Here is a 56,796-nt window from a genome sequence, read left to right on the forward strand (position 1 = left end):
ACGAAGTGACGCCGCCGGCCGCGGAACCGGCGCGGCAGCAAGGCGGCACTCCGCCGATGAAGAACATGAAGATGTGAGCGTTTCGATGAACCACCAACTGGAGAACAAGATGAAGACGATCAAACTCGCCCTCGCGCTGGCTGCGCTTTCGATCGCGCCGGCCATTGCTCATGACCAGCACGGTCATGAGACCTTTTCGGCCGGCGAGCCCGGCGATCCCAAGAAGCCGGCACGTACCGTCGAGATCGCGATGAGCGAGATGTCCTACGAGCCGTCGAACATCACGGTCGAACGCGGCGAACAGATCCGCTTCGTGCTGCGCAATAGCGGCAAGGAAGACCACGAATTCCTGCTCGCCACCACCAAGGAGAACCTCGAGCACGCCGAGGTGATGAAGAAACATCCGCACATGGAGCACGACGACCCGAACGGGGTCCGGCTCGCCCCGAGCAAGACGGCCGAGATCCTCTGGAAGTTCAGCAAGGCCGGCACGTTCGAATTTTCCTGCCTGATCCCGGACCATCGCGACTACGGCATGGTCGGCCACGTCACCGTCAAGTGAAGCAATGGAGAGAGCCATGAAATCGATCACCCGCATCGCCGCCGCGCTCGCGCTGACGCTCGGCCTGACCTTCGGTGCCGCCGCGGCGCCAGGCGCCTCGATCAGCGGCGAGGTCAAGAAGATCGACGAGAGCGCCGGCAAGATCACGCTCAAGCACGGGCCGGCCAAGAGCCTCGGCATGGATGAACCCATGACCATGGTCTACCGCGTCAAGGACCCCGCTTTGCTCAAGCAGGTGAAGGTCGGCGACAAGGTCACCTTCGAAGCCGAGGAGGCGGCTTCGGGCTACACGGTGACGAAGATGGAGAAGGCGAAGTAGCTTTGCCACCTACCCCGTCATTCCGGGATGGTCCGCAGGACCAGACCCGGAATCTCGAGATTCCGGGTTCGGTGCTTCGCACCGCCCCGGAATGACGACCCGGAAGGTCGAAACACCCCGGTCTGACCTCCCGCCGCACCTCTCGTTAACCCTTTGCTAACCATACACCCGGCAAGAATTGCCGGGTGAAGTCGAGTGTCGTCAGCCGCGTAAAACGGGAGGTCCCCCGTGGACGCCAGTGCGGTGCCTCACTTTCGGAACGGCGGCCCTTCGGCCGCCGCGCAGACGTTTGGGGCGCGCGGCCGGCAGTCGCGCGGGGAGGCAGCTACCATGGTCGACGTCACCGCGGGACAGGGCGTAGGGAGCACAAACGCCGGCGTCCCCACCCTCACCGAGATCGTCAACATCCTCAAGCGCGGCGACATCGCGCTGGCGCTCGGCATCCTCACCATCCTGGTGGTCCTGATCCTGCCGCTGCCCGCGATCGTGCTGGACCTGTTCCTGGCGATCTCGATCACGCTCTCGATCCTGATCCTGATGACGTCGCTGTTCATCCAGGCGCCGCTGGAATTCTCCGCCTTCCCGACCATCCTGCTGATTTCGACCATGCTGCGGCTGTCGCTCAACATGGCCTCGACCCGCCTGATCCTGTCGCACGGGCACGAGGGCACGGATGCCGCCGGTCACGTCATCGAAGCCTTCGGCAGCTTCGTGATGGGCGGCAATTTCGTCATCGGCATCATCGTCTTCGCCATCCTGATCATCGTCAACTTCGTCGTCATCACCAAGGGTTCGGGCCGCATCGCCGAAGTCGCCGCGCGCTTCCACCTCGACGCCATGCCCGGCAAGCAGATGGCGATCGACGCCGATCTCTCCGCCGGCCTGATCGACGAGAAGGTCGCCAAGGAGCGCCGCAAGGCGCTGGAGGACGAGAGCGGCTTCTTCGGCGCCATGGACGGTGCCTCGAAATTCGTCCGCGGCGACGCCATCGCCGGCCTTCTGATCGTCTTCATCAACGTCGTCGGCGGCATGATCATCGGCGTGGCGCAGCAGGGCCTGTCCTTCGCCGACGCCGGGCGCAGCTACACGCTGCTGACCGTCGGTGACGGCCTCGTCACCCAGGTGCCGGCGCTGATCGTCTCGACCGCGGCCGGCCTGCTGGTCTCCAAGGCCGGCGTCTCCGGCGCCGCCGACAAGGCCCTGATGAAGCAGTTCTCCGGCTATCCGCAGGCGCTCGCGATGTCCTCGGCCGTCATGCTGGTGCTGGCGGCGCTGCCGGGCATTCCGACCATTCCCTTCCTCGCGCTCGGCGCCGGCGCCGGTGCGCTGGCCTGGACCGCGCGCAACCGCAACCGCGCAACCGCCAAGGCTGACGAGATTGCCAAGGCCGCGCCCGCGGCAGGTCAACCCGGTGCGCCGGGCACCGCTGCGACCGAAGAGCCGATCTCGGCGGCGCTCAAGATCGACGACCTCAAGATCGAGCTCGGCTATGCGCTGCTGCCGCTGGTCAACGGCCCCGACGGCACCGACCGCCTCACCGAGCAGATCAAGGCGCTGCGCCGCTCGCTCGCGATCGAGATGGGCTTTGTGATGCCGGCGGTGCGTATCCTCGACAACGTCCAGCTCGAAGCCAACACCTACATCATCAAGATCAAGGAGGTCGACGCCGGCACCGGCAAGATCTGGCCGAACCAGTTCATGGTCATGGACCCCGGCGGCAGCCAGGTTCAGGTGCCCGGCATCCACACCACCGAGCCGACCTTCGGCCTGCCCGCGACCTGGGTCGATGCCAGCCTCAAGGAAGAGGCTTCGCTCAAGGGCTACACCGTGGTCGACGCCGCGACCGTGCTCTCGACCCACCTCACCGAGCTGCTCAAGGCCAACATGTCGGACCTGCTCTCCTATGGCGAGGTGCAGAAGCTGCTCAAGGAGCTGCCGAAGGAGCAGAGCGAGCTGGTCAAGGACATCGTCCCCGGACAGGTCACGGTCTCCGGAATCCAGCGGGTGCTGCAACTGCTGCTCGCCGAGCGCATCTCGATCCGCGATCTCTCCACCATCCTCGAGGGCATCGCCGACTCGCTCGCCTTCTCGCGCAATCCCGCCACCATGGTCGAGCACGTCCGTGCCCGCCTGGCGCGGCAGATCTGCGCGCAGAACACCTCCTACAACGGCTATCTGCCGCTGATCGCGCTGTCGGCGCGCTGGGAGCAGGCCTTCGCCGAATCCATCATCGGCCAGGGCGAAGAGCGCAGCCTCGCGATGCAGCCCTCGAAACTGTCGGAGTTCATGACCGCCGTACGCGAGGCCTTCGAGCGCGCCGCGCGCGAAGGCGAGGCGCCGGTGCTGGTCACCTCTGCGGCAATTCGTCCCTTCGTCCGCTCTCTCGTCGAGCGGTTCCGCGCTCAGACGACCGTGCTGTCGCAGGCTGAAATCCACCCCAGGGCGAGGTTGAAAACGGTCGGAAGCATCTGATTTGCCTTAAGAAGCCGTGTGTTTTTCGGCCACAGGCAAATGGTTTTTGAGTTCCTGGCGCCTTGTCGACCAGATGCGGAAAAGGCGCCTGACAAGCACATTACGACATTGAAATAATTACGAAATTACACGATGAAGGATCGTTTTTGATCGCGATCTTTCACGTCCTGTCACGCTCTTGTGATCGCCCCTTGGGAACGAATCCCCCCAATACTAGGTTGTTGGGCACCGGAAGCATGAACCTGCCCGAACAGGGTAGCGACTACTTCGGGTAGATGGCGGCAGGAGCCTTCCATGAACCACTCGATTTACAGCGCAGATCGCTCGACCCACCTGAAGATCGTGGTCGTAGCCCTCGTCGCAGGGATCGCGGTGGCAGGCTTCGGCATCACGGCACGCACGGGTTCGGACGAAGGTCTGACCCAGACGGCCCGCGTCATCAAGGCCGGCAAGCCGGTTGTTATCACCAGTTCGAACGCATCCCTCGTTCGCTAAGGAGATCTGACGAGTTTTTTGAATTCACGCGGCTCTTTACCAGCCCCCCAAAGTCGCCACGTGGATATGTAGACGACCCCAACCCCAAGTCGACTACAGAAAGCGCCCGCCCCCCACGGGCGCTTTCTCACGTCTGGGGTGATGTTTTTCACTGCGGATGTCACGCGGGATGCCGCCAAGACCACCGCTGTCATTCCCCGCGAAGGCGGGGAATCCAGTACGCCGCGGCTTCTCCGTATCCCCCTGCAGTCTCTGGAATACTGGATCGTCCGCCTTCGCGGACGATGACACCGGATATGTGGGACACTACCGCGCCCCATAGGTCGGCGGCGGCGTCTGCACGGTTGGAGCTGCGGCAGCGAACAGCTCGTCCTTGCTCCCGTTGAGCGGCGGATAGATGCGCTTGCGGTTGATGGTCTGCTTCGTCGCCTTCGCGGCCGCGCCGGTGGTGCGGACCTCGCGATCCCACCCCTCCGTATAGAGCGCGCCCCAGCTGCCAAGATCGAGCACGGTGACGTACCAGTCGATCCGCAGCGGCAGCATCGGCAGGCCCAGGAGATCGGCCACGACATTGTGGCCGGCGAAGCGGCCCATGGGGCGGGCGAACTGGCAGGACATCACGGTCGGATGCAGTCCGTCGACCACGCTGGAGGCGACGTCGCCGGCCGCGAACACGCCAGGCAGATCGGCAACCCGCATGAACGGATCGACCAGAAGGCGCCCGAGGCGATCGCGCGCGCCTGGAAGGCTCGCGGCCAGCCGGCTCGCACGTAGCCCGGCGCACCAGATCACCGTCTGGGCCGGGATGAACTCGCCCGAGCTCAAGTGAACGCCGGCCGCCTCGACCGATGCGACACGCGCGCCAAAGCGTGTCTCGATGTCGAGCGCCGACAACGCCGTCTCGATGACGGGACGCGCGTGCGCGCCGATGGTAGCGCCGACCGTCGGATTCGGATCGACCAGGATGATGCGGCGGCTGCCGGTGATCCCGGCACGCGCCAGCCGGTCCGGCATCTCGGCCGCGACCTCGATGCCGGTAAAGCCGGCGCCGACCACCACGACCGTCGAACGCCCCGGCGACGGCACGCTGCGCCCGAGCGAGACGAGATGATCCTCGAGGCGCAGGGCCGCAATGTAGGTGTCGACGTCGAAGGCGTGGTCGGCAAGGCCCGGAATGTCGGGACGCGTCACCTCGCTGCCGAGCGCGAGCACAAGCCGGTCGTAGCCCAAGGTCTCCTCGCCGTCGCTCGTGACCAGCGAGATCTCGCGCCGTGCCGGATCGATGGCTTCGACCTCGCCGAGGCCGTGAGTGACGCCGATCGGATCGAGCAATTGCCCAAGCGGAAGCGCGACCTCGCTGAGGTCCACCTCGTAATTGCGCACCCGGATGTTGTGATAGGGATTGCGGTCGACGACACGGATCTCGATGTCGCGGCCGGCAGCGCCGATCTCGTCGCGCTTGCGCGCAGCTCCGATGGCCGCCCACAGGCCTGCAAACCCGGCGCCGAGCACGACAATACGCGTCATGTCCGCCTACTGCGTTATCCCGAAGAATCGAGCGGTCTGCCCCGCGCAGGCAGATATAGCTCAATAGCCCCTGCCGACCAACTGCTGCGGCGCGCGCCGCTGCACAAGATCTCGGCTCACGCCTCGCGCAGTTCCGACGGCGTCGCGCCAAAGCGCTTGCGGAAGGCGCGGTTGAAATAGGACAGGTCGGAGAAGCCCGAGGAGTGCGCGATGTCGCTGATCTTGCGCGTTCTCGCGCGGGGATCGCCGAGCAGCTTGCGCGCCAGCAACAGGCGCTGCTCCAGCACGAATTCGGTGAAGGTCGTGCCGGCCTGCTCGAACAGGCGCTGCGCCTGGCGCGGGCTCAGGCCCGAGCGCGTCGCAACTTCCGCCAGGCAGAGATCGTTGCGGCCAAGCGCGGCCATCACGTCGGCGCGCATGAGATCGAGACGGGCCGCCGCCTGCCCACGGCCGCGCATAAGGCTTGCGTGCTCGGCATCGGTCCCGAGCAGGAGGCCGACGAGATCGACCATGTGCTGCGCGGTCAGGCGCTGGCCGACGGCGTCTAGATGCGGGCCGTGATTGGCGGCGAGCGCGTGGTAGCGGAAGATGGTTTCGGCGACCGCACCGTCGGCAAGCACTTGCGACAGCTTCTCCTCGGCGCGCGGATTGATGTCGAGCAGCGCGCGACGCGGCATGCGGATGGTGGTGAAGCGATCCTCGTCGGTATGGCCGACGGTGCCGGTGATGCCCATGTCGACGAGCACCATCTGCGCGGGCGCAAGCTCCACGGTGTGGCCGTTCTGCCCGACGCGGACGAGGCCCGCATGGGCCGCGATCAGGACGAGATCGTCGCTGCCGTCGGCAAGGTGGCTCTGAGTGCGCGTATATTGCGCGGAGGCGCCTTCGGGAATGGCCAGCGCGATATTGTCGACCACGCTGATCTGGAGCCGGCAATCGATGCTGTCGCCATGGCTCGGCCCGATGTCGAGGCCGCAGGCCCCGAAGGCCCGATCGCGCCATTGTTCGAAGGCCGGACCAATCGGCAGGCCCGCATATTGGTGAACAAAGATGCCCGGCGTTTTCGCTGCATCCATTTGATTTCTCGCCCCTCTCCGGCACCATGATCGGCATGCGCCGCCTGAATTCCGGGGATTTGACGCCGCGAATTGCGGAGAGGTTCAAAGCGGGGCTGGATTTGGCCGGGCTTGTCGGAATGCGACAGCGGGGTGGACCGGGGCGACATGCGTCGATCAGGCGCTGCCGCGACGATGGTGACGCGCCCAATGCCTCTAAGCGTCGTCCTGGACCAGCGAGCGGAGCGAGCGCCGATCCAGGACCCATTACCACAGGATTGTGCGGTTGCTCGCCCGTGCGGCCACAGCTCACTCTTGCAACAAGCTCTTGGGGTAATGGGTCCTGGCTTCCGCCAGGACGACGATGGAAAATCTACTTCTTCGCCGGCGCCTGCGGCTGAGACGGCGGCACGGTCTCGATCAGCCTGCCGGTAAATACCGGCGCCGAGGTCGGCTGGCCGTTGGGCGAGCCGCCGGCCTGCTCGACGGTGACGGCGTAGGTCGCGCCGTTGACGACGTCGGCATCGTAGGAGGCGAGCAGCGGACGCGCGGTGAATTCGCCGCCGCCGATCACGCCGAGCGAGCGCGGGCGCGGCAGCTTGTCGGAGATCAGCCAGAGCTCGAAGCTCTTGCCGGGCTCCGGCGTCGCGCCGACCTTGCGCACGGTGAAATTCCGTGTCGCGCCGTCGATGGTGAGGATGAAGGCCGGGCCGCCGGCCTGGCCCTGCAACAGCGCGACATATTGCGCGGACGCCGCGAGCGGCGCCGGTGTCTTCACCTCGACCGTCTGGATGCGCGGTACAGGACGCAAGGCCCCCGGCAGCGCGTCGGGCTGGAAGATCTGAAGCGACAGCGTCACCAGCAGCGCTGCCGCGAGCGCGCCGACGGCGGATGCGATCGTGCGCCAGCGCTTCACGCGGCCCTCGAGCCGGATCACGTTGGTGTTGTCCACGACGGGCGCCGGCGGCGCGCGCGCGACGTCCGGATCGGGCGCATGGACCTGCGGCATGAAGATCGGCGCGACGTCGGAAAGCGCATCGGACGGCGGTCGCGCGGCTTCGGATTGCGCGGCTTCGGGCTGAGCTGCTTCGGTCTGCGCTGCTTCGGGAGGCAGCGGCTCCGGTTGCTCCGTGCGGTCCGATGACGTTTCCGGCGTGACGGCTTCGAACGAAGAAGACGCCGGTACAGGTGGCGGCGGCGAGGCTTCAGACAGCGCCAGGGGCTCCTGTGCGAAGCCGGTCCGCGCGAGCTCGGACCTGATGTTCTCCCACACGATCGGGCGCGGCTCGATCGTGCCGACCATCTGGTTGAGGACGCCGAGCCGGTAGGCCCAGGCCTGCACGACATCGGCGAACGCCTTGTCCACCGCCATCATGGTCTCGACCTGCGCGCGCTCATCGGCGTCGAGCGTACCGAGCGCATACTCCGCGGCGAGCGCGATATGGTCCTCCGTGTAGGCCATCACTTGCAGTCCAGAACCACCCTCACAGCATAAACCCTCATAAACCGAGGCACTCGCGGATATCCAGCATGCTGCGCCGCAGCCACGTCTTCACCGTGTTGACGGGCGCGGCGAATTTCTCCGCCAATTGCTCGCGGCTCCAGCCGTTGTAATAGGCGAGAAGCACGAGCCTCTGACGGTCCGGCTCCAGCCGGCCGATACATTCCAGGAGCCGCTTCAGCTCCTCGGTCATCTCCCGGCGCGCCAGCGGATCGGGACTGTCGGCCGCAACCTCCATCGCCTGAGGCTCTTCCTCGATGGAGACTTCCGACTTCTTGCGCACGATATCGATCGCACGGTTGCGCGCGATCGACGCCATCCACGTGATCGGCGAGGACAGAGCCGGATTGAACTGGCCGGCGCTGTTCCAGATCTTGACGTAGGTCTCCTGAATGACCTCCTCTGCGAGATCCTGCCGACGCAAGATACGGAGCACGACGCCATAGAGTTTCGCGCGCGTGGCGACGTAAAGGCGCTCGAACGCGGCCTGATCGCCCTTCGCCACCGCCTCAATCAGCCCGACCAGCTCTGCTGGCGTCAGCATTCAGCCCCCCAACGCGTAGGCTCAGGCGCGTTCCGCGCAGGCCCCCGGCACTGCACCACCATAGCGCGCGGCCAAGCCGACCACCAAGGGGCGTGGCGCCACGCTGTGGACAGCGCATACGAAAACCCGGACCTTGCGGGTCCGGGTTTCGCGAATTTTCGGCGGTTCTTGCTGCTAGCGCCTCAGGCGACAGCGCCGATGCGAGCCCGCATCAGGCCGATGCTGTCGAGGTCGGCCTGCTCGCGGGCGTTTTCCTCGGCGCGTTCGCGGGCCTGGTCGCGCTCGTCGAGGAGCTCGACCTTCTTCAGCTCCTCGAAGGCCTCGGCCAGTGCGGCCTTGGCTTCGTCGAGCTGGCCCTTGAGCTCGTCGGCCGAGCGGGTCAGGTTCTCGCGGCGCTGGATCGCGGCCTTGGCATAGGTCGGATAGGCGAAGTGCGAGGGATCGTTGATCCCGGCACGCTCCTGCTCGGTCTGGATCTCGCGTTCGAGATCGACCGACATCCGCTGGAAGTCGGCGATCATGGTCTCGATCTGGGTGACCCGGCGGCGCTTCTCGTCGACCTGAAACTTCTTCAGGCGAATGAGGGTATCACGTGACTTCATCGACTCGTACTCCCCAGAAGTCCCCTGGCTGCACGTGGGACAACACCGGTCTCCCCACAGGCCCAATTGGGGCCAAGACCGGCTCTGCTACTCTGTAGGATCGGATGATGACCTGACAAAGTTAGCGTTCCGTTTCCAAATTACCGAGGATTTGCGCCAACTGGCGGTAACCGTCCGCCAATGAGGCATTTTCGTCCTTGCGCTGGCGCAGGAAGGCTTCCAGGGGTTCGTGCAGCCGGATCGCCTCGTCGACCTCGGGGCTGGAGCCGGCCCGGTAGGCGCCAAGCCGGATCAATTCCTCCATGTCGGCATAGGTCGCCATCACTTGGCGCGCCTTCTGGATGGTCGGCCAGAACTCCGGATCGGCCGATTTCGGCATGGTGCGGGAGACGGATTTGAGGATGTTGATGGCGGGGTAGCGGCCGCGCTCGGCGATCGAGCGCTGCATCACGATGTGGCCGTCGAGGATGCCGCGGACGGCGTCGGCGATCGGCTCGTTGTGGTCGTCGCCGTCGACCAGCACCGTGAAGATCGCGGTGATCGCGCCCTCCCCCAGGCCCGGTCCGGCACGCTCCAACAGCTTCGGCAACTCGGTGAACACGGTCGGCGTATAGCCCTTGGCGGTCGGCGGCTCGCCCGCGGACAGGCCGATCTCGCGCTGGGCCATGGCAAAGCGCGTCACCGAGTCCATCAGGCAGAGGACGTCCTTGTCCTCGTCGCGAAAATATTCGGCGACCGCGAGCGTCAGATAGGCGGCCTGGCGGCGCATCAGCGCCGGCTCGTCGGAGGTCGCCACCACGACGACGGAGCGCGCCAGGCCCTCCTCGCCGAGATCATCCTGCAAGAACTCCTGAACCTCGCGGCCGCGCTCGCCGATCAGCCCGATGACGCTGACGGCGGCGTCCACGTTGCGTGCCAGCATCGAGAGCAGCACCGATTTGCCGACGCCGGAGCCCGCGAAGATGCCCATGCGCTGGCCGCGGCAGCAGGTGAGGAACGTGTTCATCGCGCGCACGCCGAGATCGAGCGGGCTACCTACGCGCTTGCGCGAATGCGCCGGCGGCGGCGTATTGCGGAACGGCATCGGCGAGGACCCCTGCGGCAACGGCCCCTTGCCGTCGATGGGCTCGCCCAGCGCATTGACGACACGGCCGAGCCAGGCCGCCGAGGGCCGCACCTGATTGGCGGCATTGGCGATGACCGCCTTGCAGCCGCGGCGCACGCCGTCGAGACCGGCGAACGGCATCACGACAGCATTGTTGCCGGAGAAGCCGATCACCTCGCAGGGGATGGAACGGTTGGCGCCGGTTTCGATCACCAGCCGCGCGCCGACCGACATCGCATGGATCGGGCCGGCCACCTCGACCATCAGGCCGCGCACACCGACCACACGGCCATAGATATTGACGCCGTCGATGTCGCCGATCTGTTCGGCCAGAGCCTTCATCGGTGGGCCTTCATAAGCGGCGCGCCTTCATAGGAGGGGCCTTCATAAGGTGGTCGTCGTCGTGATCCCCGGGCCTTCACGGGGAAACTCTTAAGTTTCGCCATATTTCTGAACGGCGCTTAACTTCGTGTTTACCCGCATCGTTAATCATTGCGTCACTGTCTTTGTGACTGAGCGTGACTCCCCTTCAGAAGAAGGCTGAGTCGCGGGAGTCGGTTAGGCCCGTCTCTTAAAGTGGAACTTGAACGGAGCCGGATAACGAAAGCTGCTTCCTGCGCAAGACCTTAGGGCGATTCGACAAAAATTGCACCGGGGGGACTTGCGTTCCAGAATCAGGATTTGTTAACCATCTGTTGTCAGGATCCGAATCAGTTGTTCAAAGGCGTTTTGTTGAGTGCCGCGAATGCGGCCGACCTGACGCCCAGGAGCGGCGACTATGGGGAACTGGCATGCGCGTTTTGCTGATTGAAGATGACAGCGCCGTCGCGCAGTCGATCGAGCTGATGCTGAAGTCTGAGAGCTTCAACGTCTATACGACCGATTTGGGGGAAGAAGGCGTCGATCTCGGTAAATTATACGATTACGACATTATCCTTCTCGACCTCAACCTGCCTGACATGTCCGGCTACGACGTGCTCAAGCAACTCCGGGTCTCCAAGATCAAGACCCCGATTCTGATCCTCTCCGGCCTCGCCGGCATCGAGGACAAGGTCAAGGGTCTCGGCGTCGGCGCCGACGACTACATGACCAAGCCCTTCCACAAGGACGAGCTGGTGGCCCGCATCCACGCGATCGTGCGCCGCTCCAAGGGCCATGCCCAGTCGGTCATCCAGACCGGCGACCTCGTCGTCAACCTCGACACCAAGACGGTCGAAGTCGGCGGCCAGCGCGTGCATCTGACCGGCAAGGAATACCAGATGCTGGAGCTCCTCTCGCTCCGCAAGGGCACGACCCTCACCAAGGAAATGTTCCTCAACCACCTCTATGGCGGCATGGACGAGCCCGAGCTGAAGATCATCGACGTCTTCATCTGCAAGCTCCGCAAGAAGCTCGCCAACGCCTCCGAAGGCCGCAACTTCATCGAGACCGTGTGGGGCCGCGGCTACGTGCTGCGCGAGCCGCACGAGCACGAAGAGCGCATTCCCGCCTGATCCTGGGTTTACGTCGCGAGCCGCAGGGCTCGCTCCTCCCAGCCTGGACCCCGCCGCAAATGGCGGGGTTTTGTTTTTTGGGGACGCTAACGCGGCTTCGTCGCCGTCCCGCCGTTGAACCGCTATCCTCCCCCCGCCGACGAATGGTCGCTGCACGATGGGGGAACGATGATCCTGCAATCACTCGCCGGCCTGCCCGCCTTCCTGGTCTATTTCTGCACCGGGCTGATCGCGATCGTGGCGTATCTGTTCGTCTACACCCGCATCACCCCGTACAACGAGTTCCAGCTCATCCGCGACAACGAGCCGGCCGCGGCGATCTCGCTGGGCCTCAGCCTGCTCGGCTTCGTGGCCCCGCTGATCAGCGCGATCGCGCATTCGGCCAATGTGCTGGACTGCCTGATCTGGGCGGCCATCGCGCTGATCGTCCAGATCATCGTGTTCTTTCTCGTGAAGGTCCCGGTGCCGAACCTGTCGACGCGGATCGCCGCCGGCGAGCTTGCCCCCGCGATCTGGCTCGGGCTGTCCTCGCTCGCCGCGGGCCTGTTGAACGCCGCCTGCATGATCTACTGACATGGCCGACAAACGCTCCAGCAGGGAGTTCGGGAAACGCCGGCCGGTGCCCCCGACACCGCGGGCGCCGGTGAAGCGCTCCGGCCATGTCGCGCTCCTGGTGATGGGCACGATCGCGGTCGGCACCACCGCCTACACGCTGATGCCGCGGCAGACTTGCGAGCCCTCTCCTCCCGGGACGGATCCGGCGGTGCAGACGAGCACCGCGTGCAGCAGCAGAAGCAGCTCTTCAGGCGGCAGCGGCGGCTCGGGCTCATCGTCGCGCTCGAGCTTCTTCAGCAGCGATTCCTCCAGCCATTCTTCGTCGAGCACGTCATCCGACTCGGGCCACAGCAGCGTGAGCCGCGGCGGCTTCGGCTCGTTTGGCCATGGCTTCTCGGGCGGTGGCTGATCCATGCGACGCATCATCTGTCTCGAGCGCGACGACTGGCGACAAACCGCAGCGCAATGCGGCTTCGTCTTCCACACCATCGACGGCGAACGCTATTGGGACGAGCGCGCCTATTACGCCTTCACGCTCGACGAGATCGAGCGCGGCATCGAGACGCCAACCGGCGAGATCGACGCGATGTGCCTCGAGCTTGCCGGCCGCATCATCGGCGACGAGCGCCATCTGCAGCGCTTGAAGATTCCGGAGGCATTCTGGAGCCTGATCGCCGAGAGCTGGGAGCGGGACGACCGCAGCCTTTACGGCCGGCTCGACCTGAAGTTCGACGGCAAGGGGCCGGCAAAGCTGCTCGAATACAACGCGGATACGCCGACCTCGATCTTCGAGGCCGCCGTCTTCCAATGGACTTGGCTCGAACAAGCGATCGAACGCCGTATCATCCCGGTGCGCGCCGACCAGTTCAACTCCATCCACGAGCGGCTGATCGAAGCCTGGAAAGAGATTGCCGCAGGCCGCCATGTCCATCTCACCGGCACCACCGGCAATGAGGAGGACGCCGGCACGCTGGCCTATCTCGAAGACACCGCGCGCCAGGCGGGGCTTTCGACCACGCTGCTCGACATTGAAGCGATCGGCTGGCGCGACGAGGCTGGCGGCTTCGTCGATCTCGACGATCGCGACATCGCACTCGCCTTCAAGCTCTATCCCTGGGAATGGATGTTTCACGACGCCTTCGGCGCAAAGCTCGAGGGCGCGCCGACGCGCTGGATCGAGCCGCCGTGGAAGGCGGTGCTCTCCAACAAGGGCATCCTGCCGCTGCTCTGGGAGATGTTTCCGAACCATCCCAACCTGCTGCCGGCCTTCTTCGAGGACGATGTGCGCGCAGCAGAGCTCGGCAGCTCCTATGTGCGCAAGCCGCTGCTGTCGCGCGAAGGCGCCAATGTCACGCTGGTGTCCGGCGGAACGCCGCTCGACGAGCACGCAGGTCCTTATGGTGCAGAAGGCTTCGTGCGGCAGGCGCTCTCGCCACTGCCGAACTTCTCGGGCTTCTATCCGGTGATTGGAAGCTGGCTGGTGAACCACGAACCCTGCGGCCTGTCGATCCGCGAAGACGAGAGTCCGATCACCGGCAACGGCTCGCGTTTTCTTCCGCATGCGATCTTGTGAAATGCGCTCGCGACGCCGTCGGCAAGGGCACGCGAGCGCGAAGGTCCTGGTGTCGGCTCAGGGCGTCTTGACGATGAATCGTCCGTCGTACAGGAAGGCGCCCTTGAACCCACTTTGCACACTTTCGAAGCCGCCAGTGCCTGTCGCGTTTGCGTACGTTCCGGTGCCCGACAGGATCGTATATTCGCCCTTTGCCTTACCGTCCTTGATCGCACCGGCGTAGCGCGCCGTGATCGAGGAGCCATCGTCGAAGGTGTAGGTGCTGTAGCCGAACATGGGCCCCGAGCCCTTGAGCAAATCACTGGAGTTGACGAAGTCCTTCACGGCGATGCGGCCATCCTTGAAAAAGGCAACGCCAAACATCTTGCCGGACATGACCGTCTGACCTTCAACATTCGCGACCTCGGTGACCTTGACGTCCACCGGCCTGGTGACGAGCTTGAATTCGAGCACTTGCTCACCAGCGCGAGCAGTCGTGGGCAACGAAAGCGCAACCAACAGAAAGTACGAGGCACAAGCTATTCGCATGGTGTGTCCTCCTCAAATCCGTTCATGATGGAATGGGGTCCCGCGTCCGCGGGACCCTCGGCAGCATAGCAGGTCTTTCAGATGCTGGTCAGGGTCACGACCGTGCTGCATCGCGGCGCGAGGTCTATTGCGCGGTAGCGGAGTAACTCGCAGGGCTCAAGCGCTCGTGAAGCGTCGCGCACAATGACGGAAGATATCTCGTCAGATGTTGTCGATCGTTCGCAACGACGGCGCTCTCTCAGAGCGCCTGTCATTCGGCAATCACCGCGCCGCGGCGATCTTCAGCGGCTGCGGCATCAGTCCGCCCATGGGGCGGCCGGAGCGCGCCGGGTTGAGCTGATAGAGACCGCGGCGCTCAGTGATGGGACGGAACGCATCGGTGATGCCGACGACGGATTCGGCGGCGCCAAGCAGCAGCGTGCCGTCGGCTTCCAGCCCCTTCGCCATGCGCTCGAAGATCACCGCCTTGGTATCCTGGTCGAAATAGATCAACACGTTGCGGCAGAAGATCACGTCGAACGTGCCGAGATGGGAAAAGTCCTGCAACAGATTGAGCTGGCGGAACTGCACCATCGCGCGAATGTCGGCATTGAGCTGCCAGAGTTCGCCGACTTGCGTGAAATACTTCATCAGGTGCTGGATCGGCAGGCCGCGCTGCACCTCGAACTGGCTGTAGACGCCGGCCTTGGATTTCTCCAGCACCTCCTGCGACAGGTCGGTCGCGACGATCTCGACGCGCCAGCCGGCCAGGGCCGCGCCCATCTCCTTCACGCACATCGCGATCGAATAGGGCTCCTGCCCCGTCGACGACGCCGCCGACCAGATGCGCAGCGACTTGCGCGCAGCGCGCGCCTGGATCAGGCCCGGCAGGATGGTCTCGCGCAGATGATCGAACGGAATCTTGTCGCGGTAGAAGAAGGTCTCGTTGGTGGTCATCGCTTCGACCACGTCGGTCGCAAGCCGGCCATCGCCGTTCCTGATCTTCAGCACGAGATCGGGGATGCCTGGCAGGCTCGCCTTGCGGGCGAGCGGCAGCAGCCGGTTCTCGACCAGATACTGCTTGTCGGCGGAGAGATCGAGGCCGGATCGCTCTTTCAGGAACTTGCGCAGATACTCGTAGTCAACCGGCGTCACGAGCGGTCTCCCGCGAACAGGCGGTTGACCTTGGCGCCGATCTGGTTGAGCGGCAGGATCGCCGCGCAGATGCCGGCATTGGCCGCCGCGCCCGGCATGCCCCAGACGACGCTGGAGGCTTCATCCTGGGCGATGACGCTGCCGCCGGCAGCCACGATGTCCTTGCCGCCGCGCATGCCGTCCGAGCCCATGCCCGTCAGGATCACGGAGAGGATGGCGCCGTGCCAGATGTCGATGGCGGAGGTGAAGAGCGGATCGACCGCGGGCTTGCAGAAATTGACGGCGGGGCCGTCGTCGAGCGCGATCGCCACGTCCGCACCGCTGCGCACCACGCGCATGTGCTTGCCGCCGGGCGCGAGATAGATCCGACCCGGCTTCACCGGCTCGCCGTCGACCGCCTCGGCTGCCGGCCGCCGGCTCGAACGCGCCAGATGCTCGGCAAGAATGGTGGTGAAGGTCGGCGGCATGTGCTGGGTGATCAGCACCGGGAAGCGGTCGATCACCGGGCCGAGCTCGGTGACGAGGGCCATCAGCGCCTGCGGTCCGCCGGTCGAGGAGCCGATCAGCAGCACCTTGGGTGCCAGGGTCGAGAACGGGCGCGTGGACAGCGCCCCCGACGACAGGGCATTGGCGGCCGGAGCCGGTGCGGCGGGCCGCGCGACAAACGGTGCACGCGCAGCCGGCGGGGGGCTCGCGGGCGCCAGCGGCGGGCTCGCAACCGCGGCCTTCCGGCGCAGCCGTGCACCGAGGTGACGGATCTTCTGGATCAGGTCGTGATGGAAGGTGTCCGCGGCCGACGCTTCGCGCGTCGATTCCGGCTTCGGAATGTAGTCGGCCGCGCCGAGCGACAGCGCCTTGAAGCTGATCTCCGCGTTGCGGCGCGTCAGCGTCGAGGCCATGATGATGACGAGATCGCGCTTCTTCGCCAGCAATTGCGGCAGCGCCGAGATGCCGTCGAGCTCGGGCATTTCGATGTCGAGCACGGCAACATCAGGGTTGATGCGTTCGAGCTGGTTGACCGCCTCGAGCCCGGTACGCAGCGAGGCTGCGACCTCCATGTCGTGCTCGGCACCGACCCAGCGCGAGATCAGACCGCGGATGACGACGGAGTCATCGACGATCATCACCCGCAGCGGTCCCGCTTCACGCGACGAACCCGAGGTCGAATTACCTGCGAACGCAACACTCATTACTCACCAACTCAGACTGAAACGGTTCAGTTGAAGACAAACGCCGAAGGAGCCGTTCAGCCTCCGGACGGTCGCTCAGATCAGGCCGACTTCCTGGAACTTCGCCGTCACGATGTCCTTGTCGAAGGGCTTCATGATGTACTCGTTGGCGCCGGCATGAAGCGCACGCGCGATGTGCGCAACGTCGTTCTCGGTGGTGCAGAAGACCACCTTGGGCTGGTCGCCGCCGGGCATGCGCCGGAGATGGCCGAGGAACTCGTAGCCGTCCATGACAGGCATGTTCCAGTCCAGCAGCACCGCGTCGGGCAAGCCGCGCTTGCAGGCCTCCAGCGCCTTCTCACCGTCCTCGGCTTCGAGGATCTGGAAGTCGAGGCCCTCCAGGATGCGGCGCGCGACCTTGCGGATGACGCTGGAATCATCAACGACGAGACAAGTGCGCATGTGAACCTCTGCTTCCTGTCCCCTTCGCGGGGACACTTCCAATTGCAAGTCCGTCGGCGGCAGTGCCGCCGTATCAGGCCGCCATCATCTCGGGCGCGAGCTCGAGGACGCGATCGACGTCGAGGACGACCATGAGCTGGCCGTCGAGGCGGTGGACACCGCCGGCGAGCTTGGCCATGCGGGGGTCGAGGTTGACGGGGTTCTCTTCCTTGCCGTCCTCGGGCAGGCGCAGCACCTCGCCGATCTGGTCGATCAGCAGGCCATAGGATTCGCCGCGCAGGTCGACACCGACCGCCATCGGCACCTTGCCGTCCTCGGGCCTCGGCAGGCCGAGACGGGCGCGCATGTCGACCACGGTGACGATGCGGCCGCGCAGGTTGAGGACGCCGGCGATCTCGCGGGAGGACAGCGGAACGCGGGTGACGCGCTCGGGCATGAACACGTCCTGGACGCGGGAGATCGGCAGGCCGAACAGCTGGCCGCCGATCATCGCGGTGACGTATTCGACCATGGCGCCTTCGGTGGACTGGGTCTTGTTGGCCATCAGCGTATCTCCTGATCCCGCTTTTTCGTTTTGAGCATGATCTCGTCGGAAAACCGCTTCACACTTTTCCGGATCATGCTCTTACGCCGCTGCCCGGCTCAGCTCGGAGGCGCCGGCGGCGCCCGCGGTCTGCTCCTTCAGCGCCGCGATCAGACCGGGACGGTCGAACTTGGCGACATAGTCGTGGAAGCCGGCCTGACGGCCGCGCTCGATCGCCGCCGGCGACACCAGCGCGGACAGGCCGATGATCGGCATTGCGCCGAGATTGTTGTCGGAGCGGATCACCTCGGCGAACTCGAACCCGTTCATGTCGGGCATCTCGATGTCGGTCAGGACCACGTCGAAGCTCTGGGCGCGCAGCGCGGCCAGGCCCTCCTGCGCGGTCGGCGCGGTGCGGACGCGGTAGCCGGCCGCTTTCAGGACCGGCGCCAGCATGTTGCGGAAGAACGCGGAGTCGTCGACCAGCAGCACCGACTGCGAGTGCATCGACGGCTTCATCTCCTTGCGGGTGAACCAGTCGGCGAACGCCATCGGCAGGAAGTGGCCGACGTCAATCACCTCGGTGGCCTGCCCCTTGATCACGGCCGAGCCCAGGATGCCCTGGCTGGAGCCGCCGACCTCGATGTTGAGGCGCTCCTCGACGATGTCGATGATCTCGTCGACGACGAGGCCCATGGAGCGGCCGTCGTCGGCGAACACCAGGATCGGCTGGGCGCCTTGGCTCGCAACGGTGACGCTCTCCATGGCGACGAGCGGCATCAGCTGCTCGCGGTACTGCACCATGTAGCGGCCGTTGCTGAACTCGATCTTGTCGGCGGGGAGCTCTTCCAGGCGCGTAACGAGCCCGAGCGGGACCGCCTTGGGCTGGGACGAGCCGGCGCGGAACACCAGCAGCGAAGTGGTCTGCTCGCCACTTCCGATGTGATGCGCCCCGTTCTCGTCGCCCATGTCATGGGCCGAGGAGCCGGCGGCACCCAGCGCCTTGGCAATGCCGTTGGGGTCGATGATCATGATGACGGCGCCATCGCCCAGGATGGTGTTGCCGGAGAACATGTCGATGTGACGCAGCTTCGTCGACATCGGCTTCACCACGATTTCTTCGGTGTGGAAGACGCCGTCGACGACGATGCCGAAGGTCTGGCTGCCGACCTGCGTCACCACGATAAAACCGTTCTCGGGATCGCTGGCCGCGCCGTCGTCGATCTTGAGCAGCTTCTTCAAATGGATCAGCGGTAAGAGCTTGTTGCGCAGGCGCAGGACGGCGGTGTCCTTGATGCGCTCGATGCGGTGCTCGCTGTTGGCGCGGGCCCGGACCAGCTCGACGACGGAGAGCTGCGGGATCGCAAAGCGGTCGCCGGCGGCTTCCACGATCAGCGCGGAGACGATGGCCAAGGTCAGCGGGATCTTGATGGTGACGCTCGAGCCCTCGCCGGCCACCGACTTGATGTCGATGGTGCCGCCGATCTGGTCGATATTGGTGCGCACCACGTCCATGCCGACGCCGCGGCCCGACACCGAGGTGATGGCGGCCGCGGTCGAGAAGCCCGGCGCGAAGATGAACTTGTGGATCTGGGCTTCGCTCATCTTCTCGAGCTCGGCCTCGGTGACGAGACCCGAGGAGATCGCCTTGGCCTTGATCCTCTCGGTGTTGAGGCCGCGGCCGTTGTCGGCGATGCAGATGATGATGTGGCCGCCCTCGTGATAGGCGGAGAGGCGGATGGTGCCCTGCTCGCCCTTGCCGGCCGCGAGCCGCTCGGTGGGGGTCTCCAGGCCATGGTCGGCGGAGTTGCGCACCATGTGGGTGAGCGGGTCCTTGATCAGGTCGAGCACCTGGCGGTCGAGCTCGGTGTCGGCGCCGTGCATCTCCAGCTCGATCTGCTTGCCGAGTTCGCTCGACAGGTCGCGGACGATGCGGGGCAGCTTCTGCCAGGCATTGCCGATCGGCTGCATGCGCGTCTTCATGACGCCTTCCTGCAGTTCGGCGGTGACGTTGGAGAGGCGCTGCAACGGCACCTTGAACTCGGTGTCCTCGTTGCGGCGGGAGATCTCCAGCAGCTGGTTGCGGGTCAAGACCAGCTCGGAGACCATGGTCATCAGATGCTCCAGCGTATCCACGTTGACGCGGATCGACTGGTTGGCGATGCGGTCGCCCTCGGAGGCGCCCTCGTCGGCCATCGACTTCTTCGGCGCGGCCTTCTCCTTGGCGGCAGGCTTGGCAGCTTCCTTGGCAGCCTCTTTGGCAACAGGGGCCGGAGCCGGCGCGGGCTCAGCCTTGACCTCGGCCTTGGCAACGGGTGCGGGGATTGGGGCTTCGATCGCGGTTTCGCGGAAGGCGCGCTCGAGCTCGTCCAGCGACACCTCGCCCGGGCGCAGCGGGCGCTCCAGGGTCTGATCGATCAGTGAACCCGTGGTCATGTCCTTGGCCGGCGCAGCGGCGGCCGGAGCTTCCGGCACCAGCGGCGGGGCGTCAGCAACGGGAGCGGCGCTGCCAGCCGCCATTGCCGCCATGCCCTGCTCGACCATCGCTTCCAGCTTGTCGATGAGATCGCGGTCGGTGCCCTCCGGCTCGGCTTCGGTCGCCTCGAGGCCGGCGAGGATCTCCTTGATCCGGTCGATCGAGGACAGGATCACCGTCACCGCCTGCCCCGTCACCGGCATGCCGTCACGGAACTTGCCCATCAGCGTCTCGCCGGCATGCGCCAGCGCTTCCAGTCGCGGCAGGCCGAGGAAGCCGCACGTCCCCTTGATGGTGTGGACCAGGCGGAAGATGTTATCCAGGATCTTGGCGTTGTTCGGCTCCTGCTCGAACTTCACCAGCTGATTGTCGACGGTGTCCAGGCTCTCGCTGGTCTCCGTCAAGAACTCCCGCAACAGATCATCCATGAAAACAGGCCTTCATACAGGGAGGGCGCGCACGAGGCGTGATGCGCCATTTCGGAATGGGGCCAGCTTCACCGCAAAGCGTTTAATAATGGTTGAGTATGTGGAAAAGAACGGAACCAACAAAGAGATAAGGCGCTCCGGACAAGCCGAAGCGCCTCGTAAAGATTCGATTAACGTCTTGAGAGCGATGCGCGCGTTTACGAAGCGGTAACGATGATGGCCGCGCCTTCCGGTGCCAGCGTCACGGTGAGCCCGCAGGCCTGCGCGAGCAGCCGCGTATAATAAGGCTGGATCGCGTGCGCATCCGCAGCGGGCCCGCGCTCGCCGCTCAGGAGCTCGGCGATGTTCTGCGGCAGGCGCGCGTTGTGTCCGGTCGCGGTGATGCGAAAGCTCATCGTCTCGCCCTCGCCGACCGGATCGATCGTCAGCGTACCGCCGCGCGGGATCGTATGCTGGGCCACGACCAGCATGTTGAGCAGCAGCTTGACGCGATTCTTCGGCAGCAGCAGCCGCGGCAGATTCCACGTGATCGTGCACTTGCCGTCCTCGATGTGGCCGCGCGCCATGGTCTGGGCATCGCCGAGGTCGATCTGGGCGCCGGAGGAGCCGGCGGCGCCGAAGGCGAGACGGCAGAACTGGAGGCGGGCGGAGGCCGTCTTGGCGCTCTTGCGAATCAGGTCGAGCGCGAACTCGCGGTCCTCGGGCTTGGGATCGTCATCGAGCACTTCGAGCCCGTTGACGATGGCGCCGACGGGGCTGATGAGATCGTGGCAGACCCGCGAGCACAGCAGCGCGGCGAGTTCGAGCATATCGGGAGCAGTAACGGTCGCGGGCGACGAGGCGTCAGACATATAATGGGGTCCTGGAGGGTTCCTGGAATTGCACGGCGCTGGACGCCGCGAATCACGCATGCTTGACGGATGCTGCGGGTTCTAACATTCGCAAGCCTGCGGCAGCTAGCTTGCGATCGGTTCGGGGCGGCCATAAAGCCAGGGCGAATCAGTCGAGCAGGAACGGAATTGCCGATGAATGAGGCATGCAGGTGAAGCGGATCATCGACGGCGCGGCCGCATCCGACCTGATGGAGCCGCTCACCGCGCTGGTGGTGAAGGCGGGCGAAGCGATCCTCGCGGTCAACCGCGCGGCGATGCGGGTCGACGGCAAGCAGGACGGCTCGCCGGTGACCGAGGCCGACCTTGCCGCCGACCGCGTCATTGCGGACGGCCTGGCGCAGCTCGCAGGCGACATCCCGACGCTGTCGGAGGAACGGACCCAGCTCGCCGCTCCGCCGTTCCGCGACAGCTTCTTCCTGATCGATCCGCTCGACGGTACCAAGGAGTTCGTGGCCGGCCGCGATGAGTTCACCGTCAACCTCGCCCTCGTCACTCAGGGGGTGCCGCTGCTCGGCATCGTCAGCGCACCCGCACTCGGGCTGCTCTGGCGCGGCATCGTCGGCCGCGGCGCCGAGCGCGTCAGATTTGACGGCGCTACCATCGGTGCCGCCGAGCCGGTCCATACCCGCAAGCTGCCGGCGCCGGGCGAGCCCTGGGTCGCGGCGGTGAGCCGCTCGCACGGCGATCCCAAAAGCGAAGCGTTCATCGACAACAGGCCCAATGCCGTCAGAAGGACGGTCGGCTCGGCCGTGAAATTCGGCCGGATCGCGGAAGGCAGCGCCGACATCTATCCCCGCTTCGGGCCCACTTCGGAGTGGGATGTCGGGGCCGGCTGCGCGGTCGTAACCGCGGCCGGCGGCAAGGTCACCGACGGCAAGGGCGGCGAGATCCTGTTCGGCCAGCGGCAGGACACCGGCTTCATCATCCCGGAGTTCATCGCCTGGGGCGACCCGCAGGCGGTAGACCGCTACTGACTGAGCTGCTCCTGAAGCGCCGGCCAGCGCTTGCCGACTTCGTAGAGGAAGCGCTCCGGATTGGCGGCGAAGGCGTCGCGATTGGCCTCCCGGCTGAACAGGTAAAGTCGCTGCGCCACGATCGCGAAGAAGCGGGGGTTGCCGGCGATGGTGACGCCGCGGGCGATGTCGGCAGGGTCATAGCCGCCGAACTGCGGCCCATAGATCTCGGGATGGGCCAGGAAGGAGGCCCGGTTGCCCTCGTTCCGGAAGCGCCAGACCGCACCCCAGAGGTTCGCTTCGAACTCAGCTGTCCCCTGCACGGCGCTGCCATCGACGAAATAGGCGACGGGATCGAAGCCCTCGATGGCGACGCCGCTGAAGCGGTTGACGACGATCCGTTCGGTGGTGGCAGCCTGGGCGGGCAACCATGCGCAGGCCATCCAAATGCCCGCCAGCAGGCAGACGAGGCGGCCGATCAAGGCAATTCCGGGGCGCAAAGGGCTATCTTCCTGCCGTTGTGCCGTCATAGTTGCTGCGGATAACATCCGAGTCGAGGGGACATCCGGTGCAACCTAGAGCCGTGCCTGTTGGCGTCAGGTTAAGGAAGCGATCGGATTCGATACCAGGGGTTCTTTTATGACTTTCGCATCACGCCTTGCTGCGCTCGCGCTCGCCGCGATGGTCGGCTGGATCGTGCCGGCCTCCGCCCAGCAGGCGCCGCCGCCCAACCTGCCGCCGCCGCAGCGGACCCCGACGCCCAGCACCTATGGGCCGGACGAGCTCGTGACCGCCGGCCACCGCTTCTTCGGCAACGTCTCGCGCGGGCTCGCCTCGATCATCGAGAAGGCGGTCAGCCAATGGGGCCTGCCGAACGGCTATATCCTGGGTGAGGAAGGCTCCGGCGCGTTCGTCGCCGGCCTGCGCTATGGCGAAGGCACGCTCTACACCAAGAACGCCGGCGACCTGCGCGTCTACTGGCAGGGCCCCTCGCTCGGCTTCGACTGGGGCGGCGACGGCGCGCGCACCATGACGCTGGTCTACAACCTGCCCGCCACCAACGCGATCTACCAGCGCTTCGCCGGCCTCGACGGCTCGGCCTATATCATCGGCGGCTTCGGCATGACGGCGCTCACCGCCAACAACATCGTGCTGGTGCCGATCCGCTCCGGACTCGGCCTGCGGCTGGGAGCCAATATCGGCTACCTGAAGTACACGCCGCGCGCGACCTGGAACCCGTTCTAGGACTCCTTCCACCGGTCCAATTCCGGATTCACGTTAACAACAGGGCGGGGCTGGCTTTTTGCCGGCCCGCCATGCATTGTCGTTGGTAAATTTTTCCTTAGCTTTGGGAGTTCTGGCCCATGGTCGAACCGATCATGTACCTGGCGATCGGTTTCCTGCTCGCGATGCTGTGCGGGCTTGCCATCGTGCCGCTGGTGCATAACCGCGCGGTGCGCCTGACCACGCGCCGGCTCGAGGCCGCCACCCCGCTGTCGATGGCCGAGATCCAGGCCGACAAGGACCAGCTCCGCGCCGAATTCGCCATGTCGGCGCGCCGGCTCGAGATGAGCGTCGACCAGCTCAAGAACAAGACCACGAGCCAGCTCGCCGAGCTCGGCAAGAAGAGCGATGCCATCAACCGCATGAAGATCGAGCTCGGCGAGAAGAACGCCACGATCTTCGCGCTGGAGGCGCGCGAGAAGGCGGTGAAGGAGCAGCTCCGCGCCACCGAAGAGGAATTCAGCGCCAAGACCGAAGCATTGCGCGGCGCCGAGAATGCGCTGACCGACAAGCAAAACGAGCTGGCAAAGATCAACTCCGAACTGTCCAACCGCTCGATGATGGCGGAGAGCCGCCAGGTCGAGCTGGTCGCGGTGCGCGCGCAGATCGAGGAATTGAAGAACCGCGTCGGCGATGCCGAGAAGGAGTTTGCCGCAACGCAGGCGCGGCTGACGCAGGAGCGAACCGAATCCGAGACCGCCTCGCGCGAGCTCGGCGATGCACGCGGCCGCGTCGAGAATCTGAGCCAGCGCGTCAACGAGCTCGATCGCCAGCTCATCGTGCAGGTGAAGGAGGCCGAGATGCTCTCGGGCCGCGTCGCCGACCTCGAGGGACGCCTCGCCACGCAAGGCAAGCTGCTCGCCGAGCGCGACTACGAGAACAACCAGCTCCGCCAGGCCAGCGAGGGCTCCGAGCGCACCATCAAGGAGCTCCGCGTCGAGATCGCCGCCTTGAGCGGCGGCAAATCGTCGGCCGCCGTGGAGCAGCTGCGCGCGGAAAAGGCCGCGCTGGAGGAGCAGCTCCGCACCGCGCGCGACGAGCGCGCCAAGCTCCAGCGCGACATCAACGCGATCCAGCAGCAGGCGGAGAGCTCCTGGGCGACCGAGCGCATGGAGAACGCGCTGCTGCGCGAGCGCATCAACGACATCGCCGCCGAGGTCGCAAAGCTGGCGATGCAGCTCGAAGGCCCGAACTCGCCGATCGAGGCGCTGCTTGCGGCCGAGGCCGGCCAGCCGCCGAAGCCGGCGCCGCGCCCGGCCAACGACGCCGCCAGCAACGGCGCGGCCGCTGGCACCCTGCCCGAGGGCGGCGGAACACTGGCCGAGCGTATCCGCGCGCTCCAGGCCCACGCCTCTCGCGCCCGCCAGCAGGGTGCGTAAGCGGGCCGAAACCCGGCTTCACCGCTGGATTGCGTGATCTACGAAAGGTTTTCGGGCCGGAGGACGCCTCGAAACTTGACACCCTCGGCCCGCACTTCTAAATCGCGGGCTCTGATGCGCCGGCCGGCCGAAAGTCCGGCCGTCGGCATGATGGTCCCGGGCGCATAGCTCAGCGGGAGAGCGTTCCCTTCACACGGGAGAGGTCCAAGGTTCGATCCCTTGTGCGCCCACCATCCATCCTCCTGAACCCTGCCGGTTGCTGACGATCCCCGACGCCTGGCGGCTGTCGTCCCCCGCCCAAATCAAAAACGTCGAAAACAACCCCATGCACAGTAGCCGACATCAGTCGGATCAATGGGTTACGCCTTTTCCGAATCGACTTGCTCCGTCGGGCAAGACAGGGGCATGATGGCAGCATTCGAGGAGAGAGTTCCTGAGCCCGTCATTGCCATGACGGAGCAAGGGACGAGACCGCGCCGGTTCACGCGCACGCAAGCTTCAAGCGGCCCGAGCCGGCCGCAAGGCCGCGTAGAGGCCGACGAGGGTCCCGATGGCGACCAGCGCTGCCGCCAGCAGCAGCTGCAATTCGCCATCATCGGTGGCGCCTACCGACGATACAAGTCTGGTCACGACGACGAACAGAACGCCCACGGAGGCCGCTGCACCCACGCAAAGATGGACGATCTCTCGCGTCAGGTTACGGCCGAGCAGTCCGAGTGCCGTGAAATACATCGCGCACGCGTTGGGGTGAACGAACAAGGCAACGCGCGCGTAGGGACCGTAGGCGTCGAGCAGGGACTCACACCGACGCAGTGCCGCTTTTGAGGCAACCCGCTGCAACAGCGGTCTGAAAAAACGAGCCTGTCCGTAACTCAGGACGGCACCCACGATGATGGCCAGCCACGCCACGATAAAGACGGAGACATCCGCAGGCTTCGGATTGAGCGCCACGGACATCAGGATGAGGGCGGTCCCGGGAAAATAGCCAAAATACGGGAAGACCGACTCCAGCAGCACGCAGACGAACATGAAGACCGGAAACCACGGTGACCCGGTCGCCCCCTCGACGATGGCGTTCAAGTCGAAGAGATCGGTCTTGTACAGGACGAGGTACATGCACATGGCTAGTCCAGCCAGCGCGTAGAACGGCAACGCTCCCGACAAAAACCGTCTCATCCAACCATCGGGCTTTGTTGCGCGGGCACAGCACAGACCATCGATATCAGCACGATCCGATCGACAGAATCTCGATCTCCTGCGCGCCCGCTCCCACGACGTCTCCCACCGCCTTCCCGATCAGCGACCTCGCGACCGGCGAGACGAACGAGATCGAGCCGGCCTTCGGATCGGCTTCGTCCTCGCCGACGATGCGATAGGTCTGCACGCGGCCGTCAGGGCGGCTGAAAGTCACCGTGCTGCCGAAGGCGACGGTGTCGGTCGAGGCCGGGGTGGGAATGACCTGCGCGGTGCGCAGCCGTTCCGTCAGATAGCGCGCGTCGCGCAGGGGGACCGCGGACTGCCGGCGCTTCTCGTTGACGTCGTCGATGGCTTGCGCGGCCTCATAGGCCTCGCGCGCCTCTTGAAGCTGCGTCTGCAAGGCCTGCAAGCCCGCTTCGGTCACGAGGTTCGGATGAGGCGAGATCGGCCGATCCGGCAACAGCGTCTCGGACGCGGTTTCGGCGCTTTCTTCCTTGGTAAAGGCGACGCTCAATTCGTAAATCCTGTCGTACTGTTTTGGCTAACGGCGGTGCGCTCGCGCCGCAATCCCCGGGGATCGCGCGTCCGCACCTCACGGGCGATTGCCCGGACTATATCTCAAGCTGGACGAAACGGCGCAGCTTGAAGACGAGGTCCGGCATGGCCTGGCGGAACCGCGTCGCGTTCTGGAACGTGGTCGAGAATGGCGCGAAGGTGATCATCGCGTTCCAATGCCGGTATCCGTAGACCGTGACCGAGACGCCGGACGCGGGAAAGTCGTCCAGCTTGCGCAGCTCGCCGAGCACGAGATCGGCAATCGCTTCCGCGGGCAGCAATCGCTTGCCATCCGGTGTCGTGGCGATTTTTGCGGGCGGTTCGGCCGGCTTGGCGCCCGCAGGCTCGGCATTGGACGCATTGTCGGGCTTGGCCGGTGCCGCTTCGGGGATGGACGCCTCGACCGGCTCAAATCCATTCGTCGGCGCTGTCGGTGGACCCTCGGTGAGCGGCGGCGGTGCGACGACGTCTGCGCGCTTGTTGCCTCCCAGGATGCTGCTGATCATGGCCACAAGGCCAGCATCCTTCACGTCGTCACTCATTACGTCCCCCGGCTTTGGCCTACTCTAGCACTGCTCCGGCAGATCGCCACAACGTATGTATGGTCCGCCTCCCGCTGGCCAGGGCGCCTCCGTGTTGCACCGGCGGCGCGCGCGTCCAATTACGCCGCGCCGCCGTGCGATCCATCACTGCTTCTCGAACGGAATATATTGCTGGTACTGCCTGGGCACCGAGCTGCGATAGCGCGCGGGCACCGTGCCGGTGTCGACCGAATGATCGATCTCCTGCTGCCGCGTCATCCTCTTCTTCGCCGGCTTCTTCGATGCGCTCTTCTTGGAGTCGGACGGCTGGCCTGGCGTGTCGGTGGTCGCGCTCGGCGTTGTCGTCGTCGCGGCCGGGGCGGCGGTCGTCGCCGCAGGCGCCGGGGTCCCGCCGGCGGCTGGAGCGCTCTGCGCCAGCGCGAGCGGCGTTTGCATGAGAAGCGCCAGCGCTGCTGTCGCAGCCAGCAAATATGACCTTTGCATCAGAACCTCCAAAATAACTGACCCGAATGAGGCAAAGCGTACGCCTCCGGGAGCAACGTGGGCACGTCCGCCGACGGTAGGCCGGAACCCGGCCGCGAACTGTGGCCGAGATCACATTACTCGCCGCGGCTTGCCTCATCATAGACGCACGTCGAACGCAGCGCCCACTGCGGACACCAAGACAAGCACGACAAAGTGTCGGGCAAGTCCCGGAACACGCGGTTCGAGCTGGTGTTCCACATCCAACCGTTCCCAAAGGGAGACTGAAATGCGTCGCACCATCCTCACTCTCGCATCGTTCGTGGCCTTGATTGCCGCGACATTCCCGGCGGCCCAGGCCCACGCCGCCAACGACAGATATTGCCTGCAAGGCCGCATCTGGGGCTATCCCGGCAACTGCCAGTTCGCGACCTATCAGCAGTGCCAAGCCACCGCCTCCGGCACGTCGGCCTATTGCGGCGTCAACCCGCGCTACGCGTTCTCGCAGCAGCGCTATTACTGACGAATTTGCGGCGTGCGCGCATGACGCGCGCGCGCCGCCACAATTTTACGAGAAGACGGTCCACTGCGCCGATGGCCCGGCGAACCGACGTTGCGCCAAGCAGCTTGCGCCCGTCGATGACGAGAATGTTATCCGTCATCGTTTTGGGAAAAATTTGCAAAGCCCTGCCGCAGCTTGTCCGCAACGCTCCCTCCCCCCAAAAATCGTCGATGCCTGACAATTGTGATCTATCTCGCTTTCGGCGGGCGTGGTCTAGCCTAGCCTGCATATTCCAGCGCGAACAACTTCAGCTCGATTTGTTTCCATCGTGATTTTCCAGGGAGGTCATTTATGAGCAGCCGCCACAGCATTACTCCGCGCGGCCTGAACGCAACGCGTTCGTCGCTTTCGCAAGGCCGCTTCGGCCGCATGTTCCGCAAGCTCGCCCCGGCGAAATTCGGCCACAACGACGCCGACAATGTCGCGAACCTTTCGGCGCTGGCCGACAAGATGGTCGCCGATTTCGATGGGCCGAAGGACGGACCGGACGCGGAGGAGAGCGGCATTCCCGCGCTCTACACCTATTTCGGCCAGTTCATCGACCACGACATCACGTTCGATCCCGTCAGTTCGCTGACCAAGCAGCAGGATCCCGACGGGCTCGTCGACTTCCGCACGCCGGCGCTCGATCTGGACAATCTCTACGGCCGCGGTCCGAACGACCAGCCCTACATGTACGACGGCATCAAGTTCCGCCTCGGCGAGAAGCTGACCGGCGCGGGCGTGCCCGATGCCAGCGACCTGCCGCGCTTCAAGGGCCGCGCCCTGATCGGCGATCCCCGCAACGACGAGAACAGCATCGTCTCGCAGTTCCAGGCCCTGATGCTGCGCTTTCACAACCGCATGGTCGACGACAATGACAGCCTGTCGTTCGAAGAGGTGCAGCAGCGCGTCCGCTTCCACTATCAGTACGTCGTGCTGAACGACTTCCTGCCGCGCATCGTCACGGCCGACGTGCTGGATGAGCTGAAGACCGCGGGCCAATACGACCGCAGCAAGCTCGCCCACTATCACTGGAAGACCTATCCGTTCATGCCGGTCGAGTTCTCGGTTGCGGCCTACCGTCTCGGCCACTCCATGATCCGCCCCGGCTATCGGCTGAACGATGCGGGCAATATGCTATTGCAGATCTTCCCCGACCCCCACAATCCCGACACGAACGCGCTGACCGGCTTCCGCGCCATGGGCCCGGGCCGCGCCATGGACTGGGGCCGCTTCATCGATCTGGACACGCGCCCTTACGGCGTCGAGGACGACGACACCAATCCCGACAACAAGAAGCGACTTCAGTTCGCCTATCGCATCGATGCCTCGCTGGTGGATCCGCTGCGCAAATTGCCGCCGGAAGTCGCGTCGAATCCGTCCTCGCTGGCGCTGCGCAATCTCGAACGCAGCTGGCGGCTCGGCCTGCCCTCGGGCCAGGCGGTCGCCAGGGCGATGAATTTGACGCCGCTGACGGACGATCAGATCATCATCGGCAAGGCCGTGGACGAGCCCGGCGCAGGCGATCCACAAACCAAGATCGCTGACATCGCGAACGGCGTGTTCGCCGGCAATTGCCCGCTCTGGACCTACATCCTCGCCGAGGCGCGGCAGTCCCCGGCCGACGTCCCGATCCCCGTCACGGGCGGCCCCGGCACCGTCAAGACGCCGCAGCTCGGCCCCGTGGGCGGTCGCATCGTCGCCGAGGTGTTCCTGGGCATGATGTTCGGCGACAATTCCTCGGTGCTGTCGCAGGACCCGCAATGGACGCCGGTGACCGGCTCCGGCTTCGCGCTGAAGGACATCGTTGCCTACGCACTCGGCCAGGGCGATCCGCTGCACTGAGCCTACGCGGACGATGACGCGAGGGCCGCCCGCATCACGCGAGCGGCCTTTTGTCATCGCACGCGACGGGGAGAAGCGACCGGATTCCTAACGCGCATCGAGTGAGCTGAAGATCAGTCAGCTCTCGGGCGTGTCCTCATAAACTCGTCACGTCCGGTTTGCTCTCAGAAGGCGACATCGAGACCGACACGCCACCAGTTCCGCCTTGGGCCAATTCCGGACTTATGCACCGCAGCGAGCTACGCTTTGTTTGATCACCTCGTCGGCAGTGGAAACCACCTTTCTTGGGCGGCACTTGGATGCCGAACCACGGGTACGATTGTTTCTTGCGGATCGTCAGCGAATGGCACAGGTTTTCGCCAAGAAAGGAGCTCGCGCATGACCATGAACAGCACCGGTATCCCCGAAGGTTTCGAACCGCACTTCCGTAAGAGCCCTTTCACCGATCCTTGGGAACCGCTCTATTCGAAGCAGACGGACAAAGCCGTGATCATCGGATTACGGCTGGCCAAGCCGCACACCAATGCACGTGGCAACGTTCATGGCGGGCTGATCTCCGCGCTAGCTGACAACGCGATGGGCTATAGCTGCGCGCAGGCGATTGGCTGGGCATCGTCGCTGGCGACGATCACTCTTGTGGTCGACTTCACCGGCATCGCGCAGATCGGGCAATGGCTCACCGTGGACAGTGAGGTGATCAAAACCGGCAGAACGATCTGCTTCGCGCAAAGTCTAATCAAGGCCGACGACAGTGTAATCGCTCGGGCGAACGCCACGTTTCGCGCAGTGCCGAAGCATGAGGGTGACACTCATCCCCGTTAGCCGTTAATGCTCGCACCACACAACCGGCCTGAAAGAGCTTTCAGATCGATCTAGGTCCGCAACGGGTCAAAAGCAGCGGTGGACGCCAAGTAAGATCGGCGTCCGGTTTGCCCCCGACATCCGACATGACACGCGCTCAATCGACCTTCGGCTAAGGGCCAATAGCTGACATTCCGCTTATTCCATCGCTTCGTCGGCCCCGAGAGAGGTGCGCAGCGGAACAGTGATGTCTGCTCAGCGCTCGTTTACACCGAGAGGGTCGGCGGTTCGAATCCGTGACCGCCCACCATCACGCCCATTGCAGCCCAAAATCATAATGTGATCAGAGTATCCAGAGCCTTGCGGAAGGCAAGCCGCCGATCTGTCACAGGGATCACTCCTAAGCAAGGCGTTTGCATGCCGACGAACGCGGCCGGCGCGATGGTCAGTCGCACACCTCGCGTTGAATGAGGATACCCGATCCGTTGCCTGGGCTGTATCCACTCGCTATCCGACAGCCTTTGCCCACGGGCCTGCATCCCGCACCATTGCAAATCATCTGACCAGACGCTTGTGGCTTGGCTGGCGCTGTTTCTGTCCGCTTCCGCTGCTCATCACGTTTGATTGCCTCATCCCGCGTCGCGACCGGCTTCTTGTCCTGCAGCTTCTCGCATTCATTGTCGTCATTGACGCGATAGCCCGCGCGGCAGGTGATCTTCACGCAGGCATCGCCGTCGGCCCTGAAACCGTGGTCGCAGACCAGCGGGCAGACGCGACCCGGCTTCGCCTTGATTGCATCCAGCGCATCGAAGCTCGCGAGCTTGGCGTCGAACTTGGTGCCGGCGTATTTGTTGAACAGCGTCAGCGAGCGTTGTGACGCCGCACTCCAGTCGCCGTCCGCCGAGCTTGTCAGACAACCGACGCGGCGGAGTTCTGACTGCACCAGCTTCGTCGTTTCCTGGGGCGACATCGCCGGCGGGGTCGAAGAGGGCACTACGGCCGCGACCTTTTGCTCGGTGTTGGCGGCGATTTGTTTCTCGCCAGCCTGCTTGGCGGTTGCCTCGGCCGCCGCCTTGTCGGCCGCTTGCTTCTCGGCGAGCGCTTTGGCAACGGCGGCCTCGGCCTCCTTTCTTCGCTGCTCAGCGGCGGCGGCTTTTGCCTCCTCGATCTGCTTAGCCCTCTCAGCGCCCAGACGGGCATCCTCGGCGGCCTTGGCGGCTACCGCTGCCTTTTCCTGCTCGACCTTTTTGGCACGGTCGGCCGCGAGCCGGGTTTTCTCCTCTTCGGCCTGTCGAGCCTTGTCGGCGGCCGCAGCGCGTGTTTCCTCGGCGGCAATTTTCTTGAGCTGCACCTTTGCCAAGTCGGCATAAAAGCCGTTCGGGAAGGCCCTGAGAAACGCCTCCCATGCGTCACGGTCGCCCGCCTGAAGTGCGAGTTCGTAGCCCCTGCGGATTGCATCATCAGGGCTCGCCTGCGGTCCTGTGGCCGCCGGCTCCGCAGGCACGAGGGAAACGTCGTCACCACCCAGCGAGCCATAGACATACGGCTCCTGCTTGTAGCCGGTGTTCTTGAGGACGTCGTCGCGGACGAAGCCGAAAGCTTTACGCAGGTCGAGCCCCGGCGTTGGGAGGCGCTCGACCAGGGCTGCCGCAAATGGGCTGTTTCTGGAGTCCCCGTCTGAGGCCGTCGAGCCGGCTTTCGCCGCGAAGGCGATCATGGTGTTCGGGCTGGTCGGCTCGACCTTGGCAAGGCCGCGGCCGATGGCGCGCGCGGCAATCGTCCGCTTCATGGTTTTGGCGAACGGGTTATCGCGGCAGGCATCGAGGATGACCAGGCGGAGCTGCTTGGCCGGCTCGACCGCGAACAGAGCGCGGTCCAGCGGCAGCGTCTCGTCGAGGACATCGCTGTCCGTCTCGAGCGTGGCATCGGTGGGGATCAGATAATTGGTGCCGTCGAGCTCGATGCCATGACCGGCATAATAGACGACGGCCACATCGGTCTCACGCGCCCTGCCGCCGAAGTCGCGGAGCGCGCGGCGCATCTCGGCGGCATTGAGATCGAGCTTGATGTCGACCTGGTCGAATCCGGCCTTCTTGAACATGCCACCGATCAGCGTGGCATCATTAACCGGGTTCGTAAGCCTCGGCACGCTCTTGTAGGCCGAATTGCCAATAACGAGCGCGACCCGACGCTCGGCGTGCGCCGAACCGCAGATTAGCCAAACGACAAATAGCAATGAAAACCAGCGAAATGCGCCCATCACAGCCCCGAACATCACGTGCGCAGCGTATGCGGAGCCTGCCGAAAGGCAAGTATTGGATCTGTGATGCTGATCACTCAGGACTTCGGCATGTCGCCTATGGGTCAAAAGCGGCCGTCGGGGCCGAGTGCTGCAAAGCGTCCGCTATCGGTCCAGAAGCTGACTAAAAAGCGGCGACTTGAATTGCCTCCCTGTCTTCAGTTGCAGACCGAGGACGGAGGACTGAGCTACTGGGCCTCGGCGATCTTCGGTCCGGATGACAGCATCTGCGCGTTGGCTGCCGAGGGCCGGTTCGACGGCGATGCCGGGTCCGGCGATCGGGAAGCGGCGTCAGGCGGCGCTCCCTGGGATGGCCGACGGGCAGCGGTTGCCGGAAGCACGATCACTTTCGCTCCGACTTTCACCCGCTCATAGAGGTCCTCGACGTCCTCATTGGTCAGCCGGATACAGCCGGACGAAACCCGCTTCCCGATCGTATCGGGCTTGTTGGTGCCGTGAATTCTATATTCGGTCTCGCCCAGATACATCGCCCGGGCGCCGAGCGGGTTGCCGGGACCGCCTGCCATGAAACGCGGCAGATAAGGCTGACGCGAGACCATCTCCGCAGGCGGGCGCCAATCCGGCCATTCTGCTTTGCGAGCCACAGTCTGCTCACCGGACCATGCGAAACCTTCGCGGCCAACACCGATGCCGTAGCGCATCGCCTGCCTGTCGTTCAGAACGAAATAGAGGAATGTGTTTTGGGTATCGATGATCACAGTGCCCGGTGTCTGGTGGCTGGCGTAGTCAACCACCTGCCGGACAAGTGCGCCGGGACCGTCAGCGGCTTTTGGCGGTTCGACCAGCGGCGCCGGGGCCGGGGCCGGAATCGGAGCCGGAGCTGGCGCCGATGCATGAACCGGAGTTGCCACGTAAACCGGGGATGACGATGCCATGGCTTGGGGTGCGGACGGCTTCCCTATCGGTTGCACGCTCGCCGGGCGAGACAGCAAACCGTACCCCAACGCGGCGACGGCCACGACGCCAACTGCAACTCTCGCGGCCATCGGTAGTGCGAACGTCTTCGCCTTTCCACGTTTGGCCCGCTTGCTCATGTCTTTCCCCAGGTCACCATGCCCAAGAGAGGTACCCGGCAACATTTAAGAAACTTCGAAGCGATCCCGCTCAGACTGGAACCCGTTGACGGTGGTTAACGCCGGACTCTTGTGACGCGAAGCGGACACGCTCCGCTGTTTCGTTAACGACGGCTTCGGGTCACAAGCCCTCGCTGTTGGCCAAGCGGAGCGACTTCCGCTTTGTCCTCGACATCTGACCTTTAGAAGTACACGCCCTAACGCGCGGCGCCGAGGCCGAGCTCCGCGAGGCGCGACGCGAACCAGCGCGAGAGCGGCTCATCGACGAGGCCGCCGACATAGACCTCCGACATCGTCACATGGTGCTTGTCCAGCACCAGCAGCACGCCGATCCAACAGGCGAACCAGACATGCGGATCGGTCAGCGCCCGCAGCTTGTGCTGGTCGTGCGTCACCGACGTGTGATTACTCGCCTTGCGGATCTCGACGCTAAGCAAATTGTTCGGGATCTCGCGCTGATGCACGACGACATCGGGATAGATCGACTTGTCCAGATGGTCGTCGGTCGAGACGATGGTGCCGTGCGGCAGATGCAGCGTGCGTTCGCCGAGCCGGTCGTAGTTGCAATCGACTGACCAGCCGGCGAACTGCTTCTCCAGATGCACGGCGAAGCGATGCGTGATCGCGCGCTCGCCGATGTCCTTTTCGAACAGGAATCCTTCGTGGGCGTAGAAGTCCCGGAGCGCCGCGATCACCTTGTTCAGCTCGGTCTGCATCGTGCCCCCCGGCCCTCGGCGCTCCGTATGATACGCCCTACATCTGGACTTCGATCAGCCGCGGCCCGGGCTCGGCGACGGCTTCGGCCAGTGCCTTGTTGAACTCGTCCGCGTTGGTGACGGCGCGGCCGGGCACGCCCATGCCCTTGGCCAGCGCCACGAAATCCAGCGTCGGACGGTCGAGCCGCAGCATGTCGTTGGCGCGCTGGCCGGGCTCGCCGGCGCCGACATTGTCGAACTCGCCGCGCAGGATCTGGTAGATGCGGTTGGCGAACACGATGGTGACGATGTTGAGGTTCTCGCGCGCCTGGGTCCACAGCGACTGGATCGTGTACATCGCGCTGCCGTCGCCGACCATGGTGATCACCTTGCGGTCCGGGCAGGCGATCGCGGCGCCGATCGAGAGCGGCGTCGAGAAGCCGATCGAGCCGCCCATGTTCTGCAGCCAGTCGTGCGGCGCGGCGGCGGCCGTCGGCGGGAAGAAGGCGCGGCCGGTGGTCAGCGACTCATCGACCAGGATCGCATTCTCGGGGATCGCATAGGCGATCGACTGCGCGATCGACGCGTGGGTCAGCGCGCCGGTCGGCTTGACCAGCTCCTGCACTGCGTGCGGCTTGACGTCCTTGGCACTGGCCTTCACCGCGCCGGCGAGCGCTTCCAGCGCCGCGACCGAATTCTCGCCCCAGGAGGTCATGCGATGGACGTCGCAGCCTTCGGGCCTCAGCACGCTCGGCTTGTTCGGATAGGCGAAGAACGCCACGGGATCGTCGGACTCGACCAGCACGATATGGCGGAACTTCGCCAGCATCGGCAGCGCGTTCTCGATCACGTAGTGGATGCGATCGATCGAGAAGCGGCCGCGGCCGCGCGCCATCTTCGGACGGAAGGTCGGGCCCATCACGGTGCAGCCGGTCTTGGCCGCGATGCGCTCGGCCAGCGCGAGGCCCTGCTCGGAAAGCGCGCTGCCGGTCATCAGCAGCAGCGTGCCCTCGCCGTCGCCGTGCAGGATCTTTGCGGCCTGCTCGACCGCCTGCGGCGAATAGCTCGCGCGCTGCTGCTCGGCCGGGACCTCGGCGATGCCGTCGGCCTCGTTCCAGGCCGTGTCGGCGGGCAGGATCAGGGTCGCGATCTGCGGCGGCGCGCTTTTGGCGGCGGCAATCGCCGCGGCGCCGTCAGCGGCAACTGATTTGGAATCCGGCGAGGTGCGGACCCAGGACGACATCGGCCGGGCGAGGCCCTCGATGTCGGAGGTCAGCGGCGCGTTGTAGCCGATATGGTAGACCGCGTGCTGGCCGACGATGTTGACGATGCCGGAATTCGCCTTCTTGGCGTTGTGCAGATTGGCAAGGCCGTTGGCGAGGCCGGGGCCGAGATGCAGCAGGGTCGAGGCCGGCGTGCCCTTCATGCGGAAATAGCCGTCGGCAGCGCCCGTCACCACGCCTTCGAACAGGCCGAGCACGCAGCGCATGCCCGGGACGCGATCCAGCGCTGCGACAAAATGCATCTCGGAGGTGCCCGGGTTGGTGAAGCAGACGTCGACCCCACCCTTGACCATCGTCCGCACCAGGCTTTCCGCACCGTTCATTCTTTTTGCTCCCACAACCGGCGATTTCGAGTGATCCATCTGACCAATCATTGTTCGCGGCATCCGTCAAAGCAATAGGGGGCATCGCGGCCCTGCCCCGCGCCGCGACGCGCTGGTTTGGCTAACGCTTTTTGGCAAACTGGCCCGGTTGCCGATTTGGTAACGCCATTCGTTAAGGTTGGCTTGTTCGGAAAGGACTTGCCTCACGGGGCCGTGGCTTGCGAAATGCCGGCAAATATGGCCTGTGGCCTTCGTTGAATCGATTTTTTTGCTGGGGGAAACAATGATCCGGTTTTTTGCCGCGCCGATTGCCGCCATTGCACTGCTGACGGCCACCGCCGGCGGCGCCTTTGCCGAAGAGTTCGACTCGCGCGACATCATGGGCGGCGGCCCGAACTTCTTCCGCGGCGGCTCGAGCCCGATCCCCCGCACCACCGTCAACTACTCCGGCAACTATGCCCCCGGCACGATCGTGGTGAACACCTCCGAGCGGCGGCTCTATCTGGTGCTCCAGAACGGCCAGGCGCTGCGCTACGGCATCGGCGTCGGCCGCGACGGCTTCCGCTGGGGCGGGGTGCACAGGATCACCGCCAAGAAGGAGTGGCCGGACTGGACGCCGCCGTCGCAGATGCTGGCCCGCCGACCCGACCTGCCGCGCCACATGAAGGGCGGCATCGAAAACCCGCTCGGCGCGCGCGCGATGTATCTCGGCTCGACGCTGTACCGCATCCACGGCTCCAACGAGCCGGAGACGATCGGCCAGGCGGTCTCCTCGGGCTGCTTCCGCATGACCAACGACGACGTCAGCGACCTCTATAGCCGCGTCTCGGTCGGCACCACCGTGGTCGTGCTGAACAACTGAAGCGCAATTGCCTCCACGCACGTGGTGTGCTCCCTCTCCCGCTTGCGGGAGAGGGTTGGGGAGAGGGTCTCACCGCAACGGGACAATCCTCCAGAGGAGAGAGCCCTCACCCGCCGCTACGCGCCGACCTCTCCCGCAAGCGGGAGAGGTTGAGGGAGCCGCGGCTTCGGCTGAATCACACGAAGTCTGTCACGCTTTTGCTACAGATGATTGGCGGGAACCCGCAGGGCGCGTGAATTTGCGGTCTTGTGCGCGCGACGCGAATACGGCAGCGTCGGGTGACGATGAGCGCATTGAATCCGCCCTCGCTTTCCCTCCGCATCGCCCTCCTGGCGCTCGCAGCGCTCACCGGTGTGCCTGACACCGCTACCATGGCCGCCGCGGGCGAATTGCCCGCGATCGCCTCGCGCCAGCGCGCCGAGAAGAAGAGCTTTACCGACAGCGAGATCGTCGAGGGTTTTCTCAAGACGGCTTTCGGCGCCGAATACCACCTCGCCGGCCGCGTCGACCGCATCCGCAAGTTCGACGGGCCGGTGCGCGTGTTCGCCGAGAGCGACCGCGCCGACCGCAAGACCCAGCTCGCCAAGGTCGTCGCCGACATCGGCACGCGCGTGCAGCATCTCGACATCGCCATGGCCGGCAGCAGCGAGGCGGCGAACGTGCGGGTGAAGCTCGTGCGCGACCGCGATCTGTTCCGCACCATCTCGAGCTTCTACGGCGCGGAGAAGGCGCGCGAGATCCGCACCTCGCTCGATCCGCAATGCCTGTCCGGCTTCCGCAAGAACGACAATTTCGAGATCGAGCATTCCGACGTCATCCTCACCGTCGACAACGGCGACTTCACCTTCCTCGACTGCGCCTATGAGGAGCTGCTGCAGTCGCTCGGTCCGATCAACGATACCACGAGCGTGCCCTGGACCATGTTCAACGACAACGTCTCGATGGGCTATTTCGATGTCTACGACCAATACATCCTCAACCTGCTCTACGACCCCCGCATCAAGCCCGGCATGACCGTGCTGGAGGTCAAGGCGGTGCTGCCCGCCGTGCTCACCGACGTGCGCGCCTGGGTGAGGCGGGTGAACGATCTGAAGGAGTGAGGGATTCTTACCTCTCGCCGCCTCACACCTTCCTTGCCTTCGTCATCAGGAACTGCTGGCGCATCACGTTGTGGCCGGCATCGAAATACTCCGAGATCAGCGCCTCGAACTCGGCACGGAAGCTCTTGAGCTTGTCCGGCTCGTCCTTGTACTGGGCGACGAGCTTGATCAAGGGCCCGATCGTCGATTCCATGGTGCGGCGGAAATGCTGCGGGCTGAGTGCCGACGGCGTCATCATGTCCATCTCGAAAGAGAGATCCTTCGCTTTCCCTGCGAGACGCTCGGCGACGATCTTCGGATCGCCCCACAACACCGGTGATGCCACGCCCTCGGGCGGCGGCAGATGGCGGCCGATCATCGCGAACATCCGTCCGACATACAGATGCGGCGGCCAGGTGGAGAACGCGATCGTGCCGCCAGGCTTCAGCACGCGCAGCATCTCGCCGATGGCAACGTCCGGGCGCGGCGCGAACATGTGGCCGAACTGGCTGAGCACCACGTCGAACTCGTTGTCGCCATAGGGCAGGCTTTCCGCGTCGCCGTCGACGAAGTCGACATCGAGGTTCACCAGTTGCGCATGCTCGCGGGCGCGCTCGATCAGAACCGGCGACAGGTCGAGACCCCTCACCTTTGCCCCGCGACGCGCCGCCGTGATCGCGACAACGCCGGTGCCGCATCCGACGTCGAGCAGCCTTTGACCGGCGGCAACGCCGGCAAAACCGACGAGCTTGGCGGCGGTCGGTGTCGTGAAAACCTCCATCGGCGTGAACAGCGACCAGGCTTCCTTCTGGACAGCCTTGAAACTTGCAAACGGATCCTGCGCGGTCATGGAACTCTCCCATCGCTCGAGGTCGATCCCCATGAGGCGGGCGACGGGCGCGGAAGGTTCAACGCGGGCTGATGGTCGCGGCACTGCGTTCCGGCTGGCGGACCGCCTCACCTCGCATCGGCATACACCGTGGCGCGCGACACGCCGAGATGGGCGGCGATGATGTCGGAGGCGCGGCGCACCTGCATGCCGCCGGCATCGCGCAATTCGCGCAGCAGGGTGCGGCGGTCTTCCGTGGAGAGGGCGCGGGGCGTGGTGGCGCGGCGCGCGGCGAACCGGTCGATATGGGCGCGGATGGCGTCGGCGCCGACGGGGTTGAGGGATTCGGGCGGATTGTTTTGCGCATCGACGCTGACGAACTGGCCGATCGCGCTCTGCAAACCCTGGAACAGCGTCAGGTCGACGTTGAGGCAGAGGGCGGCGACGTATGAACCGTCCGCGCCCTTGATGCCGATCGAGGTGCTCTTGGCCTGCCGTCCGTCGGCGAAGCTGTTGGCGTAGTTCGAGATCACCTGCGCGTAGTTGGGATCGGCGATGCGGGCGAGGCCAAGCTCGGTCGCGCCCTGGCCGACCTTGCGGCCCGACAGGTTGTTGTGAATGGCGACGATCGCGTTCGTGGGATCGGTGAGATCGTGCAGCACGACCTCGCAGAACGGCGCAAAGGTCTCCCCCAGCCCCTGCGCGATCTGCTGCAACTGGTCGAACAGCAGCTTTCGTTCGGCCGTGGCCCTGCCCGATGCGGCGGACGCGGATTTGCTGCGGCTCATCGCCCGGCCCTACTGCACGAGATCGGCGACGATTGTGGCGGCCTTCAGCCCCGTGCCGGTGAGCACCGCGACCGTGGTCTCGCTCCCCTTGATGGCGCCAGCGGCGGAGAGCTTGTCCAGCGCGGCGGCTGCGCTGGCACTGGTCGGCTCGGCGAACAGGCCTTGCCGTGCAAGTCGTCGCAGGGCGGCGACGATCTCGTCCTCGGCGAGCGCAACGGTGCCGCCGCCGCTCTCGCGCAAGGCGGCGATGATCTCGCGCAGACGCAGGGGATTCTTGATCGCGGTGCCCTCGGCGATGGTCTTGCTTACCTCGCGCGCGACCGGCGTATCGACGCCGGCCTTGAAGCTCGCATCGATCGGCGAGCAGTTCTGCGGCTGTGCCGCGAACAGGCGCGGCAGCTTCGCGATCTGGCCGGCCTTCAGCAGTTCGCGGAAGCCGAAGGCGCAACCGAGCAGGCTGCTGCCGGCGCCGACGGGGACGATGACGTTGTCGGGGGCGCGGAAGCCGAGGTCTTCCCAGATTTCATAGGCGAGCGATTTGGTGCCTTCGAGGAAGAACGGCTGCCAGTTGTGGCTGGCGTAAAAAGTCTGGCTCGACTGGCGGATCGCCTCGGCCTCCGATTCCTCGCGTGGGCCTTCGACGAGCTGCACCGCCGCGCCATAGGCGCGCACCTGCGCGATCTTGGCCGGCGACGTCGAGGCCGGCGCCAGGATCTTCACGCGCATGCCGCCGGCGGCACCTAACCCCGCCATCGACGAGCCGCCATTGCCGGAGGAGTCCTCCAGAATGGCGTCGACGCCGATCTGCCGCAGGAAGGACAGCATCACCGCCGAGCCGCGGTCCTTGAAGCTGCCGGTCGGGTTGAACCATTCGAGCTTGAACAGCGGGCGCAGGTCGCCCCACTGCTGCTGCACCAGTGGCGTGCAGCCCTCGCCGAGCGTGATCGGATTCTTGATCTCGACCGGCAGCGCCGCCCGGTAGCGCCACAGCGACCGTGTGCGCGGCTCAACCTCCTCGCGGGAGATCCCGGCCCCCGGTGTCACCAGCAGCGGCGTGCGCTGGTCCGAGCACCAGCGCGGCTGGTCGAGCGGATAGAGCTTTCCGGTGCGGGGGTCGATGTAGCTGGCGGCGGGCATGGCAGACTCCATGGCAGAGATGATCTACACGATTTGTCTGATTATATACGTTCTGTCCAGTCGCAGCGCAATCGCCACAACACCTCTTGAAAACAGGAAAACCAAAACTATTTCAAATCCTTAGTCCTATCGCACGGATCGAACGGCAAGGTTCGGCCGGAGCGAGGGCGCGGAATTCACGCGGACCGGGCTGGTTCGCCGACGATGGAATTTGGCGATGAGCGCCTGCCGGGCGCATCAGCATTAACTTGTCTGTCGCGCTCGGTCGCTACAATATGTTGGATTGTGCTTGCGCCGCCGGTGCTCCGCATCGGCAACGCAAAGTGAGGCAGGCCCGTCCGAGCGGCGGGCCGTTGGCTTTTTGGGAGCCTGGACATGAGCCGCGCGAACCGTACCGATCACATCCGCCTGACCTCCCATCCGGAGCCGGGCAGGAAGGCCGCCTTTCCGATCCATTGGGGCGCAGCCGATGCGCGCACCCGCGGGCCGATCATCGGCACGGTGTCGCGCGCTGGGGATCGCAACGTGATCGGCAGCCATGGCGGCTCCTATGCGATGTACCGCGCGCTCGCCGTCTCCGCCGGGGCGCTCGATCCCATCAGGCGTCCCGACCTGACCAACACGTTTCCGGCGGCCACCATCGGGCCGTTTCCGCAATGGAACGATCCCACCAAGATCGTCGCGCTCGACCCCTGGGGGCATCTCGTCGCCGAGAATTTTGGCAAGGAGATCGCCGAGGGCTCCGACATCCGGCCGAGCATCGCGGTGACGCGCGCCCGGCTCGACCTGCCCGAGATCCGCGAGGCGCTGGCCGCAAAACGGCTGCGCGCCGACGGCGAGGTCGTGCATGCCAATGGCAGCGTGTCGGTGGTGAAGATCGCGATCGATCCGGTCTGGTATCTGCCGGGTCTCGCCGCGCGCTTCGGCACCGGCGAGACCGAGCTGCGCCGCACGCTGTTCGAGCAGACCGCCGGCATGTTCCCCGAGCTGGTGACGCGGCCGGACATGAAGGTGTTCCTGCCGCCGATCGGCGGCACCACGGTCTACATGTTCGGCGACGTCAGCAAGCTGCCCGACCATCGCACCAAGATCACCTGCCGCGTCCATGACGAGTGCAACGGCTCCGACGTGTTCGGCTCCGACATCTGCACCTGCCGGCCCTATCTCATCCACGGCATCGAGGAATCCGCGCGCGGCGCGCAGGAGGGCGGGCTCGGGCTCGTCGTCTACAACCGCAAGGAAGGCCGCGCGCTCGGCGAGGTCACGAAATTCCTGGTCTACAACGCCCGCAAGCGCCAGGAGGACGGCGATGCCGCCGCCGCCTATTTCGAGCGGACCGAATGCGTCGCCGGCGTGCAGGACGCGCGCTTCCAGCAATTGATGCCGGATACCATCCACTGGCTGGGGCTGAAGCGCATCGACCGCTTCCTGTCGATGAGCGACATGAAGCACGACGCGCTGACCTCGCAGGGCATCGACATCGTCGAGCGCGTGCCGATCCCGCCGGAGCTGATTCCCGCCGACGCCTATGTCGAGATCGCGGCCAAGAAGGCTGCCGGCTACTACTCGACCGACATCGCGCCGGAGAAGGACGTCAACGGCGTGGTCGGGCGTTCGCTGGAAAAATACTGATCGATTGATGGCGGACACCGGAGAACAACAGGCCCGCTCGCTGCTCACCGCAACAGCGGTTCGCGCGCGCGCCGGGCAGATGCTCGAGCTTGGCCTCAAGGGCGGGCTCAGCCACTTCACGATCGATCTCGACCGCATGGACGGCGTTGCGGACGCGGTGCTCGCGGTCACGCGAAAAGCCTATCCGACGCTGGACGTCCCCTTCCACGCCCGCTGGCGGCATTTTGTGCTCGGCGGCGCCGATCGCTGGGCGCGCCTTGCCGACGCCGCGTCGTGGCCGGATCGCGCGGCGCGGGCGCGCGCGGAGTTCGACGTTGCCATCGTCAGCGTGCTGCTCGATGCCGGCGCCGGCGCTGCCTGGCGCTATCGTGACGCGGTGACGGGCGAAAGCATCGGCCGGTCCGAGGGGCTTGCGATCGCGAGCCTCGACATGTTCGCAAGCGGGCTCTTCTCCAGCGATGCCCGCGCGCCGTTCAGGGCCGACGCCGACGTGCTCGCAAAACTGCCGCTTGCCGCCCTCACCTCTGCGTTTCAGGTCAGCGACGCCAATCCGCTGCTCGGCCTCGACGGACGCACGGATCTGCTGCGGCGTCTGGGCAAGCAGGTGGCGGACCGCGCCGAGGTTTTCGGCCTGCACGATACGCCGCGGCCCGGCGGATTGTTCGACCACATCGCGGCGCAGGCTGTGGGCGGCGCCATCGCCGCGCCCGCGATCCTGTCCGCGGTGCTGAACCAGCTCGGGCCGATCTGGCCGTCGCGGCTGGAGCTTGCAGGGATTCCGCTCGGCGATTGCTGGCGCCATCCGGCGATCAAGGCGGATGATGCGACCGCCGGCCTCGTGCCCCTGCACAAGCTGTCGCAGTGGCTGAGCTATTCGCTGATCGAGCCGCTCCAGCGTGCCGGCTTCGCGATCACCGACATTGACGGCCTGACCGGACTTGCCGAATACCGCAATGGCGGCCTGTTCGTCGATCACGACGTACTGCGCCTCCGCGATGCCGCTGATGCCGGGCGCGCGCATGCGGTGGATTCCCTGCTCGTCGTGGAATGGCGCGCGCTGACCGTCGCGTTGCTGGATCGTCTTGCCGAACTGGTTCGTACCAAGCTCGGCCGCACGCCTGACACCTTGCCGCTCGCCAGCATCCTGGAAGGCGGCACCTGGGCCGCGGGCCGCGCCATCGCCTTCGCACGCCGTCCCGACGGTTCGCCGCCGCTCAAGGTGATCAGCGACGGCACGGTTTTCTGACCCTCTCCCCCTGTGGGAGAGGGTGGCTTCGCGAGAGCGAAGCCGGGTGAGGGGTATGTCTCTGCGGGCACATCTCTCACCGGAGTTTGCTGAAACAGACCCCTCATCCGGCGCTTCGCGCCACCTTCTCCCACAAGGGGAGAAGGAAGAAGCGCCGGCTGGTTGCATTTCAATCAACGCGCATTTCGTTAGGAGCGTTACATGGAAGGCGTCACGATCGTCGATCATCCGCTGGTGCAGCACAAGCTGACGCTGGTGCGGGACAAATCCATCTCGACCAAGTCGTTTCGCGAGCTGATCAAGGAGATCGGCATGCTCCTGTGCTACGAGGTGACGCGCGACCTGCCGCTCGCCGATACCGTCATCGAGACGCCGCTGGCGACGATGCACTCGGCCAAGATCGCCGGCAAGAAGCTGGTGTTCGTGCCGATGCTGCGCGCCGGCACCACCTTCGTGGACGGCATGATGGACCTGGTGCCGACCGCCCGCGTCGCGCATATCGGACTCTACCGCGAGCCGCACAGTTTTGCCGCGGTCGAATATTTCTTCAAATCGCCGTCCGATCTCGGCGAGCGGCTTGCGATCGTGGTGACACCGGTGGTCGCCACCGCCAACACGGCCGTGGCCGCCATCGACCGGCTCAAGGAGCGCGGCGCCAAGGACATTCGCCTCGCCTGCCTGATCGCCGCGCCGGAAGGGTTGGAGCGGCTGCGCGGATTGCATCCGGACGTGCCGATCTGGACGGCCGCGGTGGACGAAGGTCTCGACGAGAACGGCTTTATTTTGCCGGGCCTCGGAGACGCCGGCGACCGCGCCTACGGGACGAGATAAGAGCGAAGCCTAAAGCACGATGAGATTAGGTTTGATGCAGCAACGAAGGGGCTGCGCTCCCTCTCCCGCTTGCGGGGGAGGGCTGGGGTGGGGGTGTCTCCGCAAGCGAGAACCCCTGTGTGGAGAGAACCCTCACCCGCCGCTTCGCGCCGACCTCTCCCGCAAGCGGGAGAGGTTGGAACGAGCCCGCGGCCAATCGATTCAACTCAAAGCCATCCGCTCTAGATCTTCCCGCTGCCGCAAATGCCCTTCAGCGCCCGCCACTCCGCATCTGTCAGCAGCGGCGGGCCGCTGACGGGACGATCTTCCTTGGTCATGCGGGCGAGACGGTCCTCGGTCAGCGGGTGGCTCGACAGGATCGTGAAACCGCTGCCGCCTTCCTTGCCGGTGATGCGGAACATCAGCTCGGCCGAGGGCTTCGGCGAGCGGCCGAGCGCGTGCATGATGTCGATGGCGAAGGTGTCGGCGCCGGTCTCGGCCTCGCGCGAATAGGAGGCCTCGACCACGCTGCGCGAGGCGAAGATCACGGCGGATGAGCCGGTGACGTCGCCGAACAGCAGGCCGATCAGGAACGAGGTGCCGCCGTTGTAGATCAGGCCGCGCATGTTGTCGTGATGCTTGAGATGGCCGAGCTCGTGGGCGAGGATGCCGGCAAGCTCGTCGGGGCTTTCGGCCCTGTCGAGCAGGCCCTGCAGCAAGAACACCTTGCCGCCGGGCAGCGCGAACGCGTTCGGCACCGGGGTCGGCAGCACGCCCGCGGTCATGGAATCGTCGTCGAGGCCGGCGGCATCGCGCAAGCGGTTGACCAGTTTTGTGAACGCGGCCTTGCCCGCGGGGTCTTCGCACGTGCGGCCGCCGAAGATGGTCTTCACCTGGACCTCGGACGCATCGCCAATGCGGCGCTCGAGCGGCTTCGGCACCAGCGGCGCGAGGCGATCGGCAGCGAGCGGCACGCCGAACAGCACGACACAGACGATCGAGACGGCAGCGGCCACCGACCAGCCGACGATTTTCGCGATACCGCGGCGCGTGGTCTGGTGCTCGTCGAGACGCATGCAGCGGACGCTCACGTCTGCCGCGAGTGCAGTATCGCGAATCTCCAGCCGTGCCAGCGGCGGCGCGGACGTCGAGGCCAGACGCAGGATACCGGCCGGACTGTCGGCACGCCGAATGTCGGCATAGGCCCAGCGAACGGGCGTCGCGCCCTCTTCAACGATCTCGAGCGCATCACCGAGCGTCAGCGTCACCTGCCGCCTGCGGCTCGACACGCCGTCGAAGTAGATCGTCGGCTTTGCGGACTGCGCCGGAGCCTCGGTGGACAACTCACTCACAGATCAGAATCCCGCGACATCGAGCCCATCGGCAAAGCCTTCGCCGAGCGCGCTGGCGAGCTCGCCGCCGCCGCGCACATCCGCCGCGGCTCCGATGTTATGCACCTCGACGGTCTCCAGCACCTTGGCCCAGAGATCGCGCTGAAGATAGACCCGCATGATGATGTTGATCGCAAGCGCCAGGGCGAAATAGCCGATGACCATCATCGCCAGCATCGGAATACTCTTGGCGGTATTGTCGGGGCCGAACACCTGCTCGACCGGAAGGCCGCTCAGCTTGACGACGAGCATGGTGGCACCGCCGAGATAGGCGGCGAAAATGATCGAGAGCAGCATCCACCAGCCGATCACCTTCCAGTACAGGCCGTAGAATGCGTTATGCGGCAGCTCCGAGGACAGGCTGACGCCGCCGATGCGGATGCCGTCCAGCCACCAGCGCCATTCGCGCGCCTTGAACTCGGCATAGAAGAACGGGGCGAGCGGGAAGATGACCAGCGCGATCGGGCTGAGCAGCCAGAGCCACCAGCCGCGCTTGAAGAACGTCCAGCCATCGCCTTCGAAATCGCCGGAGAGATCACCGTAATGGGTGTGCTGCATCTTGTAGCGTTCGAGCGAAGCCTCGCGCCAGGGCAGCGCCAGGCCGAGCGTCAGGAACACCAGCAGGCCCCACAGCATGGCCCGGAACGAATAGGCCCAGCCCGAGCCATCCATCCAGAACCGTACGCCGCGCCAGACCGTGCGGGTCAGGCGATAGCGCCGCGCGCGAAAGATCGCGAACTGGCCGAAGGCATAAAAGCTGATGAAGAGCGGCGTCGAGGCAAAGCCCTGCCAGCGCTCGAACTCGATACCGATGAGGAAATAGGCGAGATAGATCGGCACGAGGATCGCCAGCGCGAACAGAAAGCCGATCAACAGCTCCTTGCCCCGGCCGGTATATTCGGCGGCGTCGCCGTCGATCGACGTGTTCGACCACAAGTGACGGCGGATGTCGGTGACGAGCCAGAACCGGTAGAAGCCGAAAGTGACCAGCTCCAGCATGGCACCCTTGGTGACCATTTTGCGGAACGCGGAGCGGTCGCCGGCGAAGTCGACGCGCGTGGGCGGCAGTGGCGGCGGGACGGGCTCGGAGCCGATAGGGGCCCATTGCATGTCGTTCACGGCGGCAACCTCGGGATGTTGGCCTGCTGCGGTCAAACTATAGATCAGAGATTGGTCGATCCCCAAGACGGGCGGGTTCGATTTACCCCGATTCAAGTCGGTTTCTGGCACGTTTCCCGGTCCGCCGGCGTGCGGGGGATCACGTTGACACATCTACGTGACGGGCCCCGGATGCTCACGCAAAGGTTGGATGTGGCAAAACTCGCCCTTGCCCCGACGCAGACAACCGGCTGTAATTGCAAATCAAATACCGCAGCGCAGAATTCAACGAGAACGCGCGGTTCACGTCAGGGAGAGCGGTCATGCACGGGACCATCGAAAGCACGGCAAAGCTCGATGCATTGCGCGAGCGCGCCACGTCACTGCCGCTGGAGCAATTCGATCCCGGCGATCCTGAATTGTTCAGGACCGATACGTTCTGGCCCTATTTCGATCGCCTGCGCCGTGAAGACCCCGTGCACTACTGCAAGGACTCGATGTTCGGGCCGTACTGGTCGGTGACGCGCTACAACGACATCATGGAGATCGAGACCAACCATTCGGTGTTCTCCTCGGCCTCCGCGCTCGGCGGCATCACCATCCGCGACATCGATCCCGACCTGCGCCGCGAAAGCTTCATCTCGATGGACCCGCCGCGCCATGCGGCACAGCGCAAGACCGTGGCGCCGATGTTCACGCCGACGCATCTGGACAATCTCGCGCTCAACATCCGCGCCCGCTCGGCCGAGTGCCTCGACAATCTGCCGCGCGGCGAGGTGTTCGACTGGGTCGACCGCGTCTCGATCGAGCTCACCACGCAGATGCTGGCGGTGCTGTTCGACTTCCCCTGGGAGGACCGCCGCAAGCTGACACGCTGGTCGGATGTCGCCACCACCATTCCCGGCCCCGACGGCCTCGTCGCCACCGAAGACGAGCGGCAGGCCGAGCTGACCGAATGCGCCGGTTATTTCGCGCGCCTGTGGAAGGAGCGCATCGAACAGCCTCCTAAGAGCGACCTGCTTTCCATGATGGCGCATGGCGCGGCGACGCGCGACATGGACGCGAAGAACTTCCTCGGCAATCTCGTCCTTTTGATCGTCGGCGGCAACGACACCACCCGCAACACCATGTCGGGCTCGATCTACGCGCTGAGCCAGCATCCGGAGCAATATCGCAAGCTGCGCGAGAATCCGGCGCTACTCGACAGCTTCGTGCCGGAAGTGATCCGCTGGCAGACGCCGCTGGCGCATATGCGCCGCACCGCACTCTCCGACTTCGAGTTCCGCGGCAAGCAGATCAAGAAAGGTGACAAGGTCGTGATGTGGTACGTCTCGGGCAACCGCGACGAGGAGGCGATCGAGAAGCCCTACGATTTCATCATCGACCGCGCCCGCCCGCGCACGCATCTGTCCTTCGGCTTCGGCATCCACCGCTGCGTCGGCTTGCGGCTTGCCGAACTCCAGCTCAAGATTATCTGGGAAGAGATCCTCAAGCGCTTCGATCATATCGACGTGGTCGGCGAACCCAAGCGGGTCTATTCGAGTTTCGTAAAGGGACTTGAAACCTTGCCGGTGAAGATTGCGGCGTAGATTCGCAGTAAGATGAGCGTGAACGACATCCACAAGGAAGCTGCGCCCCCTCTCCCGCTTGCGGGGGAGGGCTGGGGTGGGGGTGTTTCCGCGGGCGAGAGCCCCCAAGAGGAAAGAGCCCTCACCCGGCGCTACGCCATAGCCGAGGCTGCGCCTCGGCGTTCTAAGTGGACGGCCGCCGAAGGCGGCCTATGCCTCTCCCGCAAGCGGGAGAGGTTAGAAAAACAACTGGAGCCACGACCATGAACATCCAGACACCGGTTAAAGTGGACAAGGCCGAACGCATGCGCAGGGCGCGCGAGGAAGCCTACGCGACCCCGCTCGCGCAGTTCCACCCCGGCGCCCCCAGGCTGTTCCAGGACGACACGCTGTGGCCGTGGTTCGAGCGGCTGCGCAAGGAAGAGCCGGTGCATTACTGCACCAACGCGCCGATCGAGCCGTACTGGTCGGTGGTGAAATACAACGACATCATGCATGTCGACACCAATCACGGCATCTTCTCCTCCGACTCGACGCTCGGCGGCATCTCGATCCGCGACGTGCCGGAAGGCTACGACTATCCGAGCTTCATCGCGATGGACCAGCCCCGGCATTCGGCACAGCGCAAGACGGTGTCGCCGATGTTCACGCCGACGCATCTGGACGAGCTGGCAAAGTTGATCCGCCAGCGCTCGCAGACCGTGCTCGACAACCTGCCGCGCAACGAGACCTTCAACTTCGTCGAACGCGTCTCGATCGAATTGACGACGCAGATGCTGGCGACGCTGTTCGACTTCCCCTGGGAGGAACGGCGCAAGCTGACCCGCTGGTCCGACGTCTCGACCGCGCTGCCCAAGAGCGGCATCGTCGCCTCGGCCGAAGAGCGCCGCCGCGAGATGGACGAATGCTACGCCTACATGTCCAAGCTGTGGAACGAGCGCGTCAACTCCGCCCCGCGCAACGATCTGTTGTCCCTGATGGCCCATAACGACGCCACGCGCTTCATGGACCCCGACAACCTCATGGGCAACATCATCCTGCTCATCGTCGGCGGCAACGACACCACGCGCAACACCATGACCGGCTCGGTGCTGGCGCTGAACGAGAACCCCGAGCAATACGACAAGCTGCGCGCCAACCCTGCGCTGATCGAATCCATGGTGCCGGAGGTGATCCGCTGGCAGACCCCGCTCGCCCATATGCGGCGCACCGCGCTGCAGGATACCGAGATTGGCGGCAAGCAGATCAAGAAGGGCGACCGCGTCGTGATGTGGTACGTCTCCGGCAACCGGGACGAGGAGGCGATCGACCGCCCGAACGAGTTCATCATCGACCGCCCGCGACCGCGCACCCACCTCTCCTTCGGCTTCGGCATCCACCGCTGCGTCGGCATGCGCCTCGCCGAACTCCAGCTCAAGATCGTCTGGGAGGAGATGCTGAAGCGCTTCGACCGCATCGAGGTGGTTGGCGAGCCCAAGCGGATCTATTCGAGCTTCATCAAGGGGTATGAGTCGCTGCCGGTGAGGATTCCGGGGTAGCGATTACGCCGTCCTTGCGGCGCATTCGACTTTATCCCCTCACCCTGAGGAGCGCGCTCTTTCGCGCGCGTCTCGAAGGGCGAGGCCGAGAGCCGGGCCTGCATCCTTCGAGACGCGCGAAGACGCGCTCCTCAGGATGAGGATCGGGCCCCTGGCCCAGCTATAAAATTCCGGCATGACAGGTCGCGCCAGATACGAAGGCAAGATGGCGCGCGGCTGTTCTACGACACGGCATCTAACTCAACTTGATGTCCCACAGGCCTTCCTTGCGGCAGGCGGCGACCTCCTCGCGCAGGAGCGCGGTGATGGCCAGCGAGGCCGTCGAGGCCGGGCGGTCGATCGGAGAAGCGAAAATGAGCTCGCGCGTCATCGGCCTGGACACGACAGCGGTTTCCAGCCGCCCGTCCGCGACCTCGCCGTGGACCGACGAGGGCGGCAGCAGCGCGAAACCGAGCCCCTCCTCCACGAGGCTCGTCAGCACGCGAAACGAATCCGCCTCGAGCTGGACGTTGAGCTTGATCTTGCGCTGGGCGGCGGCGTGCTCGATCAACGCACGGAGGCCGTGGGAATGACTGGGCAGCACCAGCCGCTGCCGGAGCAGCCAGCCGATCTCGACGCTCTTCTTGCGCGCGAGGCCGCAGCCGCGCGGGCCGACCGCGACGATGTTGTCGCGGCCGAGGCTCTGCACGTTGAGATGCAGATCGGCCGAGCGGCCATAGAGGATGGCGAGATCCATCTCGCCGCGGTGCAGCCATTCGACCAGGTGGCCGCTGTAGCTCTCGACAATGCGCAGCGAAATGCCGGGAAATGTCTCGACGCAGCGCCGCGCGAAGCGCGCCGACAGCACGCAGCTCACGGTCGGAACCAGGCCAAGCACGACCTGGCCGGACGGCGGCCCCTTGGCCGACTGGATGTCGTCGCGGATCTGGTCGATCTGCCGCACGATGCCGGAGGTGCGTGCGAGCAGAAGCCGCCCGGCCTCGGTCAGCACCATGCCGCGGCCGTTGCGCGTGAACAGCTCGACGCGCAGCTCGTGTTCCAGAAGCTTGATCTGGCGGCTGAGCGCCGGCTGCGCCACGCGCAGCGTGTCGGACGCCTTGGAGAGGCTGCCGAGCTCCGCCACGCAACTGAAGGTCCTGAGCTGCCGGAAATCCATGCTTGCCAATCCTCGAAGGCTACTCCATACGCTATAGCAAATGAGCATAGGGGGCGGGCGTTGTTTTCACAACGCCAGAGGATCGGCCGGCGTTATCTTAACTGCCGCTACAATTGGGAAACGCCATGAGTGAAGAACACCACAGCGAAGATCACGCCGACATCCGCGAGGCCGTCGCAAAGCTCTGCGCGCAGTTTCCCGGCGAATACTGGCGCAAGCTCGATCGCGAGATGGCCTATCCGAAGGCCTTCGTCGACGCGCTGACCGAGGCCGGGTATCTCTCGGTGCTGATCCCCGAGGAATATGGCGGCGCGGGCCTGAAGCTTTCCGCGGCGGCCGCGATCCTCGAAGAGATCCAGCGCGCAGGCTGCAATGGCGGCGGCTGCCACGCCCAGATGTACACGATGGGCACGGTGCTGCGGCACGGCAATGCCGAGCAGAAGGCAAAATATCTGCCGAAGGTCGCCAGCGGCGAATTGCGCCTGCAGGCCTTCGGCGTCACCGAGCCGACCAGCGGCACCGACACCTCCTCGCTGAAGACCTTTGCGCGCAAGGAAGGCAACGACAGCTACATCGTCAACGGCCAGAAAATCTGGACCAGCCGCGCCGAGCATTCCGACCTGATGGTGCTGCTGGCGCGCACCACGCCGAAGGAGCAGGTCAAGAAGCGCACCGACGGCCTTTCCGTGTTCATCGTCGACATGCGCGAGGCCAAGAACAACGGCCTCGAGATCCGCCCGATCCGCACCATGATGAACCACGCCACCACCGAAGTGTTCTTTACCGACATGAAGGTGCCGGCGGAGAATCTGATCGGCGATGAAGGCAAGGGCTTTCGCTACATCCTCTCCGGCATGAATGCCGAGCGCATCCTGATCGCGGCCGAATGCGTCGGCGACGCCAAATGGTTCATCGCCAAGGCCACGAACTATGCCAAGGAGCGCAGCGTTTTCGGCCGGCCGATCGGCCAGAACCAGGGCATCCAGTTTCCGATCGCGAAAGCCTACGCCTCGATGCGCGCGGCCGAGCTGATGGTGAGGGAAGCCACCCGCAAATACGAAGCCGGACTCGACTGCGGCGCGGAAGCCAACATGGCCAAGATGCTGGCGGCGGATGCGTCCTGGGAAGCGGCCAATGCCTGCATCCAGACCCATGGCGGCTTCGGCTTTGCCGAGGAATACGACGTCGAGCGCAAATTCCGCGAGACGCGGCTCTACCAGGTGGCGCCGATCTCGACCAATCTGGTGCTGTCCTACGTCGCCGAGCATGTGCTCGGCATGCCCCGCTCGTACTGAGGCAGCAATCATGGGAGCACTTGACGGGATCAGGGTGATTGCGGTCGAGCAGGCGGTGGCGGCGCCGTTCTGCTCCTCGCGCCTAGCGGATGCCGGCGCGGAGGTGATCAAGATCGAGCGGCCGGAAGGCGATTTCGCCCGCGGCTATGATGCGGCGGCCAAGGGCCAGAGCAGCTATTTCGTCTGGCTCAACCGCGGCAAGCAGTCGGCGGTGGTCGACCTCGCCACCAAGGAAGGCTGCGCCGAACTGGAGAAGCTGATCGCGAGCGCCGACGTGCTGATCCAGAACCTCAAGCCGGGCTCGATGGACAAGCTCGGCTTCTCGCGCGAGCGGCTCTTGAAGGACTATCCGAAGCTGATCTCGTGCACGATCACCGGCTATGGCGACGAGGGTCCCTACGCGCACCGCAAGGCCTATGACCTCCTCATCCAGGCCGAGAGCGGGCTTGCCTCCATCACCGGCAACCCTGATGGCGCCTCGCGCGTCGGCATGTCCATTGTCGACGTCGCGACCGGCGCCACCGCGCATGCGGCGATCCTGGAGGCGCTGATCGCGCGCGGGCGCACCGGCAAGGGCGCAGACATTCGCATCTCCATGTTCGACGTCATGGCCGACTGGTGCACCGTGCCGCTGCTCAACTCGGAGGCCGGCAATCCGCCGAAGCGCATGGGGCTGCGTCATCCCTCGATCGCGCCCTATGGCGTGTTCACCTCGCAAGACGGCAAGGACATCCTGATCTCGATCCAGAGCGAGCGGGAATGGAAGACGCTGTGCGCGAAGGTGCTTGACCAGCCCGACCTGCCGGCCGATCCGCGCGTCGCCAACATGGTGGAGCGCGTGCGCAACCGCGATTTCACCGACAAGACGGTGGCCGATGCCTTCGGCAAGATGACGCGCGACGAACTGCTGAAGCGGCTGTCGGATGCCGACATCGCCTTTGCCGAGGTCAACACCATGGCCGACCTCACCAACCACCCGCATCTGCGCCGCATCGAGGTGGACACGCCGAACGGCCGCGTCAGCTATCCCGCACCGGCGCCGATCATCGTCGGCGAAACGCGCAGCTATGGTGCCGTGCCTGGCATCGGCGAACGTCCATCCAAGAAATAACAAGAGCGAGGCATCATGACCGGGAAGCTCGACATCGATCACTTGCGGCAATGGATCGGCCGCAGCACGGAGGCCACCGACATCGTTACCGCGCAGCTCGTCATGGGCCTGCGCGCGACGCTGTTCCAGGAGGTCGGCGAGCCCAAAAAGGGCGATGCCGCACCGTTCACGGTGCACTGGTGCCTGGCGCAGCCGGTGTTTCCGATGTCGATGCTCGGCCCCGACGGCCACCCGACCCGCGGCGGCTTCCTGCCGCCGGTGCCGCTGCCGCGCCGGATGTGGGCCGGCGGCGAGATCGAATTTTTGCAGCCGCTCTGCGTCGGCGATGAATCGACGCGGACCTCGCGCATTGCCGACGTCACGGTGAAGACGGGCTCGACGGGCACGCTGTGCTTCGTCGCGGTCGAGCACACCGTGACCTCGCCGCGCGGCGTTGCCATCCGCGAGCGGCAGGACATCGTCTATCGCGAGATGACGAGCGGCGCGCCCGCTGGCGCCAAGGCCCCGCCTCCGCCGCCGAAGGCGCAGCATCGCGAGACCCATGTCTCCGATCCCGTGCTGCTGTTCCGCTATTCCGCGCTGACCTTCAACGGCCACCGCATCCATTACGACCGCGACTACGTCACCAAGGTCGAAGGCTATCCGGGCCTGATCTTCCACGGCCCGCTGCAGGCGGCGCTCATCATCGAGCTGGCGGCGAAATTGCGGGGCGGCAAGGCGCCGAAGAAGTTTACCTATCGCGGGCTTCAGCCGCTGTTCGAGGGCACCGAGTTCTCCATCAATGCCAATGACAGCGGCGAGAGCATGGAGCTGTGGACCGCGAACGCCGAGGGGCAGCCGACGATGAAGGGCACGGCGGTGTGGTGATAGATACACCGTCATTCCGGGGCGGTCCGCAGGACCGAACTATGGTGCGCAATTACGCACCTGAGAATCTCGAGATTCCGGGTTCGCTTCGCGCCCCGGAATGACGAGCCAAACAATAGGCACGCGGGAACGGAAATCATGTCCAAGAACGGCAAGACCGGCAGCAAGTCCGTCACCGTCAAGCAGGCCACGCTCGACCTGCTGCGCTCCTTCGGCATCGACAGGGTGTTCGGCAATCCCGGCTCGACCGAGCTGCCGTTCCTCAGCGACTGGCCCGACGACATCGACTACGTGCTGGCGCTCCAGGAAGCCTCCGCGGTCGGCATGGCCGATGGCTACGCGCAGGCGACGCGCAATGCCGGATTCGTCAATCTGCATTCGGCGGCTGGCGTCGGCAACGCGCTCGGCAACATCTACACAGCACACCGCAACCAGACGCCGCTCGTGATCACCGCGGGCCAGCAGGCGCGCTCGATCCTGCCGCTCCAGGCGTTCCTCTATGCCGAGCGCGCGTCGGAGTTTCCGCGGCCCTACGTCAAATACAGCGTCGAGCCGGCGCGGCCCGAGGACGTGCCGGCCGCAATCGCGCGCGCCTATTATACCGCGATGCAGCCGCCCTGCGGGCCGACCTTCGTCTCGATCCCGATCGACGACTGGACGCATGCCACGGCGCCGATCGAGGCGCGCAAGGTCAGCCGCGAGATCGGACCCGAGCCGGAAGCAATGAAAGCGCTGGTCGCGGCGTTCGGTTCAGCCAAGCACCCTGCCCTCGTCGTCGGCCCCGGCGTCGACCGCGCCGGCGCGGTCGATCTGATGGTGCGCGTCGCCGAGAAGGCCAAGGCTTCCGTCTGGGTCAGCCCGTTCTCGGCGCGATGCTCGTTCCCCGAGCGTCATCCGCAGTTCGCCGGCTTCCTCCATGCCTCGCCGGCGCAACTCTCCGACGCGCTGCGTGAGCACGATCTCGTCGTCGTGGTCGGCGCACCCGTGTTCACCTTCCATGTCGAAGGGCATGCCGCAATCTTCGACGGCGGCGCGACGATCTTCCAGATCACGGATGATCCGGATGCCGCAGCCGTGACGCCGGTCGGCACCAGCATCGTCGCCACGATGAAGCCGGCGCTGAGCCTGCTGCTCGACCTGCTGGCGGAGAGCAAACGGGCGACGCCCAAAGGCCGCACGCTGCCGCCGGCGCCGCAGGCCGCCGATCCGCTGCCGGTCGAATTCCTGCTGCACTCTCTGTCGCAGGCGATGCCCGACGGCGCATCGCTGGTCGAGGAAGTACCCTCGCACCGGCCGGCGATGCAGAAGTTCATGCCGATGCGCGGCCAGGACAGTTTTTACACCATGGCGAGCGGCGGCCTCGGCTACTCGCTGCCGGCGGCGGTCGGCATGGCGCTCGGCAAGCCGAAGAGCCGCACCGTGTGCCTGATCGGCGACGGCTCGGCGATGTATTCGATCCAGGCGCTGTGGACCGCCGCGCAACGCAAGCTGCCGCTGACCGTCGTCATCATCAACAATTCCGGCTACGGCGCGATGCGCTCGTTCAGCCAGGTGATGCAGGTGAGGAACGTGCCCGGGCTGGAGCTGCCGGGCATCGATTTCGTACGGCTTGCGGAGGGCATGGGCTGCCACGCGGTGCGGGTGAGCAAGGCGGCAGAGCTGGGCGAAGCGCTGAAGCGCGGGATGGCGTTTGAGGGCACGAGCCTCGTCGAGGTCA

General features: G+C 65.2%; 54 protein-coding genes and 1 tRNA gene (2 of these 55 running past the window's edge). 27 read left to right on the forward strand and 28 right to left on the reverse strand.

Annotation, left to right across the window (positions count from 1 at the left end):
- The 5 genes from EI171_RS37140 to EI171_RS37160 all read left to right on the forward strand — a co-directional run.
- Positions 1–77 carry the 3' portion of a copper oxidase gene (locus tag EI171_RS37140; RefSeq protein WP_161536230.1) on the forward strand. It extends 1,261 nt beyond the left edge of the window, so 77 of the gene's 1,338 nt are visible here — the last part of the coding sequence; its start codon lies beyond the left edge, outside the window; it ends in the stop codon at positions 75–77.
- A 32-nt stretch (positions 78–109) separates the two neighbouring features.
- Positions 110–562 (forward strand): cupredoxin domain-containing protein, encoded by a 453-nt coding sequence (locus EI171_RS37145; protein WP_028175167.1) that lies wholly within the window; start codon positions 110–112, stop codon positions 560–562.
- A 16-nt stretch (positions 563–578) separates the two neighbouring features.
- The gene (locus tag EI171_RS37150) at positions 579–881 is read left to right on the forward strand and encodes a copper-binding protein (protein WP_028175166.1); all 303 of its coding nucleotides are present in this window, start codon (positions 579–581) and stop codon (positions 879–881) included.
- A gap of 330 nt (positions 882–1,211) precedes the next feature.
- Positions 1,212–3,353, forward strand: coding sequence for a flagellar biosynthesis protein FlhA (gene flhA, locus EI171_RS37155; protein ID WP_161536231.1), 2,142 nt, complete (start codon positions 1,212–1,214; stop codon positions 3,351–3,353).
- 294 nt (positions 3,354–3,647) lie between these two features.
- Positions 3,648–3,848, forward strand: coding sequence for a hypothetical protein (locus tag EI171_RS37160; RefSeq protein ID WP_011084994.1), 201 nt, complete (start codon positions 3,648–3,650; stop codon positions 3,846–3,848).
- A gap of 306 nt (positions 3,849–4,154) precedes the next feature.
- Here EI171_RS37160 and EI171_RS37165 read toward each other — a convergent pair whose 3' ends face one another.
- The 6 genes from EI171_RS37165 to fliI all read right to left on the reverse strand — a co-directional run bounded on the left by EI171_RS37165 (position 4,155) and on the right by fliI (position 10,524).
- The gene (locus EI171_RS37165) at positions 4,155–5,375 is read right to left on the reverse strand and encodes an NAD(P)/FAD-dependent oxidoreductase (protein ID WP_161536232.1); all 1,221 of its coding nucleotides are present in this window, start codon (positions 5,373–5,375) and stop codon (positions 4,155–4,157) included.
- Between the two features lie 116 nt (positions 5,376–5,491).
- Positions 5,492–6,451 (reverse strand): AraC family transcriptional regulator, encoded by a 960-nt coding sequence (locus EI171_RS37170; RefSeq protein WP_028175163.1) that lies wholly within the window; start codon positions 6,449–6,451, stop codon positions 5,492–5,494.
- A gap of 352 nt (positions 6,452–6,803) precedes the next feature.
- Positions 6,804–7,892 (reverse strand): anti-sigma factor domain-containing protein, encoded by a 1,089-nt coding sequence (locus EI171_RS37175; protein ID WP_161536233.1) that lies wholly within the window; start codon positions 7,890–7,892, stop codon positions 6,804–6,806.
- Positions 7,893–7,929: 37 nt separating this feature from the next.
- Positions 7,930–8,475 carry a sigma-70 family RNA polymerase sigma factor gene (locus tag EI171_RS37180; protein WP_011084991.1) on the reverse strand — a complete coding sequence of 182 codons (546 nt, stop codon included), beginning with the start codon at positions 8,473–8,475 and terminating at the stop codon, positions 7,930–7,932.
- 182 nt (positions 8,476–8,657) lie between these two features.
- On the reverse strand, positions 8,658–9,077 hold the full coding sequence (gene fliJ, locus EI171_RS37185; protein ID WP_011084990.1) for a flagellar export protein FliJ: 420 nt from the start codon (positions 9,075–9,077) through the stop codon (positions 8,658–8,660).
- A 121-nt stretch (positions 9,078–9,198) separates the two neighbouring features.
- Complete coding sequence (fliI, locus tag EI171_RS37190) at positions 9,199–10,524, reverse strand: flagellar protein export ATPase FliI (RefSeq protein ID WP_060910703.1); 1,326 nt, start codon at positions 10,522–10,524, stop codon at positions 9,199–9,201.
- A 449-nt stretch (positions 10,525–10,973) separates the two neighbouring features.
- On the opposite strand from fliI, the gene ctrA reads away from it, so the two are divergent.
- From ctrA to EI171_RS37210, 4 genes are all read left to right on the forward strand, one after another.
- Entirely contained in the window at positions 10,974–11,675 is a 702-nt protein-coding gene (ctrA, locus tag EI171_RS37195) for a response regulator transcription factor CtrA (protein ID WP_008138878.1), read from the forward strand.
- Between the two features lie 168 nt (positions 11,676–11,843).
- The gene (locus EI171_RS37200) at positions 11,844–12,248 is read left to right on the forward strand and encodes a DUF350 domain-containing protein (RefSeq protein ID WP_161536234.1); all 405 of its coding nucleotides are present in this window, start codon (positions 11,844–11,846) and stop codon (positions 12,246–12,248) included.
- Between the two features lies 1 nt (position 12,249).
- Entirely contained in the window at positions 12,250–12,639 is a 390-nt protein-coding gene (locus EI171_RS45960; RefSeq protein ID WP_246740342.1) for a hypothetical protein, read from the forward strand.
- Positions 12,640–12,642: 3 nt separating this feature from the next.
- Entirely contained in the window at positions 12,643–13,803 is a 1,161-nt protein-coding gene (locus tag EI171_RS37210; RefSeq protein WP_161536235.1) for a glutathionylspermidine synthase family protein, read from the forward strand.
- A 57-nt stretch (positions 13,804–13,860) separates the two neighbouring features.
- Here EI171_RS37210 and EI171_RS37215 read toward each other — a convergent pair whose 3' ends face one another.
- The 7 genes from EI171_RS37215 to chpT all read right to left on the reverse strand — a co-directional run bounded on the left by EI171_RS37215 (position 13,861) and on the right by chpT (position 21,374).
- Positions 13,861–14,256 (reverse strand): hypothetical protein, encoded by a 396-nt coding sequence (locus EI171_RS37215; RefSeq protein ID WP_236842187.1) that lies wholly within the window; start codon positions 14,254–14,256, stop codon positions 13,861–13,863.
- A 336-nt stretch (positions 14,257–14,592) separates the two neighbouring features.
- Positions 14,593–15,465, reverse strand: a complete 873-nt coding sequence (locus tag EI171_RS37220; RefSeq protein WP_161536236.1) for a protein-glutamate O-methyltransferase CheR — start codon at positions 15,463–15,465, stop codon at positions 14,593–14,595.
- Positions 15,462–16,655 (reverse strand): chemotaxis response regulator protein-glutamate methylesterase, encoded by a 1,194-nt coding sequence (locus tag EI171_RS37225; protein ID WP_161536237.1) that lies wholly within the window; start codon positions 16,653–16,655, stop codon positions 15,462–15,464. Before EI171_RS37225 ends, EI171_RS37220 begins: the two co-directional genes overlap by 4 nt.
- Positions 16,656–16,730: 75 nt before the next feature.
- On the reverse strand, positions 16,731–17,096 hold the full coding sequence (locus tag EI171_RS37230) for a PleD family two-component system response regulator (RefSeq protein ID WP_007600538.1): 366 nt from the start codon (positions 17,094–17,096) through the stop codon (positions 16,731–16,733).
- A 73-nt stretch (positions 17,097–17,169) separates the two neighbouring features.
- Positions 17,170–17,640, reverse strand: coding sequence for a chemotaxis protein CheW (locus EI171_RS37235; RefSeq protein ID WP_011084983.1), 471 nt, complete (start codon positions 17,638–17,640; stop codon positions 17,170–17,172).
- Positions 17,641–17,721: 81 nt separating this feature from the next.
- Positions 17,722–20,523 carry a hybrid sensor histidine kinase/response regulator gene (locus EI171_RS37240; protein WP_161536238.1) on the reverse strand — a complete coding sequence of 934 codons (2,802 nt, stop codon included), beginning with the start codon at positions 20,521–20,523 and terminating at the stop codon, positions 17,722–17,724.
- A 197-nt stretch (positions 20,524–20,720) separates the two neighbouring features.
- The gene (chpT, locus tag EI171_RS37245; RefSeq protein WP_028176023.1) at positions 20,721–21,374 is read right to left on the reverse strand and encodes a histidine phosphotransferase ChpT; all 654 of its coding nucleotides are present in this window, start codon (positions 21,372–21,374) and stop codon (positions 20,721–20,723) included.
- A gap of 185 nt (positions 21,375–21,559) precedes the next feature.
- Between chpT and EI171_RS37250 the strand changes: the two genes are divergently transcribed.
- A complete protein-coding gene (locus EI171_RS37250; protein WP_082756024.1) occupies positions 21,560–22,390 on the forward strand; it encodes a 3'(2'),5'-bisphosphate nucleotidase CysQ in 831 nt (276 codons plus the stop codon).
- Here the strand turns inward: EI171_RS37250 and EI171_RS37255 are convergent.
- Complete coding sequence (locus EI171_RS37255; RefSeq protein WP_028176025.1) at positions 22,384–22,869, reverse strand: YHS domain-containing (seleno)protein; 486 nt, start codon at positions 22,867–22,869, stop codon at positions 22,384–22,386. The two genes, EI171_RS37250 and EI171_RS37255, sit on opposite strands and share 7 nt — an antisense overlap.
- A 139-nt stretch (positions 22,870–23,008) precedes the next feature.
- Here EI171_RS37255 and EI171_RS37260 point away from each other — a divergent pair, with 139 nt between their 5' ends.
- From EI171_RS37260 to EI171_RS37270, 3 genes are all read left to right on the forward strand, one after another.
- Entirely contained in the window at positions 23,009–23,614 is a 606-nt protein-coding gene (locus EI171_RS37260) for a DUF1134 domain-containing protein (RefSeq protein ID WP_018646986.1), read from the forward strand.
- Positions 23,615–23,733: 119 nt separating this feature from the next.
- Complete coding sequence (locus EI171_RS37265; RefSeq protein WP_161536239.1) at positions 23,734–25,032, forward strand: hypothetical protein; 1,299 nt, start codon at positions 23,734–23,736, stop codon at positions 25,030–25,032.
- A 158-nt stretch (positions 25,033–25,190) separates the two neighbouring features.
- Positions 25,191–25,265: transfer RNA gene (locus tag EI171_RS37270), tRNA-Val, on the forward strand.
- A gap of 265 nt (positions 25,266–25,530) precedes the next feature.
- On the opposite strand, the gene EI171_RS37275 is transcribed toward EI171_RS37270, so the two are convergent.
- The 4 genes from EI171_RS37275 to EI171_RS37290 form a co-directional block, all read right to left on the reverse strand.
- Positions 25,531–26,208, reverse strand: a complete 678-nt coding sequence (locus EI171_RS37275) for a hypothetical protein (RefSeq protein WP_011089958.1) — start codon at positions 26,206–26,208, stop codon at positions 25,531–25,533.
- Between the two features lie 46 nt (positions 26,209–26,254).
- A complete protein-coding gene (greA, locus tag EI171_RS37280) occupies positions 26,255–26,743 on the reverse strand; it encodes a transcription elongation factor GreA (protein WP_060910668.1) in 489 nt (162 codons plus the stop codon).
- Positions 26,744–26,840: 97 nt separating this feature from the next.
- Entirely contained in the window at positions 26,841–27,326 is a 486-nt protein-coding gene (locus EI171_RS37285) for a hypothetical protein (RefSeq protein WP_011089960.1), read from the reverse strand.
- Between the two features lie 144 nt (positions 27,327–27,470).
- Positions 27,471–27,809 (reverse strand): hypothetical protein, encoded by a 339-nt coding sequence (locus EI171_RS37290; protein ID WP_161536240.1) that lies wholly within the window; start codon positions 27,807–27,809, stop codon positions 27,471–27,473.
- Between the two features lie 268 nt (positions 27,810–28,077).
- Between EI171_RS37290 and EI171_RS37295 the strand changes: the two genes are divergently transcribed.
- From EI171_RS37295 to EI171_RS37305, 3 genes are all read left to right on the forward strand, one after another.
- Positions 28,078–28,311 carry a DUF3551 domain-containing protein gene (locus tag EI171_RS37295; protein ID WP_060910666.1) on the forward strand — a complete coding sequence of 78 codons (234 nt, stop codon included), beginning with the start codon at positions 28,078–28,080 and terminating at the stop codon, positions 28,309–28,311.
- 330 nt (positions 28,312–28,641) lie between these two features.
- Entirely contained in the window at positions 28,642–30,177 is a 1,536-nt protein-coding gene (locus tag EI171_RS37300; protein ID WP_161536241.1) for a heme peroxidase family protein, read from the forward strand.
- Between the two features lie 384 nt (positions 30,178–30,561).
- Positions 30,562–30,999: a PaaI family thioesterase gene (locus EI171_RS37305; protein ID WP_060912627.1), complete on the forward strand. Its 438-nt coding sequence runs from the start codon at positions 30,562–30,564 to the stop codon at positions 30,997–30,999.
- A 424-nt stretch (positions 31,000–31,423) separates the two neighbouring features.
- Here the strand turns inward: EI171_RS37305 and EI171_RS37310 are convergent, their stop codons facing one another.
- From EI171_RS37310 to EI171_RS37325, 4 genes are all read right to left on the reverse strand, one after another.
- On the reverse strand, positions 31,424–33,238 hold the full coding sequence (locus EI171_RS37310) for a caspase family protein (protein ID WP_161536242.1): 1,815 nt from the start codon (positions 33,236–33,238) through the stop codon (positions 31,424–31,426).
- Positions 33,239–33,465: 227 nt separating this feature from the next.
- Positions 33,466–34,332 carry a L,D-transpeptidase gene (locus EI171_RS37315; protein ID WP_161536243.1) on the reverse strand — a complete coding sequence of 289 codons (867 nt, stop codon included), beginning with the start codon at positions 34,330–34,332 and terminating at the stop codon, positions 33,466–33,468.
- Positions 34,333–34,568: 236 nt separating this feature from the next.
- The gene (locus EI171_RS37320) at positions 34,569–35,087 is read right to left on the reverse strand and encodes a hypothetical protein (protein WP_161536244.1); all 519 of its coding nucleotides are present in this window, start codon (positions 35,085–35,087) and stop codon (positions 34,569–34,571) included.
- Positions 35,088–35,124: 37 nt separating this feature from the next.
- Complete coding sequence (locus tag EI171_RS37325) at positions 35,125–36,672, reverse strand: acetolactate synthase large subunit (RefSeq protein WP_161536245.1); 1,548 nt, start codon at positions 36,670–36,672, stop codon at positions 35,125–35,127.
- A 283-nt stretch (positions 36,673–36,955) separates the two neighbouring features.
- On the opposite strand from EI171_RS37325, the gene EI171_RS37330 reads away from it, so the two are divergent.
- Complete coding sequence (locus tag EI171_RS37330) at positions 36,956–37,534, forward strand: L,D-transpeptidase (RefSeq protein WP_028172955.1); 579 nt, start codon at positions 36,956–36,958, stop codon at positions 37,532–37,534.
- Positions 37,535–37,818: 284 nt separating this feature from the next.
- On the forward strand, positions 37,819–38,634 hold the full coding sequence (locus EI171_RS37335) for a DUF2927 domain-containing protein (RefSeq protein WP_028172954.1): 816 nt from the start codon (positions 37,819–37,821) through the stop codon (positions 38,632–38,634).
- Positions 38,635–38,656: 22 nt separating this feature from the next.
- Here EI171_RS37335 and EI171_RS37340 read toward each other — a convergent pair whose 3' ends face one another.
- From EI171_RS37340 to EI171_RS37350, 3 genes are all read right to left on the reverse strand, one after another.
- Positions 38,657–39,463: a class I SAM-dependent methyltransferase gene (locus tag EI171_RS37340; protein ID WP_028172953.1), complete on the reverse strand. Its 807-nt coding sequence runs from the start codon at positions 39,461–39,463 to the stop codon at positions 38,657–38,659.
- A gap of 107 nt (positions 39,464–39,570) precedes the next feature.
- Complete coding sequence (locus EI171_RS37345; RefSeq protein ID WP_161536246.1) at positions 39,571–40,230, reverse strand: transcriptional regulator; 660 nt, start codon at positions 40,228–40,230, stop codon at positions 39,571–39,573.
- 9 nt (positions 40,231–40,239) lie between these two features.
- On the reverse strand, positions 40,240–41,367 hold the full coding sequence (locus EI171_RS37350; RefSeq protein ID WP_161536247.1) for a threonine synthase: 1,128 nt from the start codon (positions 41,365–41,367) through the stop codon (positions 40,240–40,242).
- 375 nt (positions 41,368–41,742) lie between these two features.
- Here EI171_RS37350 and EI171_RS37355 point away from each other — a divergent pair, with 375 nt between their 5' ends.
- The 3 genes from EI171_RS37355 to upp all read left to right on the forward strand — a co-directional run bounded on the left by EI171_RS37355 (position 41,743) and on the right by upp (position 45,076).
- A complete protein-coding gene (locus tag EI171_RS37355) occupies positions 41,743–42,999 on the forward strand; it encodes a GTP cyclohydrolase II (protein ID WP_161536248.1) in 1,257 nt (418 codons plus the stop codon).
- A 7-nt stretch (positions 43,000–43,006) separates the two neighbouring features.
- Positions 43,007–44,245, forward strand: a complete 1,239-nt coding sequence (locus EI171_RS37360; RefSeq protein ID WP_161536249.1) for a URC4/urg3 family protein — start codon at positions 43,007–43,009, stop codon at positions 44,243–44,245.
- Positions 44,246–44,446: 201 nt separating this feature from the next.
- Complete coding sequence (gene upp / locus EI171_RS37365) at positions 44,447–45,076, forward strand: uracil phosphoribosyltransferase (protein ID WP_011089974.1); 630 nt, start codon at positions 44,447–44,449, stop codon at positions 45,074–45,076.
- 221 nt (positions 45,077–45,297) lie between these two features.
- Here the strand turns inward: upp and EI171_RS37370 are convergent, their stop codons facing one another.
- Positions 45,298–46,407 carry a M48 family metallopeptidase gene (locus tag EI171_RS37370; protein ID WP_161536250.1) on the reverse strand — a complete coding sequence of 370 codons (1,110 nt, stop codon included), beginning with the start codon at positions 46,405–46,407 and terminating at the stop codon, positions 45,298–45,300.
- Positions 46,408–46,410: 3 nt separating this feature from the next.
- A complete protein-coding gene (locus EI171_RS37375) occupies positions 46,411–47,565 on the reverse strand; it encodes a YjgN family protein (protein ID WP_161536251.1) in 1,155 nt (384 codons plus the stop codon).
- A gap of 302 nt (positions 47,566–47,867) precedes the next feature.
- Between EI171_RS37375 and EI171_RS37380 the strand changes: the two genes are divergently transcribed.
- Entirely contained in the window at positions 47,868–49,133 is a 1,266-nt protein-coding gene (locus EI171_RS37380) for a cytochrome P450 (protein ID WP_161536252.1), read from the forward strand.
- A 242-nt stretch (positions 49,134–49,375) separates the two neighbouring features.
- Positions 49,376–50,650, forward strand: coding sequence for a cytochrome P450 (locus EI171_RS37385; protein WP_028172946.1), 1,275 nt, complete (start codon positions 49,376–49,378; stop codon positions 50,648–50,650).
- A gap of 235 nt (positions 50,651–50,885) precedes the next feature.
- Here the strand turns inward: EI171_RS37385 and EI171_RS37390 are convergent, their stop codons facing one another.
- Positions 50,886–51,806 (reverse strand): LysR substrate-binding domain-containing protein, encoded by a 921-nt coding sequence (locus EI171_RS37390; RefSeq protein WP_161536253.1) that lies wholly within the window; start codon positions 51,804–51,806, stop codon positions 50,886–50,888.
- A 125-nt stretch (positions 51,807–51,931) separates the two neighbouring features.
- Here EI171_RS37390 and EI171_RS37395 point away from each other — a divergent pair, with 125 nt between their 5' ends.
- The 4 genes from EI171_RS37395 to mdlC all read left to right on the forward strand — a co-directional run.
- Positions 51,932–53,101, forward strand: a complete 1,170-nt coding sequence (locus EI171_RS37395; RefSeq protein ID WP_161536254.1) for an acyl-CoA dehydrogenase family protein — start codon at positions 51,932–51,934, stop codon at positions 53,099–53,101.
- 10 nt (positions 53,102–53,111) lie between these two features.
- Positions 53,112–54,212 carry a CaiB/BaiF CoA-transferase family protein gene (locus EI171_RS37400; RefSeq protein WP_161536255.1) on the forward strand — a complete coding sequence of 367 codons (1,101 nt, stop codon included), beginning with the start codon at positions 53,112–53,114 and terminating at the stop codon, positions 54,210–54,212.
- Between the two features lie 15 nt (positions 54,213–54,227).
- Complete coding sequence (locus EI171_RS37405; RefSeq protein ID WP_161536256.1) at positions 54,228–55,079, forward strand: MaoC family dehydratase N-terminal domain-containing protein; 852 nt, start codon at positions 54,228–54,230, stop codon at positions 55,077–55,079.
- Between the two features lie 138 nt (positions 55,080–55,217).
- Positions 55,218–56,796: the 5' portion of a benzoylformate decarboxylase gene (mdlC, locus tag EI171_RS37410; RefSeq protein ID WP_161536257.1), read on the forward strand. It continues 44 nt past the right edge of the window; only the first 1,579 of its 1,623 coding nucleotides appear in the window; the start codon lies at positions 55,218–55,220; its stop codon lies beyond the right edge, outside the window.

The sequence above is a fragment of the Bradyrhizobium sp. LCT2 genome (assembly GCF_009931255.1).
In the GTDB taxonomy this organism is placed as follows: Bacteria; Pseudomonadota; Alphaproteobacteria; order Rhizobiales; family Xanthobacteraceae; genus Bradyrhizobium; species Bradyrhizobium diazoefficiens.

Excerpts from the sequence above, each read along its gene's own strand:
- EI171_RS37160 (WP_011084994.1), top strand. The coding sequence starts at position 3,648 with ATGAACCACTCGATTTACAGCGCAGATCGCTCGACCCACCTGAAGATC.
- EI171_RS37345 (WP_161536246.1), bottom strand. The coding sequence starts at position 40,230 with ATGAGCCGCAGCAAATCCGCGTCCGCCGCATCGGGCAGGGCCACGGCC.
- EI171_RS37395 (WP_161536254.1), top strand. The coding sequence starts at position 51,932 with ATGAGTGAAGAACACCACAGCGAAGATCACGCCGACATCCGCGAGGCC.
- EI171_RS45960 (WP_246740342.1), top strand. The coding sequence starts at position 12,250 with ATGGCCGACAAACGCTCCAGCAGGGAGTTCGGGAAACGCCGGCCGGTG.
- EI171_RS37210 (WP_161536235.1), top strand. The coding sequence starts at position 12,643 with ATGCGACGCATCATCTGTCTCGAGCGCGACGACTGGCGACAAACCGCA.
- EI171_RS37265 (WP_161536239.1), top strand. The coding sequence starts at position 23,734 with ATGGTCGAACCGATCATGTACCTGGCGATCGGTTTCCTGCTCGCGATG.
- EI171_RS37275 (WP_011089958.1), bottom strand. The coding sequence starts at position 26,208 with ATGAGACGGTTTTTGTCGGGAGCGTTGCCGTTCTACGCGCTGGCTGGA.
- EI171_RS37240 (WP_161536238.1), bottom strand. The coding sequence starts at position 20,523 with ATGGATGATCTGTTGCGGGAGTTCTTGACGGAGACCAGCGAGAGCCTG.
- EI171_RS37330 (WP_028172955.1), top strand. The coding sequence starts at position 36,956 with ATGATCCGGTTTTTTGCCGCGCCGATTGCCGCCATTGCACTGCTGACG.
- EI171_RS37315 (WP_161536243.1), bottom strand. The coding sequence starts at position 34,332 with ATGAGCAAGCGGGCCAAACGTGGAAAGGCGAAGACGTTCGCACTACCG.
- EI171_RS37360 (WP_161536249.1), top strand. The coding sequence starts at position 43,007 with ATGGCGGACACCGGAGAACAACAGGCCCGCTCGCTGCTCACCGCAACA.
- EI171_RS37175 (WP_161536233.1), bottom strand. The coding sequence starts at position 7,892 with ATGGCCTACACGGAGGACCATATCGCGCTCGCCGCGGAGTATGCGCTC.
- fliJ (WP_011084990.1), bottom strand. The coding sequence starts at position 9,077 with ATGAAGTCACGTGATACCCTCATTCGCCTGAAGAAGTTTCAGGTCGAC.
- EI171_RS37165 (WP_161536232.1), bottom strand. The coding sequence starts at position 5,375 with ATGACGCGTATTGTCGTGCTCGGCGCCGGGTTTGCAGGCCTGTGGGCG.
- EI171_RS37250 (WP_082756024.1), top strand. The coding sequence starts at position 21,560 with ATGCAGGTGAAGCGGATCATCGACGGCGCGGCCGCATCCGACCTGATG.
- EI171_RS37180 (WP_011084991.1), bottom strand. The coding sequence starts at position 8,475 with ATGCTGACGCCAGCAGAGCTGGTCGGGCTGATTGAGGCGGTGGCGAAG.
- EI171_RS37170 (WP_028175163.1), bottom strand. The coding sequence starts at position 6,451 with ATGGATGCAGCGAAAACGCCGGGCATCTTTGTTCACCAATATGCGGGC.
- EI171_RS37225 (WP_161536237.1), bottom strand. The coding sequence starts at position 16,655 with ATGAGTGTTGCGTTCGCAGGTAATTCGACCTCGGGTTCGTCGCGTGAA.
- EI171_RS37390 (WP_161536253.1), bottom strand. The coding sequence starts at position 51,806 with ATGGATTTCCGGCAGCTCAGGACCTTCAGTTGCGTGGCGGAGCTCGGC.
- EI171_RS37260 (WP_018646986.1), top strand. The coding sequence starts at position 23,009 with ATGACTTTCGCATCACGCCTTGCTGCGCTCGCGCTCGCCGCGATGGTC.
- ctrA (WP_008138878.1), top strand. The coding sequence starts at position 10,974 with ATGCGCGTTTTGCTGATTGAAGATGACAGCGCCGTCGCGCAGTCGATC.
- EI171_RS37380 (WP_161536252.1), top strand. The coding sequence starts at position 47,868 with ATGCACGGGACCATCGAAAGCACGGCAAAGCTCGATGCATTGCGCGAG.
- EI171_RS37400 (WP_161536255.1), top strand. The coding sequence starts at position 53,112 with ATGGGAGCACTTGACGGGATCAGGGTGATTGCGGTCGAGCAGGCGGTG.
- EI171_RS37150 (WP_028175166.1), top strand. The coding sequence starts at position 579 with ATGAAATCGATCACCCGCATCGCCGCCGCGCTCGCGCTGACGCTCGGC.
- EI171_RS37355 (WP_161536248.1), top strand. The coding sequence starts at position 41,743 with ATGAGCCGCGCGAACCGTACCGATCACATCCGCCTGACCTCCCATCCG.
- EI171_RS37350 (WP_161536247.1), bottom strand. The coding sequence starts at position 41,367 with ATGCCCGCCGCCAGCTACATCGACCCCCGCACCGGAAAGCTCTATCCG.
- EI171_RS37230 (WP_007600538.1), bottom strand. The coding sequence starts at position 17,096 with ATGCGCACTTGTCTCGTCGTTGATGATTCCAGCGTCATCCGCAAGGTC.
- upp (WP_011089974.1), top strand. The coding sequence starts at position 44,447 with ATGGAAGGCGTCACGATCGTCGATCATCCGCTGGTGCAGCACAAGCTG.
- EI171_RS37310 (WP_161536242.1), bottom strand. The coding sequence starts at position 33,238 with ATGGGCGCATTTCGCTGGTTTTCATTGCTATTTGTCGTTTGGCTAATC.
- EI171_RS37145 (WP_028175167.1), top strand. The coding sequence starts at position 110 with ATGAAGACGATCAAACTCGCCCTCGCGCTGGCTGCGCTTTCGATCGCG.
- EI171_RS37405 (WP_161536256.1), top strand. The coding sequence starts at position 54,228 with ATGACCGGGAAGCTCGACATCGATCACTTGCGGCAATGGATCGGCCGC.
- EI171_RS37300 (WP_161536241.1), top strand. The coding sequence starts at position 28,642 with ATGAGCAGCCGCCACAGCATTACTCCGCGCGGCCTGAACGCAACGCGT.
- EI171_RS37200 (WP_161536234.1), top strand. The coding sequence starts at position 11,844 with ATGATCCTGCAATCACTCGCCGGCCTGCCCGCCTTCCTGGTCTATTTC.
- EI171_RS37385 (WP_028172946.1), top strand. The coding sequence starts at position 49,376 with ATGAACATCCAGACACCGGTTAAAGTGGACAAGGCCGAACGCATGCGC.
- EI171_RS37325 (WP_161536245.1), bottom strand. The coding sequence starts at position 36,672 with ATGAACGGTGCGGAAAGCCTGGTGCGGACGATGGTCAAGGGTGGGGTC.
- EI171_RS37340 (WP_028172953.1), bottom strand. The coding sequence starts at position 39,463 with ATGACCGCGCAGGATCCGTTTGCAAGTTTCAAGGCTGTCCAGAAGGAA.
- EI171_RS37320 (WP_161536244.1), bottom strand. The coding sequence starts at position 35,087 with ATGCAGACCGAGCTGAACAAGGTGATCGCGGCGCTCCGGGACTTCTAC.
- flhA (WP_161536231.1), top strand. The coding sequence starts at position 1,212 with ATGGTCGACGTCACCGCGGGACAGGGCGTAGGGAGCACAAACGCCGGC.
- fliI (WP_060910703.1), bottom strand. The coding sequence starts at position 10,524 with ATGAAGGCTCTGGCCGAACAGATCGGCGACATCGACGGCGTCAATATC.
- EI171_RS37295 (WP_060910666.1), top strand. The coding sequence starts at position 28,078 with ATGCGTCGCACCATCCTCACTCTCGCATCGTTCGTGGCCTTGATTGCC.
- chpT (WP_028176023.1), bottom strand. The coding sequence starts at position 21,374 with ATGTCTGACGCCTCGTCGCCCGCGACCGTTACTGCTCCCGATATGCTC.
- EI171_RS37285 (WP_011089960.1), bottom strand. The coding sequence starts at position 27,326 with ATGAGTGACGACGTGAAGGATGCTGGCCTTGTGGCCATGATCAGCAGC.
- EI171_RS37305 (WP_060912627.1), top strand. The coding sequence starts at position 30,562 with ATGAACAGCACCGGTATCCCCGAAGGTTTCGAACCGCACTTCCGTAAG.
- EI171_RS37235 (WP_011084983.1), bottom strand. The coding sequence starts at position 17,640 with ATGGCCAACAAGACCCAGTCCACCGAAGGCGCCATGGTCGAATACGTC.
- EI171_RS37335 (WP_028172954.1), top strand. The coding sequence starts at position 37,819 with ATGAGCGCATTGAATCCGCCCTCGCTTTCCCTCCGCATCGCCCTCCTG.
- EI171_RS37290 (WP_161536240.1), bottom strand. The coding sequence starts at position 27,809 with ATGCAAAGGTCATATTTGCTGGCTGCGACAGCAGCGCTGGCGCTTCTC.